At 72.2% G+C, this 54638-nt stretch carries 61 protein-coding genes (1 of these 61 running past the window's edge); 36 read left to right on the forward strand and 25 right to left on the reverse strand.

Annotated elements, in window-relative coordinates:
• Nucleotides 1–990, reverse strand: partial view of an adenylosuccinate lyase gene (gene purB, locus AB0J76_RS22710; protein WP_352327821.1) — the 5' portion only. It extends 441 nt beyond the left edge of the window; only the first 990 of its 1431 coding nucleotides appear in the window; it begins with the start codon at nt 988–990; its stop codon lies off the left edge, out of view.
• A 227-nt stretch (nt 991–1217) separates the two neighbouring features.
• Here purB and AB0J76_RS22715 point away from each other — a divergent pair, with 227 nt between their 5' ends.
• The gene (locus AB0J76_RS22715; protein ID WP_352327820.1) at nt 1218–1412 is read left to right on the forward strand and encodes a CsbD family protein; all 195 of its coding nucleotides are present in this window, start codon (nt 1218–1220) and stop codon (nt 1410–1412) included.
• A gap of 148 nt (nt 1413–1560) precedes the next feature.
• Here the strand turns inward: AB0J76_RS22715 and AB0J76_RS22720 are convergent, their stop codons facing one another.
• From AB0J76_RS22720 to AB0J76_RS22735, 4 genes are all read right to left on the reverse strand, one after another.
• On the reverse strand, nt 1561–1935 hold the full coding sequence (locus AB0J76_RS22720; RefSeq protein WP_352327819.1) for a hypothetical protein: 375 nt from the start codon (nt 1933–1935) through the stop codon (nt 1561–1563).
• Between the two features lie 402 nt (nt 1936–2337).
• Complete coding sequence (locus AB0J76_RS22725) at nt 2338–2460, reverse strand: hypothetical protein (protein ID WP_352327818.1); 123 nt, start codon at nt 2458–2460, stop codon at nt 2338–2340.
• Nucleotides 2461–2552: 92 nt separating this feature from the next.
• Entirely contained in the window at nt 2553–3509 is a 957-nt protein-coding gene (locus AB0J76_RS22730; protein ID WP_352327817.1) for a hypothetical protein, read from the reverse strand.
• A 77-nt stretch (nt 3510–3586) separates the two neighbouring features.
• A complete protein-coding gene (locus AB0J76_RS22735) occupies nt 3587–6832 on the reverse strand; it encodes an efflux RND transporter permease subunit (protein WP_364390361.1) in 3246 nt (1081 codons plus the stop codon).
• A 97-nt stretch (nt 6833–6929) separates the two neighbouring features.
• Between AB0J76_RS22735 and AB0J76_RS22740 the strand changes: the two genes are divergently transcribed.
• A complete protein-coding gene (locus tag AB0J76_RS22740; RefSeq protein WP_364390363.1) occupies nt 6930–7382 on the forward strand; it encodes a MarR family transcriptional regulator in 453 nt (150 codons plus the stop codon).
• 72 nt (nt 7383–7454) lie between these two features.
• Here AB0J76_RS22740 and AB0J76_RS22745 read toward each other — a convergent pair whose 3' ends face one another.
• Nucleotides 7455–9701 (reverse strand): ATP-binding domain-containing protein, encoded by a 2247-nt coding sequence (locus tag AB0J76_RS22745; protein ID WP_352327814.1) that lies wholly within the window; start codon nt 9699–9701, stop codon nt 7455–7457.
• Nucleotides 9702–9891: 190 nt separating this feature from the next.
• Here AB0J76_RS22745 and AB0J76_RS22750 point away from each other — a divergent pair, with 190 nt between their 5' ends.
• Nucleotides 9892–10653 carry an SDR family oxidoreductase gene (locus AB0J76_RS22750; protein WP_364390365.1) on the forward strand — a complete coding sequence of 254 codons (762 nt, stop codon included), beginning with the start codon at nt 9892–9894 and terminating at the stop codon, nt 10651–10653.
• Nucleotides 10654–10693: 40 nt separating this feature from the next.
• Here AB0J76_RS22750 and AB0J76_RS22755 read toward each other — a convergent pair whose 3' ends face one another.
• Together AB0J76_RS22755 and AB0J76_RS22760 are read right to left on the reverse strand one after the other, a co-directional pair.
• Nucleotides 10694–11272 carry a CGNR zinc finger domain-containing protein gene (locus tag AB0J76_RS22755; RefSeq protein ID WP_352328270.1) on the reverse strand — a complete coding sequence of 193 codons (579 nt, stop codon included), beginning with the start codon at nt 11270–11272 and terminating at the stop codon, nt 10694–10696.
• 41 nt (nt 11273–11313) lie between these two features.
• Nucleotides 11314–11655 (reverse strand): VOC family protein, encoded by a 342-nt coding sequence (locus AB0J76_RS22760; RefSeq protein WP_352328269.1) that lies wholly within the window; start codon nt 11653–11655, stop codon nt 11314–11316.
• 98 nt (nt 11656–11753) lie between these two features.
• Here AB0J76_RS22760 and AB0J76_RS22765 point away from each other — a divergent pair, with 98 nt between their 5' ends.
• Together AB0J76_RS22765 and AB0J76_RS22770 are read left to right on the forward strand one after the other, a co-directional pair.
• A complete protein-coding gene (locus AB0J76_RS22765; protein ID WP_364390571.1) occupies nt 11754–12056 on the forward strand; it encodes a metalloregulator ArsR/SmtB family transcription factor in 303 nt (100 codons plus the stop codon).
• Nucleotides 12053–12478 carry an SRPBCC domain-containing protein gene (locus tag AB0J76_RS22770; protein ID WP_352328268.1) on the forward strand — a complete coding sequence of 142 codons (426 nt, stop codon included), beginning with the start codon at nt 12053–12055 and terminating at the stop codon, nt 12476–12478. The genes AB0J76_RS22765 and AB0J76_RS22770 overlap by 4 nt, the downstream gene beginning before the upstream one ends.
• Before the next feature lie 13 nt (nt 12479–12491).
• On the opposite strand, the gene AB0J76_RS22775 is transcribed toward AB0J76_RS22770, so the two are convergent.
• From AB0J76_RS22775 to AB0J76_RS22785, 3 genes are read right to left on the reverse strand one after another with little or no spacing between them, the layout of a single operon-like run.
• On the reverse strand, nt 12492–12704 hold the full coding sequence (locus AB0J76_RS22775) for a hypothetical protein (protein ID WP_352328267.1): 213 nt from the start codon (nt 12702–12704) through the stop codon (nt 12492–12494).
• Between the two features lie 39 nt (nt 12705–12743).
• Complete coding sequence (locus AB0J76_RS22780) at nt 12744–13355, reverse strand: LysE family translocator (protein ID WP_352328266.1); 612 nt, start codon at nt 13353–13355, stop codon at nt 12744–12746.
• Nucleotides 13356–13414: 59 nt separating this feature from the next.
• Nucleotides 13415–14386, reverse strand: a complete 972-nt coding sequence (locus tag AB0J76_RS22785; protein WP_352328265.1) for a WYL domain-containing protein — start codon at nt 14384–14386, stop codon at nt 13415–13417.
• 44 nt (nt 14387–14430) lie between these two features.
• On the opposite strand from AB0J76_RS22785, the gene AB0J76_RS22790 reads away from it, so the two are divergent.
• Both AB0J76_RS22790 and AB0J76_RS22795 read left to right on the forward strand, forming a co-directional pair.
• The gene (locus AB0J76_RS22790; RefSeq protein WP_352328264.1) at nt 14431–15183 is read left to right on the forward strand and encodes a DeoR/GlpR family DNA-binding transcription regulator; all 753 of its coding nucleotides are present in this window, start codon (nt 14431–14433) and stop codon (nt 15181–15183) included.
• Nucleotides 15180–16301: an MFS transporter gene (locus AB0J76_RS22795; protein ID WP_352328263.1), complete on the forward strand. Its 1122-nt coding sequence runs from the start codon at nt 15180–15182 to the stop codon at nt 16299–16301. Before AB0J76_RS22790 ends, AB0J76_RS22795 begins: the two co-directional genes overlap by 4 nt.
• A gap of 30 nt (nt 16302–16331) precedes the next feature.
• Here the strand turns inward: AB0J76_RS22795 and AB0J76_RS22800 are convergent, their stop codons facing one another.
• Entirely contained in the window at nt 16332–17093 is a 762-nt protein-coding gene (locus AB0J76_RS22800; RefSeq protein WP_352328262.1) for a TSUP family transporter, read from the reverse strand.
• A 172-nt stretch (nt 17094–17265) separates the two neighbouring features.
• Between AB0J76_RS22800 and AB0J76_RS22805 the strand changes: the two genes are divergently transcribed.
• The 8 genes from AB0J76_RS22805 to AB0J76_RS22840 all read left to right on the forward strand — a co-directional run bounded on the left by AB0J76_RS22805 (nt 17266) and on the right by AB0J76_RS22840 (nt 21901).
• The gene (locus AB0J76_RS22805; RefSeq protein ID WP_352328261.1) at nt 17266–17724 is read left to right on the forward strand and encodes a MarR family winged helix-turn-helix transcriptional regulator; all 459 of its coding nucleotides are present in this window, start codon (nt 17266–17268) and stop codon (nt 17722–17724) included.
• 182 nt (nt 17725–17906) lie between these two features.
• Complete coding sequence (locus tag AB0J76_RS22810; protein ID WP_352328260.1) at nt 17907–18080, forward strand: hypothetical protein; 174 nt, start codon at nt 17907–17909, stop codon at nt 18078–18080.
• Nucleotides 18081–18088: 8 nt separating this feature from the next.
• Nucleotides 18089–18244, forward strand: coding sequence for a hypothetical protein (locus tag AB0J76_RS22815; RefSeq protein ID WP_352328259.1), 156 nt, complete (start codon nt 18089–18091; stop codon nt 18242–18244).
• Between the two features lie 80 nt (nt 18245–18324).
• The gene (locus AB0J76_RS22820; protein WP_352328258.1) at nt 18325–18846 is read left to right on the forward strand and encodes a thioredoxin family protein; all 522 of its coding nucleotides are present in this window, start codon (nt 18325–18327) and stop codon (nt 18844–18846) included.
• The gene (locus tag AB0J76_RS22825) at nt 18839–20638 is read left to right on the forward strand and encodes an ABC transporter ATP-binding protein (protein WP_364390371.1); all 1800 of its coding nucleotides are present in this window, start codon (nt 18839–18841) and stop codon (nt 20636–20638) included. The genes AB0J76_RS22820 and AB0J76_RS22825 overlap by 8 nt, the downstream gene beginning before the upstream one ends.
• Nucleotides 20635–21021 (forward strand): S26 family signal peptidase, encoded by a 387-nt coding sequence (locus tag AB0J76_RS22830; protein WP_352331077.1) that lies wholly within the window; start codon nt 20635–20637, stop codon nt 21019–21021. The genes AB0J76_RS22825 and AB0J76_RS22830 overlap by 4 nt, the downstream gene beginning before the upstream one ends.
• A 119-nt stretch (nt 21022–21140) precedes the next feature.
• Nucleotides 21141–21632: a hypothetical protein gene (locus AB0J76_RS22835; RefSeq protein WP_364390373.1), complete on the forward strand. Its 492-nt coding sequence runs from the start codon at nt 21141–21143 to the stop codon at nt 21630–21632.
• Between the two features lie 2 nt (nt 21633–21634).
• On the forward strand, nt 21635–21901 hold the full coding sequence (locus AB0J76_RS22840) for a hypothetical protein (protein WP_364390375.1): 267 nt from the start codon (nt 21635–21637) through the stop codon (nt 21899–21901).
• A 29-nt stretch (nt 21902–21930) separates the two neighbouring features.
• Here AB0J76_RS22840 and AB0J76_RS22845 read toward each other — a convergent pair whose 3' ends face one another.
• Nucleotides 21931–22548, reverse strand: a complete 618-nt coding sequence (locus AB0J76_RS22845; RefSeq protein ID WP_352328090.1) for an ATP-dependent Clp protease proteolytic subunit — start codon at nt 22546–22548, stop codon at nt 21931–21933.
• Nucleotides 22549–22550: 2 nt separating this feature from the next.
• Entirely contained in the window at nt 22551–23114 is a 564-nt protein-coding gene (locus AB0J76_RS22850) for an ATP-dependent Clp protease proteolytic subunit (protein WP_352328091.1), read from the reverse strand.
• Nucleotides 23115–23258: 144 nt separating this feature from the next.
• Here AB0J76_RS22850 and AB0J76_RS22855 point away from each other — a divergent pair, with 144 nt between their 5' ends.
• Both AB0J76_RS22855 and AB0J76_RS22860 read left to right on the forward strand, forming a co-directional pair.
• On the forward strand, nt 23259–24560 hold the full coding sequence (locus AB0J76_RS22855) for a histidine kinase (protein ID WP_352328092.1): 1302 nt from the start codon (nt 23259–23261) through the stop codon (nt 24558–24560).
• Nucleotides 24561–24671: 111 nt separating this feature from the next.
• Nucleotides 24672–25310 (forward strand): response regulator transcription factor, encoded by a 639-nt coding sequence (locus AB0J76_RS22860; RefSeq protein ID WP_352328093.1) that lies wholly within the window; start codon nt 24672–24674, stop codon nt 25308–25310.
• On the opposite strand, the gene AB0J76_RS22865 is transcribed toward AB0J76_RS22860, so the two are convergent.
• Together AB0J76_RS22865 and AB0J76_RS22870 are read right to left on the reverse strand one after the other, a co-directional pair.
• Entirely contained in the window at nt 25280–26158 is an 879-nt protein-coding gene (locus AB0J76_RS22865) for a DUF2268 domain-containing putative Zn-dependent protease (protein ID WP_352328094.1), read from the reverse strand. The genes AB0J76_RS22860 and AB0J76_RS22865 overlap by 31 nt on opposite strands.
• A 43-nt stretch (nt 26159–26201) precedes the next feature.
• The gene (locus AB0J76_RS22870) at nt 26202–26963 is read right to left on the reverse strand and encodes a hypothetical protein (RefSeq protein WP_352328095.1); all 762 of its coding nucleotides are present in this window, start codon (nt 26961–26963) and stop codon (nt 26202–26204) included.
• Between the two features lie 55 nt (nt 26964–27018).
• On the opposite strand from AB0J76_RS22870, the gene AB0J76_RS22875 reads away from it, so the two are divergent.
• The 7 genes from AB0J76_RS22875 (at nt 27019) to AB0J76_RS22905 (ending at nt 33475) form a co-directional block, all read left to right on the forward strand.
• Complete coding sequence (locus AB0J76_RS22875) at nt 27019–28020, forward strand: MoxR family ATPase (protein ID WP_352328096.1); 1002 nt, start codon at nt 27019–27021, stop codon at nt 28018–28020.
• Nucleotides 28017–28949: a DUF58 domain-containing protein gene (locus AB0J76_RS22880; RefSeq protein WP_352328097.1), complete on the forward strand. Its 933-nt coding sequence runs from the start codon at nt 28017–28019 to the stop codon at nt 28947–28949. Before AB0J76_RS22875 ends, AB0J76_RS22880 begins: the two co-directional genes overlap by 4 nt.
• A complete protein-coding gene (locus tag AB0J76_RS22885) occupies nt 28946–29893 on the forward strand; it encodes a VWA domain-containing protein (protein ID WP_352328098.1) in 948 nt (315 codons plus the stop codon). The genes AB0J76_RS22880 and AB0J76_RS22885 overlap by 4 nt, the downstream gene beginning before the upstream one ends.
• Nucleotides 29894–29904: 11 nt before the next feature.
• Entirely contained in the window at nt 29905–30495 is a 591-nt protein-coding gene (locus AB0J76_RS22890; RefSeq protein ID WP_352328099.1) for a methyltransferase, read from the forward strand.
• Nucleotides 30492–31031 carry a TrmH family RNA methyltransferase gene (locus AB0J76_RS22895; protein ID WP_352328100.1) on the forward strand — a complete coding sequence of 180 codons (540 nt, stop codon included), beginning with the start codon at nt 30492–30494 and terminating at the stop codon, nt 31029–31031. Before AB0J76_RS22890 ends, AB0J76_RS22895 begins: the two co-directional genes overlap by 4 nt.
• A gap of 34 nt (nt 31032–31065) precedes the next feature.
• Complete coding sequence (locus AB0J76_RS22900) at nt 31066–31866, forward strand: glycerophosphodiester phosphodiesterase family protein (RefSeq protein ID WP_364390380.1); 801 nt, start codon at nt 31066–31068, stop codon at nt 31864–31866.
• A gap of 175 nt (nt 31867–32041) precedes the next feature.
• Nucleotides 32042–33475 (forward strand): MFS transporter, encoded by a 1434-nt coding sequence (locus AB0J76_RS22905; RefSeq protein ID WP_352331228.1) that lies wholly within the window; start codon nt 32042–32044, stop codon nt 33473–33475.
• A 6-nt stretch (nt 33476–33481) separates the two neighbouring features.
• Here AB0J76_RS22905 and AB0J76_RS22910 read toward each other — a convergent pair whose 3' ends face one another.
• Both AB0J76_RS22910 and AB0J76_RS22915 read right to left on the reverse strand, forming a co-directional pair.
• A complete protein-coding gene (locus AB0J76_RS22910; RefSeq protein WP_364390382.1) occupies nt 33482–33925 on the reverse strand; it encodes a hypothetical protein in 444 nt (147 codons plus the stop codon).
• A gap of 113 nt (nt 33926–34038) precedes the next feature.
• Nucleotides 34039–34518, reverse strand: coding sequence for a helix-turn-helix domain-containing protein (locus tag AB0J76_RS22915; protein WP_364390384.1), 480 nt, complete (start codon nt 34516–34518; stop codon nt 34039–34041).
• Nucleotides 34519–34551: 33 nt separating this feature from the next.
• On the opposite strand from AB0J76_RS22915, the gene AB0J76_RS22920 reads away from it, so the two are divergent.
• From AB0J76_RS22920 to AB0J76_RS22930, 3 genes are all read left to right on the forward strand, one after another.
• A complete protein-coding gene (locus AB0J76_RS22920; RefSeq protein ID WP_352324947.1) occupies nt 34552–35046 on the forward strand; it encodes a nuclear transport factor 2 family protein in 495 nt (164 codons plus the stop codon).
• Between the two features lie 111 nt (nt 35047–35157).
• Nucleotides 35158–35772 (forward strand): hypothetical protein, encoded by a 615-nt coding sequence (locus tag AB0J76_RS22925; RefSeq protein WP_352324946.1) that lies wholly within the window; start codon nt 35158–35160, stop codon nt 35770–35772.
• Nucleotides 35773–35925: 153 nt separating this feature from the next.
• Entirely contained in the window at nt 35926–36270 is a 345-nt protein-coding gene (locus tag AB0J76_RS22930; protein ID WP_043625492.1) for an RNA polymerase-binding protein RbpA, read from the forward strand.
• 61 nt (nt 36271–36331) lie between these two features.
• Here AB0J76_RS22930 and AB0J76_RS22935 read toward each other — a convergent pair whose 3' ends face one another.
• The 4 genes from AB0J76_RS22935 to AB0J76_RS22950 are packed head-to-tail and all read right to left on the reverse strand — an operon-like array spanning nt 36332 to nt 41894.
• Nucleotides 36332–37315 carry a DUF2804 domain-containing protein gene (locus AB0J76_RS22935; RefSeq protein ID WP_352324944.1) on the reverse strand — a complete coding sequence of 328 codons (984 nt, stop codon included), beginning with the start codon at nt 37313–37315 and terminating at the stop codon, nt 36332–36334.
• Nucleotides 37302–39008 (reverse strand): sugar-binding domain-containing protein, encoded by a 1707-nt coding sequence (locus AB0J76_RS22940; protein WP_352324943.1) that lies wholly within the window; start codon nt 39006–39008, stop codon nt 37302–37304. Before AB0J76_RS22940 ends, AB0J76_RS22935 begins: the two co-directional genes overlap by 14 nt.
• Nucleotides 39005–40624 carry an alpha-amylase family glycosyl hydrolase gene (locus AB0J76_RS22945; RefSeq protein ID WP_352324942.1) on the reverse strand — a complete coding sequence of 540 codons (1620 nt, stop codon included), beginning with the start codon at nt 40622–40624 and terminating at the stop codon, nt 39005–39007. Before AB0J76_RS22945 ends, AB0J76_RS22940 begins: the two co-directional genes overlap by 4 nt.
• Before the next feature lie 19 nt (nt 40625–40643).
• Nucleotides 40644–41894 (reverse strand): MFS transporter, encoded by a 1251-nt coding sequence (locus AB0J76_RS22950; RefSeq protein WP_352324941.1) that lies wholly within the window; start codon nt 41892–41894, stop codon nt 40644–40646.
• A 75-nt stretch (nt 41895–41969) separates the two neighbouring features.
• Between AB0J76_RS22950 and AB0J76_RS22955 the strand changes: the two genes are divergently transcribed.
• The 9 genes from AB0J76_RS22955 to AB0J76_RS22995 all read left to right on the forward strand — a co-directional run bounded on the left by AB0J76_RS22955 (nt 41970) and on the right by AB0J76_RS22995 (nt 51169).
• Nucleotides 41970–42605: a TetR/AcrR family transcriptional regulator gene (locus AB0J76_RS22955; RefSeq protein ID WP_352324949.1), complete on the forward strand. Its 636-nt coding sequence runs from the start codon at nt 41970–41972 to the stop codon at nt 42603–42605.
• Between the two features lie 76 nt (nt 42606–42681).
• Entirely contained in the window at nt 42682–43806 is a 1125-nt protein-coding gene (locus tag AB0J76_RS22960) for an alcohol dehydrogenase catalytic domain-containing protein (protein ID WP_352324940.1), read from the forward strand.
• A gap of 30 nt (nt 43807–43836) precedes the next feature.
• Nucleotides 43837–45195 (forward strand): sugar ABC transporter substrate-binding protein, encoded by a 1359-nt coding sequence (locus AB0J76_RS22965; RefSeq protein WP_352324939.1) that lies wholly within the window; start codon nt 43837–43839, stop codon nt 45193–45195.
• Nucleotides 45192–46076 carry a sugar ABC transporter permease gene (locus AB0J76_RS22970; protein ID WP_352324938.1) on the forward strand — a complete coding sequence of 295 codons (885 nt, stop codon included), beginning with the start codon at nt 45192–45194 and terminating at the stop codon, nt 46074–46076. The genes AB0J76_RS22965 and AB0J76_RS22970 overlap by 4 nt, the downstream gene beginning before the upstream one ends.
• On the forward strand, nt 46070–46888 hold the full coding sequence (locus AB0J76_RS22975) for a carbohydrate ABC transporter permease (protein WP_352324937.1): 819 nt from the start codon (nt 46070–46072) through the stop codon (nt 46886–46888). The genes AB0J76_RS22970 and AB0J76_RS22975 overlap by 7 nt, the downstream gene beginning before the upstream one ends.
• A gap of 7 nt (nt 46889–46895) precedes the next feature.
• Nucleotides 46896–48056 carry a mandelate racemase/muconate lactonizing enzyme family protein gene (locus tag AB0J76_RS22980; protein ID WP_352324936.1) on the forward strand — a complete coding sequence of 387 codons (1161 nt, stop codon included), beginning with the start codon at nt 46896–46898 and terminating at the stop codon, nt 48054–48056.
• A 14-nt stretch (nt 48057–48070) separates the two neighbouring features.
• Complete coding sequence (locus tag AB0J76_RS22985) at nt 48071–48736, forward strand: GntR family transcriptional regulator (protein ID WP_352324935.1); 666 nt, start codon at nt 48071–48073, stop codon at nt 48734–48736.
• A complete protein-coding gene (locus AB0J76_RS22990) occupies nt 48729–50132 on the forward strand; it encodes an NAD-dependent succinate-semialdehyde dehydrogenase (protein WP_352324933.1) in 1404 nt (467 codons plus the stop codon). Before AB0J76_RS22985 ends, AB0J76_RS22990 begins: the two co-directional genes overlap by 8 nt.
• A 23-nt stretch (nt 50133–50155) precedes the next feature.
• The gene (locus tag AB0J76_RS22995; protein WP_352324932.1) at nt 50156–51169 is read left to right on the forward strand and encodes a DUF2804 domain-containing protein; all 1014 of its coding nucleotides are present in this window, start codon (nt 50156–50158) and stop codon (nt 51167–51169) included.
• A 5-nt stretch (nt 51170–51174) separates the two neighbouring features.
• Here AB0J76_RS22995 and AB0J76_RS23000 read toward each other — a convergent pair whose 3' ends face one another.
• From AB0J76_RS23000 to lnt, 3 genes are all read right to left on the reverse strand, one after another.
• Nucleotides 51175–51672, reverse strand: a complete 498-nt coding sequence (locus tag AB0J76_RS23000) for an FxsA family protein (protein ID WP_352324931.1) — start codon at nt 51670–51672, stop codon at nt 51175–51177.
• A gap of 97 nt (nt 51673–51769) precedes the next feature.
• Nucleotides 51770–52516: a polyprenol monophosphomannose synthase gene (locus AB0J76_RS23005; RefSeq protein ID WP_352324930.1), complete on the reverse strand. Its 747-nt coding sequence runs from the start codon at nt 52514–52516 to the stop codon at nt 51770–51772.
• Nucleotides 52513–54174 (reverse strand): apolipoprotein N-acyltransferase, encoded by a 1662-nt coding sequence (gene lnt, locus AB0J76_RS23010; RefSeq protein WP_352324929.1) that lies wholly within the window; start codon nt 54172–54174, stop codon nt 52513–52515. The genes AB0J76_RS23005 and lnt overlap by 4 nt, the downstream gene beginning before the upstream one ends.
• Nucleotides 54175–54638 lie beyond the last annotated feature (464 nt).

The raw sequence follows: 54638 nt of genomic DNA on the forward strand, positions 1-54638 counted from the left end.
CCGGCGCACCACCGAGCAGGACACGTCGCCCTCGTTCCACTGGTCGCCGGCCAGCTCGCCCACCATGGAGGCGTAGCCGCGCAGCACCACGGTCAGGCCGTTGACGCGTTCGCAGGAGCGGGTGTTCATCTTGTGGGGCATCGCCGAGGAGCCGACCTGCCCCTCCTTGAATCCCTCGGTGACCAGCTCGTGCCCGGCCATCAGCCGGATCGTCCTGGCCAGCGAGGACGGCGCGGCCGCCAGCTGCACCAGCGCCGAGACCACCTCGAAGTCCAGGGATCGCGGGTAGACCTGGCCGACGCTGGTCAGCCGGCGGGAGAACCCCAGGTGCGCGGTGACCTTCTCCTCCAGCTCGGCCAGCCTGTCCTGGCGGCCGCCCAGCAGGTCGAGCATGTCCTGGGAGGTGCCGACCGGGCCCTTGACGCCGCGCAGCGGGTAGCGGCCGATCAGCTCCTCCAGCCGGTGGTAGCCGGCCAGCAGCTCGTCGGCGGCCGAGGCGAACCGCTTGCCCAGCGTCGTGGCCTGCGCTGCCACGTTGTGGGACCGCCCGGCCATGACGGTGGACGTGTGCTCCTCGGCCAGGGAGGCCAGGCGGGCCAGCAGCGCCACGACGCGGTCGCGGACCAGCAGCAGGCTGTCGCGGATCTGCAGCTGCTCGACGTTCTCGGTCAGGTCGCGCGAGGTCATGCCCTTGTGCACCTGCTCGTGCCCGGCCAGCGCGTTGAACTCCTCGATGCGCGCCTTGACGTCGTGGCGGGTGACGCGCTCGCGCGCCGCGATCGACTCCAGGTCGACCTGCTCGACCACCTTCTCGTAGTCGGCGACCGCGCCGTCGGGCACCGCCACCCCGAGCTCGGCCTGCGCCCGCAGCACCGCCAGCCACAACCGCCGCTCAGCGATGATCTTGTACTCGGGAGACCACAGGCGGGCCAGCCCGGGTGAGGCGTAGCGGGCGGCCAGGACGTTCGGGATGCGCGGCTTGGAAGTCACGTTGGACAAGTCTATTCACACCCCGTCACCGCCACCGCATCCAGCCCGCACGCCCTTCCCCGCGGCCCCGTTGCGGCCACGTTGCAGGCACGTTGCGGGCACGTCCGCCCCCGCGGACGGGCGCTGACCAGCGCCGTCGCGCGCCGGGCCGGACGGAGGCCATGTTTCCCCCTGTCCTGGCCGGTAAGTACAGGAAGTCGCGAGGACCCGACCAGAAAGGCATGAACATGAGCACCGACGACAAGATCCGCAACAAGGCCCAGGAGCTCAAGGGACGCGCCAAGGAGAACATCGGCGACGCCACCGACAACGAGAGCCTTCAGGCCGAAGGCCGCGCCGACCAGACCGAAGGCGGCCTGAGGCAGGCGGGTGAGAAGGTCAAGGACGCCGGCAAGAAGGTCAAGGACGCCTTCAAGAAGTAACCGCCGCGGGCCTTGGGGGGCGGTGCGGCGGGTCGTCCCGACCTCGCACCGCGCCGCCTCCCCCGCTTCCCGGTCACCGGCCCCTGCTACCGGGCCCCGGCCGGCCGAAGGGGCCGGACCGTCACCAGAAGCGTGTGCCCGGCGCCGGCTAGCTGTTGCACTCCCGGGACAGGACCTTGCCCGTCTTGGCGTCCGTGCAGGTCTTGCACGTACGGTCCGGGCTCCCCGTGATCGGCTCCTTGGTGGTCTTGCACTCGCGCTCCGTCGCCTGCTCGGGCTGCTTGGTCTTCTGCTCGCAGTACTGCTTCTTGTACCCGCCGCCCTTCTTGTCGCGGCAGTAGTAGCAGCGCTTGTTGCCTTCCTCCAGATATTTGCACTTGGGCGCGCCACTGGCGGCGCCGCCCGCGGCACAGTCGGCAGGCGCGGCCGACGCGGCGGGCGTGACGGTGGCGGCGTGGACTTTCTCCCCCAGCGCCTGCGAGGCCGTCGAAGGGGCGAGGGCGGCAGCGACAAGGGCGCTCACAGCGCATGCTTCCTTGAACACGGTTCCTCCCACAGGACTTCTTCCTCTGGCCCCTCCATCGTGACCCGCCATTACCGGGAATCGTCAAGACGGCCGCCCGGAATTTATTTCCGCCGCCGAAACGCATTTCTTCCCCGGAAACTCCGGCAGGCATTTTCATTACGCCGTGGAAGCAACTTCCACATAACTCTTTTACTTCTGCCGGACCGTCACCTCTTGAGGCGGCGTACGAGGAGCAGCAGGAGAAGGCATACCTGCGCCAGCGGCATGCCCCAAGGCCTCCTCGGCGGCCAAGGAGCCACCACAGCAGCAGCGCGTCCAGCAGCCCCGGCACCAGCAACGACGACCACGTGGCGACCGTGCTGCCGAGCATGTAGGGGTGGAGCCATTCCAGGAACGCGCTCACGGCGGAGCTTGCGTGTCATAGGGGTGGGCGTCCAGCATCGCGGAGCTGCCGTCGTCGACGGGCAGCCCCCAACTGATGATCACGGCGCCGTCACCGGCCTGCGCGGCCAGGTTCAGCACCTTGCTGGGGGACCACCCGGACGGCGGGTGAAGCAGACAGACAGCTGCTCCGCGGCCGACGCGTCCCCGAAGCTGATGAATGGGCAGGTGGCTTACGAAGCCAGCAGGTCGAGGTGAAACCCGACGAAGAAGATCGCGAATCCGGCCCAGCGTAGCTTGCGACTGGGACGCATGACCTCCAGCGCTCGGGCGAACCGTAAGCGGAGAAAGATGGCCGGCTTGTACCTCAGCCAGACGCCTGATTTCTCCAGCATGAGCTCCCCGGACGTCATCACGGTGAACGCCAGCGACGCCGAGCCGAACAGGCCCATCGCCGCCCACATCGCGCTGTGGCTGAACTCCGCGACGCCCCAGGTGAAGATGCCGATACCTGCTCCCAGCACGGCCAGCGACAGAAGGGGCTCGGCAAGGTTCAACGCAGCCACTTCTTCTTCTGCCAGTTCGCGCACAGGACGTTCCTCGGCAGGCAGGCCGGACGTCACCAGATCGCGGATGGCCCGCTTCAGCCGCACTTTCTGGTCGCTGCAGATCCACTCATGCGGTTCGCCGTAGCGGCATTGACGGCCGCAATAGTCATGGCGATTCTTGACGAAGTCGTCCTTCATGCGCAGGTAGTCCTCGAGCGGGACGAGGCTGCCGGCGAACCCTTGCCGGGGAGGCGTCGGATCGATGTAGTCGGCCTCCAGCCCTCGCCAGTCGGTGGGATTGTGCCAGACGGTACGGCTGAGCAGCAGGTTCTCAAGCGCGATCAGCTCCGACAGGTACGAGCTCAGGTGAAGAGTTCTGCGCAGCTTTCGGGCCCGGGCGGACGCCTTTCGGGCGGCTTCTCTAACCTTTTCCGGATCCACCAGATCGAGCAGGGCGACAAGGCCGCCAAGGAACTGCAGACACTTCCCGAGACGACCCCACCAGAAAAGAGTGAACGGCCCCCATTGCGTGGTTGATCCCAAAGGGCCGGAAGTCCACTTTGACACCATTTCCCCCAGGTCTCCCCAGCCAAAAATGGCAAGGAGGCCCACCACTGCAACGAGCGCCCACAACCGCCTCATATCAGCATTATGAAATGCGGGATGGGGTGACCCGCCCGGCCCCGGCGCCGCATGAGGTCGGCGCCGGGGTGCTCCGCTCACGACGTGGGCGTGAGGACCTTGGCCTCGTGCTTGGGCGCGGACGGCTTGCGCCCCACCCGCTCCTTCACCCGCTCCACCACCGTGTACAACGTCGGAACCAGCACCAGCGTCAGGAGGGTCGAGGACACCAGACCGCCGATCACCACGATCGCCAGCGGCTGCGAGATGAACCCGCCCGACCCGGTCACCCCCAGCGCCATCGGCGTCAGCGCGCAGATCGTGGCCACCGCCGTCATCAGGATCGGCCGCAACCTGCGCCGGCCGCCCTCGATCACCGCCTCGACCACGCCCAGCCCCTGATCCCGGTACTGGTTGATCAGGTCGATCAGCACGATCGCGTTCGTCACCACGATGCCGATCAGCATCAGCATGCCGATCAGCGCCGGCACACCCATCGCCGTGTCGGTCGCCACCAGCAGCCCCACCGCGCCGGTCGCCGCGAACGGGATCGACACCAGCAGGATCAGCGGCTGGACGAAGCTCCGGAACGTCGCCACCATGATCATGAACACGATCGCGATCGCCGCCAGCATCGCCATGCCCAGGTCGGAGAACGCGTCCGCCTGGTCGGCCGAGGCGCCGCCGATCTTGTACCGGGCGCCGGCGCCCAGCGCCACCGACTTCATCTTCGTCGTCAGCTCCTGCGTGACGGTGCCCAGGTCCGACGCCTCCACCTTGCCCGACACCGTCGCAGAACGCTCACCGTCGATCCTGGTCACCTGCGTCGGACCGGCCACCTGCTCCACCTTGGCCACCGACGACAACTTCACCAGCCCCGCCGCCGTCGGCAGCTTCAGGTCCTCGATCGCCTTGACGTCGTCGGGCGCGTCGCCGCCGCGCAGCACCAGGTCGCTGCTGCGGCCGTCCAGGGTGATCTGGCCCAGCGGCGCGCCGCGGAACGCCTGCGCCACCGCCTGACCGACCTGCCCCTCCGACAGCCCCTTGGCCGCCGCCTTCTCCCGGTCCACCGCGACCTCGATGCGCGGCGCGCTGGCCTCCAGGTTCGACGACAGGTCACGCAGACCCTTCACCTGGCTCATCGCGACCTTGACCGCCTCGGTCGCCGTGCGCAGCGACTCGGCGTCGGGCGCCTGCACGATCACGCTCACCGTGTCGGAGGAGAACCCGCCACCGCCGGCGCCGCCGACCGTCACCTCGCCGACCCCGGACAGGCCCGTGATCTTCTCGCGGAGCTGCCGCTCCACCGTCGCCGGCTCGGCGCCGTCCTTGACCGTCACCGAGAACGACGCCCGGTCCGCGCCACCGCCCACGCCGCCCTGCATGGCGTTGCCGCCACCCACGTTGACCTGGTACGTCTCCACACCGGCCAGCCCCGACAGCACGCCCTCGACCTTCTTGGCCGCCTTGTCGGTCGTGGCCAGATCGGTGCCGACCGGCATCTTCTGCGTCAGGGAGATCGTGTTCTGCCCGGAGGAGTCCAGGAAGTTCGTCCGCAGACCGCCCGCCAGGCCCATCGTCCCGACGAACACCGCCACGCCGATCAGCACCGTCACCAGCTTGAACCGCGTGGCGAACCGCAACACCGGCAGGTACGCCCGCTGCAACGGGCTGCGCAGCTCCTTGGCCTCGGCCTCCTCACGCTGGGCCCGCGCCTGCTCCGGCGACAACGACGGCGCCTTGAGGAACCAGTACGCCAGCACCGGCACCACCGTCAGCGACACCACCAGCGAGGCCAGCAACGCCACCGCCACCGTCACCGCGAACGGCCGGAACAACTCCCCGACCATGCCGCCCACGATCGCGATCGGCGCGAACACCGCCACCGTCGTCAGCGTCGAGGCCGTCACCGCCCCCGACACCTCCCGCACCGCGGTCAGGATCGCCTGCAGCTTGGCCTCGCCGTAACCCAGATGGCGCTTGATGTTCTCCAGCACCACGATCGAGTCGTCGACCACCCGGCCCACCGCGATCGTCAGCGCGCCCAGCGTCAGCATGTTGAGGGAGTAGTCACCCGCCCACAACGCCAGCAACGCGATCACCACCGACAGCGGGATCGACACCGCGGTCACCAGCGTCGAGCGCACCGACAGCAGGAACACCAGGATGACCAGCACCGCGAACGCCAGCCCCAGCAGGCCCTCGGTGGTCAGGTTCTCGATCGACTCCTCCACGTACGGCGCCTGGTCGAACACCACCGACACCTGCGTGTCGGAGGAGTCGCCCAGCGACCGCGTCAGCTCCGGCAGCTTCTCGCGGATCTCGTGGGAGATCGTCACCGCGTTGCCGTCGGGCGTCATCGTCACCGACACGCCGAGGCTGGTCTTGCCGTCGGTACGGGTGATCGTCGAGGCGTCGGCCAGGCCGCGCGTGATCTCGGCGACGTCACCGAGCTTGACCGGCTTGAGCGGCTTGGGCCGCGCGACCTGCTGCGGCAGGGCGGCCCGGCCCGTCTGGGCCGGCTGCCCGGCCTGCGGGCGGCCCTGCGCCTGCCCCTGGGTCTGCCCCGGAGTCTGGGCCGGGGTCTGGGCCTGCTGTTGGGCGGGCTGCGCGGGGGTCAGGTAGAGGTTCTTCAGCTTCTCCAGGGAGTCGACCCGCGACCCCACCTGCACGGTCAGCGACCTGCCGTCGGAGGTCAGCGACCCGGCCGGGATCGGCGTGCCGTTCGCCTTGAGCACCTCGGGGATCTGCGCCGCCGACACCCCGGCCAGCGCCATCTTCTTGACGTCCGGCTCGATCGTGACGACCTCGTCACGGGTGCCGGTGACCGCCGCCTCGCGCACCCCCTCCACGCTCTGCAGCTCCGGCACCATGATCCGGCGCAGCTTGTCGGCCATCGCCCGCTCGTCGCCGCCGTCGCCCACCGCCAGCACCAGCACCGGGATGTCGTCGGTGTTGCCCGCCACCACCTGCGGATCGACGCCCTGCGGGAGCGTGATCCTGGCGACGGCCTGCTGCATCTTGTTCAGCGAGGCCTCGATGTCGGTGCCGTACTCGAAGGTTACCTGGATCTGGGCCATGCCCTCCTTCGACGTGGAGGTCATCTGCTCCATGCCGGGGATCCCCTGGAAGGAGTCCTCGATCGGCTTCGTCACCTGGTCTTCGACGATCTCCGGCGAGGCGCCGGGGAAGGGCGCGATGACGAACGCGCCCGGGAACGCCAACGACGGCAGGAGCTGCTGCTTCAACTGCGGAATCGTGAACGCGCCGAACGCGGTGATCACGACCGCCACCAAGATCACAAGACTGCGGTTGACCAGACTCAACCGGGCGAAAGCGGTCATAGGCTCCCCTCCAAAGTTCGCCCCAGACTAACACTTTGCCTTATACGAATATTTAGCCTCACTCAGCTTTCCTGATAACCTTCTCAGGAAGCGAGAGGTGAGCGTGAGCGACGACCGCGAAGACCTGATCCGCCGGATCACCGAGACACAGCGCGACCTGGGAAGACTGTTCACCCGGCAACAGTCCCCCCTGTTCAGCTCCAACCTCACCATCCGGCAGCTCCACGTCGTCATGCAGCTGTCGACGCAGGGCTCCGCCTCGGGCCAGGAGCTCGCCCACACCCTCGGCGTCAGCCTCGCCACCGTCACCGGCATCGTCGACCGCCTGGTCGCCCAGGGCCTGGTCAGCCGGCACGAAGACCCCAACGACCGCCGGGTGCGCCGGGTCGAGCTCACCCCCGCCGGCGCCACCCTGATCGCCGAGATCAACGACGCGGGCCTCAGACACTACAAGCGCATCATGTCCCACCTCGACACCGAGACCCTGCGCGCCCTCGACCACGCCACCCGCCGCATCCACGAAGTCGCGGACAAGCTCTACAACGAATGACCCACCCGGGGCGCTCCCGATTGTTGCGGCTTTTTTGATGAATTGCGGGTGAATGCCACCAGCCCAGCGGCTTTACATTGTAGATTTCAGACGGGACAACATCGCCGGCAGCTCGCCCTCGCAGACCACCGTCAGCCGCCGCGTCGCCCGGGTCACCGCCACGTACAGGTCGTGGCCGCCCATCGGCGACTGCTCCAGGATCCCCGCCGGATCGACCACCACCACCCCGTCGAACTCCAGGCCCTTGGCCTGCGTCACCGTCAGCACCACCACCGGCGCGTCCAGGTCCGCCGACCCCGGGAACAGAGCCGCCACCCGCGCGTGCAGCCCGTCGGGCGTGATGACCCCCAACCGGCCGTCCTCGCCCCGCGCGCCCAGCTCGGCCAGCTCCGCCGCCACCAGCGCCGGCAGCTCCGCGACCGCCGCCCGCACCGCGCGGGGTTCGTCGCCGCCGTCCCGCACCGACTCCGGCGGCTCCTGCCCCGGCGCCACCGCCGCCAGCACGTCGGCCGCCACCCGCATGATCTCCACCGGCGTGCGGTAGTTGACCAGCAGCCGCTCCTCCCGCCAGCGCCCCTCCAGGTACGGGTCGAGCACCTGCGCCCACGAGCGCGCCCCCGCCGCCGACCCCGTCTGGGCCAGGTCGCCCACCACGGTCAGCGACCGCGCCGGGACCCGCCGCAGCACCGTCCGCCAGGCCATCGGCGACAACTCCTGCGCCTCGTCCACGATCACGTGCCCGTAGGCCCACGTGCGGTCGGCCGCCGCCCGCTCGGCCGTCGTCAGCCCCGCGCCGTCGTCGGCCTGCCGCTCGGCCAGCACGTCGGCCCGGTCGAAGACGCCGCCCTCCAGCAGGCCGGTGGTCTCCAGCACCTCGCGCGCGTACAACTCCTGCTCGGCCCACTCCTCCCCCGCGCGCCGCGCCGCCACCCGCTCGGCCGAGTCGTCGTGGCCCAGCAGCTCGGCCGCCTCGTCCAGCAGCGGCACGTCGCCGACCGTCCAGGGCGACTCGCGGGGCCGCACCAGCGCCGTCCAGTCCAGGCCCGGCGGGCACACCGACCACAACGTGTCCGGCGTGGACAGCAGATCGGCGACCAGCTCCTGCGGCGTCAGCTCCGGCCACAGCTCGGCCACCGCGCGCCGTACCGGCTCCTCCCCCCACAGCCGCTCGGCCGCCAGCGCGATGTCCGTCTCGTCCAGGTCGCCCTCCAGGTCCAGCGGCTCGGCCAGCTCCGGGTCGTCGGCCGCCAGCTCCTCCAGGTGCAGCGACTCCTCCAGCGCCCGCGCCTCCGCCCTGGCCAGCTCCTTCAGCAGCTCGGTGACGTACAGCTTGCGGGCCATGTTGTGCGGCAGGCGCACCGCCCGCGCCCGCTCGCGCAAGCGCACGCACACCGCGTGCGGCACGCGCAGCCGCAGCCCGTCGAGCTCCACCTCCAGATCCCCTGCGGGCACCCGCTGCCGGTCGGCCACCGCCGCGGCCACCACCTCGGCCATCCGCAGGTCGCCCTTGACCACCGCGGCCGCCGGCGGATCGGCCGCCACCGCCCGCACCCCCGGGAACAGCTCCCCCACCGTGGCCATCACCACCTGCGTCTCCCCCAGCGCCGGCAGCACCTGCCCGATGTAGCGCAGGAACATCGGGTTGGGCCCCACCACCAGCACCCCGCGCCGCTCCAGCGTGTCGCGGTGGGTGTAGAGCAGGTAGGCGGCCCGGTGCAGCGCCGCGACGGTCTTGCCGGTGCCCGGCCCGCCCTGCACCACCAGCGCCCCCTGCAGACCCGCCCTGATCACCCGGTCCTGCTCGATCTGGATCGTGGCCACCACGTCGCCCATCCGGCCGGTACGGCCCCGCCGCAGCGCCGCCAGCAGCGCCGCCTCGCCCACCAGCGTGCGCCGGTCGCCGTCGGACATGCCGTCCAGGTCGAACACCTCGTCGTCGATGCCGACCACCGTGCGGTCCTTCAGGTGCAGATGCCGGCGCCGCACCAGGCCGCCCGGGTCGGTGGCGGTGGCCACGTAGAACGGGCGCGCGGCCGGGGCCCGCCAGTCGATCAGCACCGACTCGTGGTCCTCGTCGCGCAGCCCGATCCGGCCGACGTACGTGCTGACGCCGCCGGAGTCGTCGATCCGGCCGAAGCACAGGCCGCGCTCGACCGCGTTGAGCTGGGCCAGCCGCCGCGCCTGCTCGGCGGCGGTCACCTCGCGCTCGAACCGTGCCTGGCGGGTGCCCGGCGCGCCACCGCCGGCGTACACCTGGCGCAGCGTCGCCTGCGCCCGCTCCCTGGCCGCGTCGAGCCGGGCGTACAGCCGCCGGACCATACGCTGCTCGCTGTCAAGGGCTTGCGCGAGACCATCTTGACGATTAGCCATTCCCTGCTATACTCCTTTACGGGAGCTCTGTGGAGCCGCTTCTCGTATTGTCGAGCTCACGAGCCTAGCCCCCCTTCGCCGTTCCGGCAACCGACGCCGCCCGCCCGCCTTCCCGCGGCTGCTGCTACCTTGAGCCGTCGTGTCGGACTATCTGCGTGACCTGTTCTCCCTGCACGGCCGCCGCGCCCTCGTCACCGGCGGCAGCTCCGGCATCGGCCTGGCCATGGCCGAGGCGATCGGCCGGGCCGGAGCCGAGGTCGTCCTCGCCGCCCGCAGGCCCGCCGAGCTCGACCGGGCCGCCGAACGGCTGCGCGCCCACGGCGTCACCACCTCCGCCGTCAGCGCCGACCTGCACGACCGGGACGACCTGGCCCGCCTGTGCGCCGCCGCCGGCGAGATCGACATCTTGGTCAACGCCGCCGGCAACAACATCCGCAAGCCCATGGCCGAGCTCACCCCCGGCGACTACGAGCAGACCATCGCCGTGCACCTGACCGCCCCCTACCTGCTCGGCCAGCACTTCGGCCCCCGCATGGCCGCCCGCGGCCGGGGCCGCATCATCAACGTCGGCTCCCAGCAGTCCATCAGCGCCTTCGGCGACAGCGGCGTCTACGGCGCGGCCAAGGCCGCCGTCGCCGGCCTCACCCGCTCGCAGGCCGAGGCGTGGTCGGCGCACGGCGTCTGCGTCAACACGATCATCCCCGGGTTCGTGCTCACCCCGCTCACCGAGCCCGCCCAGGCCGTCCCCGGCCGCGTCGAGGAGCTGGCCGCGCGGCACATGACCGGGCGCAACGGCGTGCCCGGCGACTTCGCGGGCGCGGCGGTGTTCCTGGCGGGGGACGCCTCGGCGTTCGTCACCGGCCAGCTGCTCTTCGTCGACGGCGGTTTCTCCGTGCACTGACGGAGGTGGCCGTCCCGGCCCGACGCCTTTACGTTGTAGATCAGGTACGGCGGCGGGCCCGGTAGGCGCTGGCCTTGGCGCGGTTCTGGCACGACAGGCCGCAGAACCGGCGCGAGGCGTTGCGGGTGACGTCGAAGAAGACCAGCTCGCACGCCGCCGCCTCGCACGTGCGCAGCCGTACCCCCTGGCCGACGCCGATGACCATGGCCAGCGCGGTGGCCGTGTCGGCCGCCCACGCCTCCACCAGGCCGGCGGCGGGCCCGTGGAAGGCCAGGACCGGCGGGTCGCCGTGCAGGTTGGGCACGGCGCCGTGGCGCAGCAGGGCCCGGTTCAGCGCGGCCGGCGCGGCGGGGCTCGCGGTGAAGGCGGGCCGCAGCTCGCCGGCCACCCCGGCCAGCCGGTCGGCGTCGGCCACGGTCAGCGCCCTGCTGGGCGTCCAACCGTGCCGGACGAAGGCGGCGTCGAGGGCGGCGCGCCGGTCGGCCGGCGGCCCGGCGGGACGACCACGCACCTGGGTGACGGCCAGTTCGTTGACCAGCAGGACGGCCAGATCAACCCATCTACCGACATAACTGTCGATCTGGGACTGGCCGGTGATGCGCCACGCGTCTGTCGTCACCGGCGAAGCCTACCCAGGCAGTGACGCCGGCCGGGCGAGGGTCACGCGAAGCCGGGGGCGGGCTGCCACAGGCTGATCTCGGTGCCCTGGTCGTCGGTGCAGGTGCAGCCGCGGCCGGACTTGCTCTCGTACACCTCGCCCGTCGTGCCGCCGAGCTCGCGCACCCGCTCGACGGCGGCGTCGATGTCCTCGACGTGGTAGTAGAGGTTGGGCTGCGCGGACCGGCCGGCGGCGTGCAGGCCCATCGGCACGTCGGTGTTGGTGACGTGCAGGTAGCGCTCGTGCTCGCGCCTGAACTCCCAGCCGAACTGCGGCCCGTAGAAGGCCGCCGCCCGCTCCAGGTCCTCGACCGACAGGGTGTAGTAACCCAGTTGGACAGTCATGCACGTCTCCCCGCAATAATTGCCGCTGACGTTAAGCACCAACACCATAACGGAAGCAGGCAAAGATTAACAACGACGTTAACGACCTGGACGCCACGCTGGCCGCCCTGGCCGACCCCACCCGGCGCAAGGTGATCGACCTGCTGCGCGAGGGCCCGCGCCCGGCCGGCGAGCTGGCCCAGGCGGTGCGCATGAGCGCCCCCGCGCTCAGCAGGCACCTGCGCGTGTTGCGGGCCGGCGGCCTGGTACGGGCCGAGGCGGGCGGCGACGACGCCCGGCTGCGGCTCTACACCCTGCGCCAGGAGCCGTTCGCGGCGCTGCAGGCGTGGCTGGACCAGGTGCAGGCGTTCTGGGCCGAGCAGCTCGGCTCGTTCAAGGACCACGTGGAGCGCGGGCGGTGACCGCCGTACGGGCGGCGGTCGTCGTGCCGGTCGATCCGGCGACCGCGTTCCGGATGTTCACCGACGAGATCGACCAGTGGTACGTGCGCGGCCGCCACAGCTGGGTCGACCCCGCCCGCGCGGTGGCCATCCGCTTCCAGGACGGCTACCTGCGCGAGCTGTGGGACGCCGGCGGCCACGCCGACCTGGGCCGGATCGTGCGCTGGGAGCCGCCCCGCCGCCTGGTCTGGGCCGACCTGCTCAACCCGGGCGGCCGGATGGAGATCGAGGTGGCCTTCACCGCGGTCGGGGACGGCACACAGGTGCTGCTCGAACACCGCGGCCTGGACACCCTGCCCCCCGACGTGGCCGGGCGCATCCGCCGCGGCTACTCCTGGAACATCGTGCTGGACTGGTTCGCCGCCCGATGGACGCGGGCGTGATACGCGGGCGCGATCAGCGACGGCCGTACTTCTTGTGCACGGCCTGCTTGCTGACGCCGATCGCGTCGGCGATCTGCGCCCAGGGCAGGCCCGCCACCCTGGCCCGGCGCACCTGGACGGCCTCCAGGCGCTCGATCTCGCGCCGCAGCGCGGTGGTGGCGTGCAGGGCCAGCAGCGGATCGTCGTCCTGCGCCTGCCTCATCAGGGACGCCAGGTCGTTGGTCATGCCCTAACGGTAGTCCACGATCTCCCGCCGCTCAGCAGGTCATCGCGCGTCCAGGACCAGGCGGACGCCGAGGCCGATGAGCACGACGCCGGAGATCTGCTCCAGGCGGCGCCGGACGGCCGGGCGGCCCAGGAAGTCCCTGGCCCTGGCGACGGTCCAGATGAGCAGGCCGTACCAGACGGTGTCCACCAGCACCCACACGACGGCGAGGGTCACCAGCGTCAGCGGCACGTTCTGCCCGGCCGGCACGAACGGCGGCAGGAACGACATCGCGAACACCGCGGCCTTGGGATTGGCCAGGCAGGTGCCGAGCCCCGACAGGTAGGACCCGCGCAGCCCGGCCACCGCCTCGCCCTCCACCGGCGGGGTGCCCCGGCGCGCGTTCCACAACGCCTGCGCGCCCATCACCACCAGCACGACCGCGCCCGTGACGCGCATGACGTCGTAGGCGACCTGCGAGGCCACCAGCAGCGCCGACAGCCCGAACGCGGCGGCCAGCCCCCACAGCAGGATGCCGGTCTCGTTGCCCAGCGTGGCCGCCACGCCGGAACCGCGGCCGGAGCGGATCGTCTGACGCAGGATGACGGCGGTGCTCACGCCGGGGACCATGGCCACCAGGAAGCACGCGCCGACGAAAGCCAGAAGGTACATGGTGGGCATGCTGACAGAGAAGGCGGCCTATTTCTCGCGATTTATCAGGACAGGTGGATCTAGAGGTACAGCTTGCCGAGACCGGCCACCGCCTCGGCCATCAGCGCCCGCAGCTCGGCCGGCTCCAGCACCTCGACGTCGGCGCCCATGCGCAGCAGCAGCCAGCGCGCGTGGGTGAGCGACTCGACCGGCACGGTGATCGTGCGCCAGCCCTCGGGGTCCGGCTCGCCGGCCGCGGCCAGCGCCGCGGCGACCACGTCGGACCCCATCGTGTACGCCAGCAGGTCCTCCCGGCCGGGCGCCAGCCTGATGACGGCCTCGGCGGTGTACATGCGCTCGCGGAACTCCTTGGCGTACGCCCGCCAGAACGCCGCCAGCTCGAACCCATCCGGCCTGCGGAAACGGCCCGGGAGCTGCTCGACGGTGAGGATGCGCGAGACCCGGTAGGTGCGCGGCGAGCCCTCGGGCGGGGCGGCGACCAGGTACCAGGAGCCGCCCTTGAGCACCAGCCCGTACGGGTGGATCACCCGGTCGACCTCCCGCTGCCCCCACCGGCGGTAGGTCATGTGCAGCGGCCGCTGGTCCCACACCGCCTCGGCCACGTCGCTCAGGTGCGGCACGTCGTCGGCCGAGCGGTACCAGCTGGGCACGTCCAGCAGGAAACGCTCGCGCATGCGGGAGGCGTGCGAGCGTGGCTCGGGCGGCAGCGCGGCCAGCAGCTTCAGCTCCGCGGTCGCCGCGACGTCGGCCAGCCCCAGCTCGGCGGCGGGCCCCGGGAGCCCGGCCAGGAACAGCGAGGACGCCTCCTCGGCCGTCAGCCCGGTCAGGCGGGTGCGGTAGCCGTCCAGGAGCTGGTAGCCGCCCGCCGGGCCGCGGTCGGCGTAGACCGGGACGCCGGCCGCCGACAGGGCCTCGACGTCCCGGTAGACCGTGCGGATCGACACCTCCAGCTCGGCGGCCAGTTCGGGCGCGGTCATGCGGCCCCGCGTCTGCAGCAGCAGGAGGAGGGAGAGCAGACGGCTGGCGCGCATATCCGTCATTGTATTGCGCACATTTTCGGTGTTTGTATGAACAGATGGAACGTTTGACCGCCATCATGAACGCCCTGCGCGCCCAGGACAGCGTCACGGTGACCGAGCTCGCCGAGCGGCACGGCGTGTCGGAGATGACGATCCGCCGCGACCTGGACGAGCTGGCCCAGCAGGGCGTGGTCCGCCGGGTCAGGGGCGGGGCGCTGTCCCTGCTGCTGCGCGGCGAGGAGCCGCCGTTCGGGGTGCGCGAGCGGGAGGCGGTGGAGGCCAAGCGGCGCATCGGCGTCCAGGTCGCGGCGATGATCGCGGACGGGGAGGCGGTCGTCCTGGACGGCGGCACCACCGTCCTGGAGGTGGCCCGCGCCCTGGCCGGGCGGCGGCTGACCGTGCTGCCGCTGGCGTTGCAGGCCGTCTCACTGCTGGCCGCCGCGCCGCGGGTGCGCCTGGTGCTGCCCGGCGGCGAGGTGCGCAAGGGCGAACTGAACCTCACCGGCCCGCTCGCCGAGAGCTCGATCGCGGCGCTGCGCTTCGACACCGCGGTGATCGGCTGCTGCGGCCTGTCGGCCGAGCACGGCCTGACCGCGCACGACCTGCCCGAGGTCGCGGTCAAACGGGCGGCCATCGCCGCCGCCCGGCGGGTGATCGTGGCCTGCGACTCGGGCAAGTTCTCCCGTACGGCCTTCGGCGCGGTCTGCCCGATCTCCCGCCTGGACGTCGTGGTGACCGACGAAGGCGTGCCGCCCGAGCAGCGTGACGCGCTCCTCGCGGCCGGGGTGGACGTCAAGGAGGCCGGGTGAGACGCGAACGGACGGCCGTCTACCTGCTGTTCTTCCTGGCCGGCCTGGCCATCGGCACCTGGACGGCCCGCATCCCCGCCATCAAGGAGAGCCTCGGCCTCGACGCGGGACGGCTCAGCCTGGCGCTGCTGGCCATCGCGGCGGGCGCCGTCGCGGGCATGACGACCGTCGGCCGCCTGGTCGACCGGTACGGCAGCAGCCGGGTCATGATCCCGGCGGCCCTGTCGCAGGGCGCGGTGCTGGTGCCGCCCGCCTTCGCGCCGGGCCTGGGCGCGCTGGCCGCCGCGCTGCTGGCCTTCGGGATCGTCCACGGCGTCCTGGACGTGTCCATGAACGCCAACGCCGTCGAGGTGGAACGCGCCCACGGGCGGCCGGTGATGTCGTCCTTCCACGCCGTCTACAGCATCGGCGGGTTCGCCGGGGCCACGATGGGCGGGGTGTTCGCGCAGGCCGGGCTGCCGCCGTCGGTGACGTTCGGATGCGTGGGGACGGTGATCGCCGTGCTGGCGGTGTGGGCGTGGCGGTGGGCGCTGCGCTCGGCGCCCGCTCCCCTGCCGGCCGGCGGCTCGGGGTCCGGACGGCCCAAGGGCATCCTGTTCCTCGGCGTGCTGGCCTTCTGCTGCCTGGTGGGCGAGGGGGCGGCGGCCGACTGGAGCTCGGTCTACCTGCGCGAGGACCTGGCCTCCTCGGCGGGGTTCGCCGCCGCCGGGTACGCCGCGTTCTCGATCGCGATGACCGCGGGGCGGCTGGCGGGGGACCGGCTGGCCGCCCGGTTCGGCCCGGTTGCGCTGGTGCGGTGCTGCGGGCTGCTGGCGGCGGCGGGGCTCGGCCTGGCGCTGCTCGGCGGTGGGCCGGTGGCCGGGGTGGTGGGGTTCGGCTGCTTCGGGGCGGGGTTGTCGTGCATCGTGCCGCAGGTGTTCTCGGCCGCGGGGCACCGGGATCCGGCCTTCGCCGGGCGGGCGCTGGCGCGGGTGGCGTCCGTCGGGTACCTGGGGTTCCTGTCGGGGCCGGTGATCATCGGGGCGGTGGCCGAGCTCGCCGGGTTGCCCCGGGCGCTGGCCGTACCGGCGCTGATGGCGGCCTTCGTGGCCCTGACGGCCCCCGCCGTGCGCCCTTGAGGCGTCCGGGCGCGGGCGGCGGGCCGGGGTTCAGCCGAACTGCTGCCAGCCGAGCCTGATCACCATCGCCACCACCACGCACAACAGCACGACCCGGACGAACGCCGTGCCGCGCCTGATCGCCATCCTGGCGCCGAGCTGCGCGCCGGCCACGTTGCACAGCGCCATGCCCAGCCCGAGCGCCCACTGCACGTGGCCCTGCAGCCCGAACACCGCCAGCGCCCCGAGGTTGGTGCCCACGTTGATGATCTTCGCCGAGGCGGAGGCGGAGACGAAGTCCAGGCCGAGGATGGTGGTGAAGGCGATGATGAGGAAGGTGCCGGTGCCCGGCCCCATGATGCCGTCGTAGAAGGCGATGCCCACGCCCGCCGCGGCCACCGCCGCCACCACGCGGGCGCCGGTCCGCAGGTGCGGCTGCGGCAGGGCGCCCATCGAAGGGCGCAACGTGACGAACGCCGCCACGCCGAGCAGCACCACCATCACGACCGGGCGCAGCACGTCGGCCGAGATCGCCGCCGCCGCCCACGCGCCCAGCCCCGCGCTCACCACGGCCAGCGCCGCGCCCGGTAACGCCACCTGACGGTCGATCTTGGTGGAGCGCGCGTACGCCACGGCGGCCGAGGCCGTGCCGAACACCGAGGAGAACTTGTTGGTCGCCATGGCCTGGACGGGCGGCATGCCGGTCATCAGCAACGCCGGCAGCTGCACCAGCCCGCCGCCGCCCACGACCGCGTCGACCCATCCGGCGCCGGCCGCGGCCGCCAGCAACACCACAACCTGCTCCAGCGGCACGCCGCTCCCCCACTCCCCCAGGAAACGCCCAGAAGACTACAGCCCCCCTCCAACCACCCACCCCTCCGGTGGAGCAGTCAGACGGCCAGGAGGCGGCCGGCCGGCCGGCGACCCGGCGTTGCGCGGGTGGCCGGCGGGTGGACGATGTGGCCGGGTAGGCGAGACTGGACCGGTGACGATCGAGAACGGACCGCCCGTGTCGAGCACCTCCATCGTGGTGCTGACGCTGGCGCGGCGGGTCGAGACGGAGCTGTCCGCCGAGCTGGCGCCGCTTGAGCTGACGATCAGCCGCCTGGGGCTGCTGGGACACATCGCCGGCGTGCCCGGCGCGTCGTTCAGCGACCTGGCGCGCATGTCGGGCATCTCCGTGCAGAGCGTGCACACGGCGGTGAAGGGGCTTGTCCAGGCGGGGCTGGTACGCGACCGTACGGCGCGGGCGGGGTCCGCCTCCACCATCGAACTCACCCCCGAGGGACAACGCCTCCTGCGGCAGGCCGCCCAGGCCGTCACCAAGGTCGACGAACGCCTCTTCGGCCCCGACGCCGACCCGATCCACCAGCAGGTGGGCGACGCGATCCGCACCGCCTTCACCGGCCCCCGCCGACCCGGCGACACCACCTCCCCCGCCTGACCTGCGACACGCCCCCCACGCGGCCCGCCGGCCATCCAGGTAGGAAGCGCACCCGCGCCGGGCCGCACGGGGAACACCTCTCGCTCCTTTGAGAAATCGCTGCGAAATCACTGAGAAACCGCTGAGACGGCCGGGTCAGTGTGCAGGCGAAAGGTTCGTTCGCCGCAGGAAGCGAGGGCTCGATGAGCGTGTTCACCCGGCTCTGCGACCGCACGGTCGCACTACTCGTCCCCCGGGTCGAGGCCGAAGCCTCGAACTGTTACTGGGACTACCTCCACGTCGACGGCACCTGCTACAAGCGCTGGTGCTGCCTCTACACGTCCGGAACCAGGTGCAACGGCTACGTGGCCTGCTAGGAGGGCTCATGATGCACGACTTGTGTGACCGCCTCGTCGCCCGGCTCGTCCCCCGCCTGACGGCGGCGGCCAGCAACTGCTGGGACGAGATCAACGGCCGCTACTGCCGCCGGTGCTGCGTCTACAGCACCGGGACCAGGTGCAACGGCTGGACGGTCTGTTAGGAACCCGTCGAAGCCGTGATCCGCGGGCCGGGCTCCACCACCGGGGTCCGGCCCTCCTTTTCCCTCGACGAGGAGGTCAGATGATGTACGCGCTGTGGACCGCCGTCATGATCCTTGCCGTGCTGTGCGTGGCCAACGCGATGCTCGCGATGGGCGTCATCCGCAGGCTCCGCGAGCACACCGAACGGCTCAACGCCCTGTACGAGCGGCCCGCGGACGGCCCGCCGGCCGCCGTGCAGCCCGGTGAGACGGTCGCCGGGTTCGAGCCGGGAGCCCCGCTGCCCGAGCGCACGCTGATCGGCTTCTTCTCGCCCACCTGCGCCCCGTGCAAGAAGCTCGCGCCCGCGTTCGCCGAACTGGCCGCGACCATGGGACGCGAGCAGGTCGTCGCGGTGATCGCCGGATTCCCCGACGACACGGGCACGCTGCGGGAACTGCTCGACCCCGTCGCCAGGATCCGGCACGGCGGGCCGGACGGCGGGCCGCTGGCCGAGGCGTTCAAGGTCGAGGCCTTCCCCCAGGTGTTCCTCCTGGACGCCGGCCGTACCGTGCTGGCCGCCGGCCACACGCTCGACGACGTGCTCGCCGCCACGCATGACTGAGGTGTCCTCCCCTCGCGCGCTGGCCGGGGCCGCGGAACTGGCCTGGCGCGGCGCGCCCGCCATGGTGATCGTCTACGTCGCGACCACGCTGGCCCAGGCGCTGCTGCCGATCGCCGCGGCATGGCTGACCAAAGCCCTGCTCGACGCGCTGAGCCGGCACAGCGGGCCCGTGCTCGGCCCGGCGGTGGGGCTGGCCGCCTGCGGGCTGGCGGCGGGGGTGCTGCCCGCGGTGTCGTCCTTCGCCAACAGCGCACTGGGCCGGTCGGTGGGACTGCGCGCCACCGACCGGCTCTTCGAGGCCACCGAGCGCTTCGTCGGGCTGCGGCACTTCGAGGACCCGGCGTTCCTCGACCGGCTGCGCCTGGCCCAGCAGTCCACCGCGAGCTGCCACGGGCTGCTCGGATCGGTGTTCGAGGCGGGCCGGGCCGCGCTCACCATCGCCGGCTTCCTGGGCGCCGTGGCCCTGATCAACGCCTGGATGGCCGCTGTCGTGCTGGCGTCGCTGGTGCCCGCGCTCGCCGTCCAGCTGGGGCTGGCCAGGCGGCAGGCGGCGATGTTGTGGCGGACCAGCCCCGCCGAACGCCGCCAGTTCTTCTACGGGCAGTTGCTCACCGGAACCCAGGCCGCCAAGGAGATCAGGCTCTTCGGGACGGGAGCCTTCCTGCGCGGCCGCATGCTGGACGAGCGCAGGCAGGTCAACCGCGTCCGGCGCCGCCTGGACGTGCTGCAGCTGGCCTCGCACGGCGGGCTCGAACTGCTGGCCGCGCTGGTCGCCGGCGGCGGGCTGGTGTGGACGGGGCTGGCGGCGAGCGCCGGCGAGCTCAGCGTCGGTGACGTCGCGATGTTCGCGGGCGCCGTGGCCGGCACCCAGCAGGGCCTCAACACGCTGGCGCAGACCATCGCGCAGATCTCGCAGAGCCTGCGGCTCTTCGCCCACTACCTCCGCGTCACCTCCACCCCGCCCGACCTGCCGGTCGCCGCCGTCCCGCTGCCCGCGCTGCGCCGCGGGATCGAGCTGCGCGACGTGTGGTTCCGTTACGGCGACGACCACCCCTGGATCCTGCGCGGCGTCGACCTCTTCATCCCCTGCGGCGGCGCCCTCGCCCTCGTCGGCCTGAACGGCGCGGGCAAGAGCACCCTGGTCAAGCTGCTGTGCAGGTTCTACGACCCCACCAGGGGCACGATCCTGTGGGACGGCGTCGACCTCCGTGACGCGGCGCCGCAGGACCTGCGGGCCAGGATCAGCGCGGTGTTCCAGGACCACATGGCCTACGACCTGTCGGCCGCCGAGAACATCGGACTCGGGAACCTCCCGCTGATCGGCTCGGCATCCGCCATCAGGGCCGCGGCCGGGCGAGCGGGGATCGACGGCGCCATCAAGGCGCTGCCCAGAGGCTATGACACGTTGCTGACCAGGCTGTTCTTCGACGACGAGGCCGAGGGCAGCGCGGGGGTCGAACTGTCGGGCGGGCAGTGGCAGCGGATCGCCATCGCCCGGGCCCTGCTGCGGGACGATCCGGAGCTGATGATCCTGGACGAGCCGAGCTCCGGGCTGGATCCCGAGGCGGAGTACGACATCCACCTTCGGATGCGTGCGGGCCGGGCGGGCCGGACGAGCCTGCTCATCTCGCACCGGCTCAACACCGTGCGCGACGCCGACCTCATCGTGGTCCTGGACGAGGGACGGGTCGTCGAGCAGGGCCGGCACCGGGACCTGATGGGACGCGACGGCCCCTACTCCCGGCTGTTCACCCTGCAGTCCAGCGGGTACGTCGCGGAGGCGGTCGGATGAGGTACCTGCTGGTGGCGGCGGCCACAGCGGCGGTCGCGGCGGCGGGGCTGGCGTGGCTGCGCGGGCGCTACCTGGCGGTCACCGTCGAGGGCGTCAGCATGGTGCCGACCCTGCGGCCGGGTCAGCGACTGCTCGCGCGCAGGGGCGCGGGCGTCACCGGTGACATCGTCGTGGTGCGCGGGGGCCGCGGGCTGATGGTGAAGCGACTGGCCGCGTGCGAGGGGGAGCGGCTACCCGCCGTGCTCGGGGGCGGCCTCGTGCCCGTGGGGCGGGTCGCCGTCCTGGGCGACAATCCGGGCCGGAGCGCGGATTCACGGCAGTTCGGCCTGCTGCCCGCCTCGGCGGTGGTCGCGGTGGTGCGCTCCGCCCCCGTCCGGACGTAGCAGCGGGACCTGTCGTCGAGAACGTGGCGCTGCGGCGGAGCCTCCAGACGTCCGGCCGAGTTTCAGGGGGACTGAAGGTCTCGCTAAGCTTCAGGCACCCTGAAGGTTGGAGGAGATCCATGGAGCATGTCCTGTTGTCCGTTCATGTGCTGGCGGCCATCGTGTTCGTCGGCGGCTCGGCGGTGGCGTCGAGCCTGTTCCCCCGCTACGCCCCCGTCGCCGGCCCCGTCGCCAGCGCCGCCACCGGCCCCGCCACACCCCCCACCACGGAACGCAACACGGAACGCAACGCCGCCGTGGCCGCCGTGCTGCACCGCATCACCGGCGGCTACGCCGTGTTCGGGCTGGTCGTCCCGCTGGCCGGGATCGTGCTGGCCGGCGTGCAGGGACGGATGGGGCAGACCTGGATCGTCGTGGCGATGATCCTCACCGCCGTCGCGGGCGCGTTGCTGGCCACCCAGATCCACCCTCGCCAGCGCCAGGCGCTCGACGCCCCCGACGACGGCCGGCGGCTGCGCACACTGGCGATGCTCGCCGGCGTCTACAACCTGCTGTGGGCGGTCGTCGTGGTGCTCATGATCGTCCGCCCCGGCGAGCAGACGGGAGCCTGAACGTGCTCACCCTGCGCATCGCCGCCGCCGTCGAGGCCGTCACGCTGGCGATCCTGCTGGCCAACCTGCTCACCGTGCACGCCCAGCCGGTCACGACCTACGCCGGACCGCTGCACGGCATGTCCTACCTGGTCGTCATCGCCACGGCGGCCATGACGCCCAGGGCACAGGGGACGCCCGGGGCCCGCTGGAGCGCGTTCGTCCCCGGCGTCGGCGGGCTGCTCGCTCTGCGCCGCCTGCGCGCCGGACGCGACGGCCGGGACGGATGACCCCCGGGGCCCGGCCGGGCCCCGGGAGGTCAGCGGGCGGGGACCAGGGCGCGCTTCCTGGAGGCGTAGATGTCGTCGATCAGCCGGTAGCTGCGCGCCTGCTCGGCGGTGAAGATGCGGTCGCGCTCGATGTCCTTCCTGATCTCCAGCACCCCGCGCCCGGTGTGCCGGGCCAGGATCTCCTCCTGCTGGTCACGCATCCGCACGATCTCCCTGGCGTGGATCTCCAGGTCGCTCGACTGCCCCCGGCCGCCCTCGGTGGCCGGCTGGTGGAGCAGGACGCGCGCGTGCGGCAGGGCCGCCCGCTTGCCCGGCGTGCCCGCCGCGAGCAGGACGGCCGCCGCCGAGGACGCCTCCCCGATGCAGACCGTGTGGATCTCCGGCCGGACGAACTGCATCGTGTCGTAGATGGCCGTCATCGCCGTGAACGACCCGCCCGGCGAGTTGATGTACATGTTGATGTCCTGGTCGGGATCGAGCGACTCCAGCGTGAGGAGCTGGGCCATGACGTCGTTGGCCACCGTGTCGTCGATCGGCGCGCCGATGAACACCACCCGGTCCTCGAACAGCTTGTTGTACGGGTTCATCTCCCGCACCCCGTAGGAGGTGCGCTCGGTGAAGGAGGGCAGCACGTAGCGACCGCTCATGGTCAGTTCATCCCTTCGGCGATGTGGTCGACGAACCCGTACTCCAGCGCCTCCTGGGCGGTGAACCACCGGTCGCGGTCGGAGTCGGCCTGGATGCGCTCCAGCGGCTGGCCGGTGTGGTGGGCGATGATCTCGGCCATCCTGCGCTTGGTGTAGAGCATGTTGTCGGCCTGGATCTGGATGTCGCTGGCCGAGCCGCCGATGCCGCCCAGCGGCTGGTGCATGACGATGCGGGCGTTGGGCAGGGCGTAACGCTTGCCCGGCGCGCCGGCGGTCAACAGCAGCTGGCCCATGGAGGCGGCGAAGCCCATCGCCACCGTCGCCACGTCGCACGGGACGAACTGCATCATGTCGTAGAGCGCCATGCCGGCCGTCACCGAGCCGCCCGGCGAATTGATGTAGAGCGTTATGTCCCGATTGGGGTCTTCGGCGGCCAGCAAAAGCAGCTCACCGCAGAGCCGGTTGCAAATCTCGTCGTCGACCTCCTGGCCGAGGACCACGATGCGTTCCTTCAGCAGGCGCTGACTGAGCTGGTCAGGCCAGGCCGCGCGCTGGGTCTCCGTCATTGACGTCGCCTTTCTGCCGAAACTAATTCCGCGAAAAACGCTAGACCCGGCGGCGGCTAATTCCGGCCCATTTTCGCTGGGGGCGCATTTCCCTCAAGGCGCATTACTCCCAGCGCGAAAAAGTATCGACATACAATCCCGGATGTGAGAAGGAACCTCCCCCGTCGCTGGGCGTGCCTCATCCTGGGCGGGGCGCTGCTGATGCCGTACATGATGGCCGGGGTGCTGGTCGCCGGGTTGTGGCGCGGCGTGTCGTCTGACCTGCTGATGCCGATCCAGGTCGGGGTGTTCGTCGCGGTGCTGCCGGTGGTGGCGGTGACCGGGCTGTTCCTGCCGGTGCGCGCGCTGGAGGTGAACGCCGCCCAGGGGCTGCTCGGGGCCCGGGTGGAGACCCCGCCGCGGCAGGCCCGCCGGTCGTGGCAGGAGCGGCGGCGCACCGCCGCGTGGTTCACGCTGCATCTGGCGGTGGGCGGCGTGGTCAGCGGGTTCACGCTGGCGGTGGTGCCGTTCACGGTGTTCACGATGGCGCTGCCGTTCGTCGGGGAGCCGATGCCGGTGCTGGGCCTCACGGCCGAGCCGGGGTGGCCGTCCCTGCTGTGGGCGGCGGCGGGCGTGGGGGCGCTGGCGCTGCTGGTGGCGGGCGCGGCGGGCGCGGGCGCGCTGCTGGCCGCCCTGGCTCCCCCGCTGCTCGGCCCCACCCCCGCCGAACGGCTGGCCGCCGCCGAAGATCATGCCCGTACGCTGGCCGAACGCAACCGGCTGGCCCGCGAGCTGCACGACTCGGTCGGGCACGCGCTCAGCGTCGTCACCCTGCAGGCCGCCGCGGCCGGCCGCGTCCTCGACCGCGACCCGGCCACCGCCAGGACCGCGCTGGCGGCCATCGAGCAGTCGGCCCGCGCCGCACTGGAGGACCTCGACCACGTGCTCGGCGTCCTACGCGAAGACGCACGCGAGGACGGGCGCAAGCACGCACGCGACGACGGGCGCGAGGACGTGAGCGAGGACAGGCGGGAGGGGCGCCGCGAGGGCCATCGGGAGGACGGTGAGGCGGCGCGGCGGGCGCCGCAGGGGACCTTGGCCGACCTCGCGGCGCTGGTGGCGGGCTCCGGCGCCGAGGTGCGGCAGGACGTGGGCGACCTGTCCGGCGTGCCCGCCGTCGTCTCCAGGGAGGCGTACCGCATCCTGCAGGAGGCGCTGACCAACGCGATCCGGCACGGCGGCGGCACGGTCCGGCTGGCCGCCGCCGTCCAGGGCGACGACCTGCGGCTGGAGGTCAGCAACCCCGCCGGGAAGCGCGCCGGAAGCCACGGGCGGGGCGGCCGGGGCGGCCGGGGCGTGGCCGGCATGCGCGAACGCGTCCGCCTGCTCCGCGGCGACCTGCACGCCGGCCCCGACGAGGACGGCTGGACGGTCTCGGTCCGCCTCCCCCTGCGCCCGACCCCCTGACTCCCACACCCTGCCCCCTCCAGACAGCTCGCTCCCGGGACAGGCCCCCGCCCCCGTCAACCCAGGACGCCCCCGGCCCCTGCCCGACCGGCTGCCGCTACGGTCGGGGGCATGACACTCAAGGTCGTGATCGCCGACGACGAGGACCTCATCCGCGCCGGGCTGCGCGTCATCATCGACGCCGAGCCCGGCCTGCGCGTGGTGGGCGAGGCCGCCGACGGCGCCGCGGTCCTGCCGGTCGTCCGCCGCGAGCGCCCCGACGTCGTGCTGATGGACGTCCGCATGCCGGCCATGGACGGCATCCAGGCCACCCGCCGGCTCGTGGCGCTCGACGACCCGCCCAAGGTCCTGGTCGTGACCACGTTCGAGAACGACGACCACGTCTACGACGCCCTGCGCGCCGGCGCGAGCGGCTTCCTGCTCAAACGCACCAGACCGGACGACCTGCTCCAGGCGATCAGGCTGGTGGCGGCCGGGGAGTCGCTGCTGTTCCCGGCCGCGATCCGCACCCTGGCCGGCCGTCGCCCGCAGGCCCACGTGCCGGGCATCGACCGGCTCACCGGCCGCGAGGGCGACGTGCTGCGGCTGATGACCAGGGGCATGTCCAACACCGAGATCGCCGCCGAGCTGGTCGTCAGCCAGGAGACCGTCAAGACGCACGTCGGCAACGTCCTGGCCAAGCTGGGCGCGCGCGACCGCACCCAGGCCGTGATCGCCGCCTACGAGTCCGGGTTCGTCTCGCCCGGCTGAGATCGGCCGAGCAGCCGCGCGGCCGGCAGCAGGGTGGCCTCGGCGGCGCTCAGGCCCTGCTCGGCCAGGGCCCGGTCCACCAGCCGCAGCCCCACCGCGTAACCCGCCATGTCGGGAATGCCGCGGGGCTCCTGCCCGAAGCGCCGCATGGCGCTGTCGCCCAGCACGTACGCCGGGGTGTTGTGCATGCCCTCCAGGTCGAACGCGTCCATGATCAGCTCGTGGGCGCGGTCCAGCTCCTCCCCCGTCACCATCCGCGACCAGGGCCCCATGGCCTCCGGCCCGGACAGCTCCCGGACGAACGCCTCGGCCAGCCCCTCGGCCACCACGTGCTCGCCCACGGTGACCTTCCGCGGGTCCCACTCGACGTTGGTGTAGCGCACGTTGTGGTGGAACTCGTGCACCGCGCAGTGCGCGATCCGGCCGATGACCTCCTGCGACGGCCAGCCCAGCAGGTACAGCCAGCCGGGCGAGCCGCCCATCCCGTAGTAGCCGCCGCTGACCTTCATCAGGTGCTCGTTGTCCGGGTCGCCGAGCACGAACATCACCTGCAGCGAGGAAGCCTGCCTGGCCTCCTTCAGCGCGTGGGAGGCGCGCTCCAGCTCCCTGCGCACCTGGCCGAGCACGTCGGCCTCGATCATGGCCCGGACGGCGGGCAGGTAACGGGCGTCCTCGGCGTCGACGCGGAAGCCGCCGCCCTGGTGGTGGATGTCGACGATGTCGCCGGGCACCGGGATCGCCGGCCGGATCGGCGCCAGCATCTCCCGCAGCGCCTCGGGCCGGTCGGCGAGCGGCCGGGCGAGCAGGTCCGCCATGGCCGTGAGCGTGTCGTGAACGATGAACTCCATGCCGCGGACGCTAAAGCCTCACGTAACGTGAGGCTCAAACGCATTAAAGCGGCGACTCCCCCAGATCGTCGCCCGGCGACTGCCCCGGCGTGCCGGGACCGGTGCGCGTTGGCGACGGCGACTGCGACGGCGAGGGCTCCGGCACCGGCGTGGCCGGCGTGGGCGGCGGCGTGGGCACGAACACCGTCGGCGGGAGCTGCCGGGGCATCGGCTCGCTGTCGCGCCGGCCGAACAGCAGCAACAGCAGGATCGTCGTGACCAGCACCAGCAGCAGCGCCAGCGCCAGCGCGGCGAGCAGCACCCGCCGCCGCGTCTCGGTCAGCGGCAGCCGCCGCGCCAGCGGCCCCGGCAGCGCGGGCGCGCGGTCGGTCAGCCAGTACGGCACGAAGTCCGGCCCGTGCGCCTGCCCGATGAGCGTCCCGCCCACCATGACCGGTTCCAGGAAGCGTTCGGCCCCCGGCTGCCCCGGCGCGTACGGCACCGCCACCCACGGCGCCGGCCCGTCGTGCACGTCGAGCACCTCGGGCGTCCCGTCGAGCACCGAGGCGCGCGCCCGGCCGAGCCCCAGCCACCCGCGCCCGCCGGACCGCCCCGACGCCTCCTTGATCGCGGTCAGGAACCGGTCGCGCGCCGCCGCGTCGAGGGCGGCGCCCCGGGTGAGCACGGCCAGCGACACCGCGCGCCCGTCGGGTCCCTGTCCCAGGTAGACGAACCCGGCCGGAGCCGTGTGCAGGCGGGCCTGCACGACGTAGCGCCCCAGCTGGGGCGGATCACCGTACTGCAGGGGACTTGCCACGTTTGCCATGAAAGCACAGACGTGGCGTCGTGCACGTTCGCGGCGCGTTTGGTGGAATGGCGTCATGAGCGTCGCCGAAGAGTTGCCAGGCGGAAACGACGCGGCACTGCTGCGCCGAAGTCTCGACGAGGTCCGGCGTGTCATCGTGGGACAGGAGCACATGGTCGAGCGGCTGGTCGTGGCCCTGCTGGCCCGCGGTCACTGCCTGCTCGAAGGTGTGCCGGGAGTCGCCAAGACCCTCGCCGCCTCCACCCTGGCCACCGTCGTGGGCGGCACGTTCGCCCGGATCCAGTTCACCCCCGACCTCGTGCCGAGCGACATCGTCGGCACCCGCGTCTTCCACCCCTCCAACGAGAAGTTCGACGTCGAGCTGGGTCCGGTGTTCGTCAACTTCCTGCTGGCCGACGAGATCAACCGGGCCCCCGCCAAGGTGCAGTCCGCGCTGCTGGAGGTGATGGCCGAGCGCCAGGTCACGCTGGCCGGCGTCACCCATCCGCTGCCCAGGCCGTTCATCGTGCTGGCCACCCAGAACCCGATCGAGTCCGAGGGCGTCTACCCGCTGCCCGAGGTGCAGCGCGACCGTTTCCTGTTCCGCGTGCGGGTGCCGCACCCCAGCGCGCACGAGGAGCTGGAGATCCTCCACCGCATGAGCGTCACGCCGCCCGTGCCCGACCGCGTGCTCGACCCGGCCCGGCTGCTGGCCCTGCAGCAGGCCGCCGAGCAGGTCTCGGTGCACCAGCTCGTGGCCGACTACGTGGTGCGCCTGGTCATGTCCACCCGCGCGCCCGCCGACTACGGGCTCGGCGACCTGGCCGAGACGATCGAGATCGGCGTCAGCCCCCGCGCCACGCTCGGCCTGGTCTCGGCCGGGCGCGCGCTGGCCCTGCTGCGCGGCCGCGACTACCTGCTGCCCGACGACGTGCGCGACGTGGCGGTCGACGTCATGTCCCACCGGCTCATGCTGACCTTCGACGCCCTGGCCGACGGCGTCGATCCCGAGCAGGTCGTCAAGCAGATCCTGCACGCCGTGCCGCCGCCCCTGGTCGTCTGGAACCAGAACCGTTGAACACCGCCGAGCAGGCGCTGCGACGGCTGGAGCTGACCGTCACGCGGCGGCTCGACGGCCTGCTGCACGGCGCCCACCAGGGGCTGCTGCCCGGCACCGGCAGCGAGACCGGCGACAGCCGCCTGTACGTGCCCGGCGAGGACGACGTGCGCCGCATGGACTGGGCCGTCACCGCCCGTACGACCGTCCCGCACGTCCGGGACCTGATCGCCGACCGCGAGCTGGAGACCTGGGCGCTGGCCGACCTGTCGGCCAGCATGGACTTCGGCACCGCCGACACCGACAAGCGCGACCTGGTCGTGGCCGCCGTCGGCGCGATCGGCTTCCTGTCCAGCCGCATGGGCGACCGGTTCGGCGCGCTGGTGCTGTACGAGGAGTACATCCACCGCATGCCCGCACGTACCGGCCGCCCGGCCCTGTACGGGCTGCTCAGCTCCCTCATGGACGCCCCGCGCGGCCGGGCCGTGCCCGACGCGCCCGACCTGGCCGAGGGCATCGACGTGCTGGCGGCCACCCGCCGCCGCAGGGGCCTGCGCCTGGTCGTCTCCGACTTCCTCGACGACCGCCCCGAGCTCGACCCCGACGCCGAACGCCCCTGGGAACGCCCGATCAGGCGGCTGGCCGCGCGCCACCAGGTGCTGGCCGTGGAGGTCATCGACCCGCGCGAGCTGGAGCTGCCGGACGTCGGCCGGGTGGCGTTCACCGATCCCGAGACCGGGAACGTACGTGAAGTGCACCTTTCTCCCAAAGTCCGGCAAGCATATGCAGAAGCCGCCGCCCTCCAGCGCGAGGGCACCCGGCTCGCCCTGCGCCGCGCCGGCATCGCCCACCTGGTGCTGCGGACCGACCGGGACTGGGTGTTCGACGTGGCGCAGTTCGTCCTGCGCCAGCGCCGCATGAGCCACCTCGCCCACCGGAGACCCGTATGACGTTTCTCGCGCCCGGCTGGTTGTGGCTGTTCGTGCTGGTGGCGCTGCTGATGGCCGGATACGTCGTGGCGCAGTTCGCCCGCCGCCGCTACACCGTGCGCTTCACCAACCTGGCGCTGCTCAACCTCGTCGCCCCCGCCGGGCCGGGCTGGCGCCGGCACGTGCCCCCCGCGCTGTTCCTGGTCATGATGTCGCTCCTGGTGGTCGGCGCCGCCAAACCCGCCGACCAGGTGCGCGTCCCGCGCGACCGCGCCACCATCATGATCGCCCTCGACGTCTCCTTGTCCATGGACGCCGGCGACGTCCAGCCCAACCGGATCAGCGCCGCCAAGGCCGCCGCCCAGGCGTTCGCCAGGGAGCTGCCCGACCGCTTCAACGTCGGCGTGGTCTCCTTCGCCCGCTCGGCCAACGTCGTCATCTCCCCCACCACCGACCACCAGGCCGTCGTCACCGCCATCGGCAACCTGACCACCCGGCCCGGCACCGCGATCGGCGAGGCCGTCTTCAACTCGCTCGACTCGGTGCGCTCCTTCGACCAGCAGGCCGCCACCGACCCGCCGCCCGCCGCGATCGTGCTGCTGTCCGACGGCGACAACACCTCCGGCCGGTCGGTGACCGAGGCCATCGAGGCCGCCCAGCAGGCCCACGTCCCGGTCTCCACCATCGCGTACGGCACCCAGGAGGGCACCGTCGACATCGACGGCAGGCCCGTGAACGTCCCGGTCAACAAGCAGACACTCCAGTCGCTCTCCGACGGCACCAGCGGCCGCGCCTACGCCGCCGAGTCCGGCAGCGAGCTGCGCGACGTCTACGAGCAGATCGGCACCTCGCTGGGGTTCAAGCTGGTCAGCCAGGAGATCACCCAGTGGTTCATCGTGGCCGCGATCGTGCTCGGGCTGCTCGTGGCCGGCGCCGCGGTCTTGTTCGGCACCCGCATCCCGTAACGTTTTCCCACGTGGCCCACTACTTCTCCGAACGTCCCGAGACCGCGAGCAGGCCGGGCTCGGTCGACCTGGTCCTGCCCGACCTGCACCTGCGGCTGGAGACCGACCGGGGCGTGTTCTCACCCGACCGGGTCGACGTCGGCACGCGCGCGCTGCTGGAGTCGGTCCCGCCGCCGCCGCAGGAGGGCGACCTGCTCGACCTGGGCTGCGGCTACGGGCCCATCGCGCTGACGATGGCCTCGCGGGCGCCCGGGGCGACGGTGTGGGCCGTCGACGTGAACCGGCGGAGCCTGGAGCTGACCGGACGGAACGCCCAGGCCGCCGGCCTTTACAAAGTAAGACCTGTTCATATTGATGAAGTGCCGGATGACGTGAAATTTCGGGCCATCTGGTCCAATCCCGCCATCCGGATTGGCAAGCCGGCTCTGCACGAGATGCTCACCAGGTGGCTCACCCGGCTGACGCCCGACGGCGTCGCCTACCTGGTCGTCCAGAAACACCTCGGCTCGGACTCCCTGCAACGCTGGCTCGGCGAGCAGGGCTGGCAGGCCTCCCGCGAGGCCTCCCGAGCCGCCTACCGCATATTGAAGGTGGCCCGATGAGAAGGCAGCTGCGCCCCACCGACGTCAAGCGGCTCAACCGCACCTGGCGCAGGAACACCGACAACCGGCTCGCGCTGATCCTGGAGTCGGTGACGGGCCCGTTCAACGTCGGCTCGATCTTCCGCAGCGCCGCGGCGTTCGGCGTCGACCAGATCTGGCTGGCGGGCAACGCCACGCCGCCCACCAACCCCAAGGCGGGCAAGACGGCGCTCGGCACCGAGCGCCTGGTCACCTGGCACGAGCCGGTCCCGGCCACCGAGGCGGTCAAGGCCGCCAAGGACGACGGCTACGCCGTGCTGGCCATCGAGCTGACCGCCGAGGCCGTGCCGCTGCACCGCGCCGACCTCGGCCGCGACGTGTGCCTGGTGGTCGGCAGCGAGGACCACGGCTGCTCCCCCGCCCTGCTGGAGGCCGCCGACGGCGTCTGCTACATCCCGCAGGTCGGGCGGGTCGGCTCGTTCAACGTGTCGGTGGCCGCGGCCATCGCGCTGGCCGAGGCGCGCCGCCAGGAGTGGGAGAATCTCCCCGAACCGTGACCGAACCGTCCACCATCGGAAGGGACACCGGGTCGTGCTCAGCCGTCGTTTCGCCTTTCTCGACCATCCGGGGCCGCTGGCCTTCGCCCACCGCGGCGGCGCGCTGGAGGGCGCCGAGAACTCCCTGGCGGCCTTCGAACGCGCGGTCGCGCTCGGCTACGACTACCTGGAGACCGACGCGCACGCCACCGCCGACGGCGTGCTGCTGGCCTTCCACGACCACACCCTCGACCGGGTGACCGACCGGCGGGGCCGCATCTCCGAGCTGCCCTACCGGGAGGTCCGGCAGGCCCGCATCGCCGGCGTGCACGAGATCCCGCTGCTGGAGGACCTGCTCGGCACCTGGCCGCAGGTGCGCTTCAACATCGACGTCAAGGAGGCGGCGGCCATCGCGCCGCTGGCCGAGGCGGTCCGCCGCACCGACGCCTACGACCGCGTCTGCCTGACCTCCTTCTCCGACGAGCGCCTGGTCATGGCCAGGGCCGCCATGGGCCGCGAGGTGTGCTCGGCGCTCGGCCCGCGCGGGGTGGCCGCGCTGCGGGCCGCCGCCGCCACCTCCGGCTACGGCCGGCTGCTGGCCCGCCTGTCGCGCGCCGGGATCCCGTGCGCGCAGGTGCCGGTGGGCTTCCGCGGCCTGCGCGTCACCACCCGGCGCCTGGTCCGCACGGCCCACGCCATCGGCATGCAGGTGCACGTGTGGACGATCAACGACACCGTCCGCATGGAGCACCTGCTCGACCTCGGCGTCGACGGGATCATGACCGACAACGTCACCGGCCTGCGCGAGGTGCTCGAACGGCGCGGCCTGTGGCACCCGCGCGGCCTGGCGGCCTGACCCGCCCGGCGGTGACCTTCCTCTCCTGAGGTGATCACTGTAAGGTCATGGGCACGACACGTGGACGTGACCCACGACCTGCGAAGATGGGCACTTCGTCAGGCATGACCCCACCCCGTGGCCGGGCCGCGCGAGGCCCCCCGGCCGCCCGGCCGCAGAGGAGCGACACGACACCATGGCCTCCACCGCACCCCCCGCGGCCCTCGACGACTCCCCCGCGGCACGCCGCCGCGAGCAGCGCGGCTGGTACTTCTACGACTGGGCCAACTCGGCCTTCTACACCACGATCATCTCGGTGTTCCTGGGCCCGTACCTGATCCCGGTCGCCAGGACCGCGGCCTGCGCGAAGGACTTCCCCGGCCTCGCGCCCGAGACGTGCGCCTCCCAGTTCGACGCGCTGGTCCTGCGCCACCCCGGCCTGGGGTACGTCGACGTGCTCGGCGCCGACATCAGGCCCGCGGCCTTCTTCGGGCTGACGCTGACGGTGGCGGTGTTCCTGCAGATCGTGTTCCTGCCCATCGTGGGCGCGCTGGCCGACCACACCGGCCGCAAGCGGGAGCTGCTCGGCGGCTTCGCCTACGTCGGCGCGCTGGCCACCATGGGCCTGTACTTCGTCGAGGGCGACCGGTACCTGCTGGGCGGCGTGCTGTTCGTGGTGGCCAACCTGGCCTACGGCTCCTCCGTGGTGGTCTACGACTCCTTCCTGCCGCAGATCTCCACCCCCGAGGAGCGCGACGGGGTCTCCTCGCGCGGCTGGGCGATCGGCTACCTCGGCGGCGGGCTGCTGCTCCTGCTCAACCTGGCGCTGTTCCTGCAGCACGACAGCCTCGGGCTGAGTGAGGGCATGGCGGTGCGCATCAGCATGATGTCGGCCGGCCTGTGGTGGGCGACGTTCACGGTCATCCCGCTGCTGCGGCTGCGCAACCGTCCCGTGGCGGCGCACGAGACCACGGCGCTGCGCTCGGTGCGCGGCAGCTTCCGCCAGCTCGGCCGGACGCTGGCAGAGCTGCGGCGCTACCCGCTGACGCTGCTGTTCCTGGTGGCCTACCTGGTCTACAACGACGGCGTGCAGACGGTCATCGGCAACAGCGCGGCCTTCGCCTCCGAGGCCCTCAAGCTGGGCAAGACCGTACAGATCACGGCGATCCTGATGGTGCAGTTCGTGGCGTTCTTCGGGGCGCTGCTGCTGGGGTGGCTGGCGCGCAGTTTCGGCACCAAGCGCACGGTGCTGGCCAGCCTGGTGGTGTGGACCGGGATCGTGGTGGTGGCGATGTTCGTCGGCGAGGGGCAGGCGCTGCAGTTCTACCTGATGGCCTTCGCCATCGCCATCGTGCTGGGCGGCACGCAGGCGTTGTCGCGGTCGTTGTTCTCGCAGGTGATCCCGAAGGGGCGGGAGGCGGAGTACTTCAGCCTGCTGCAGATCAGCGACAAGGGCTCGGCGTTCATCGGATCGCTGACCGTGACGATCGCGCTGCAGGTCACCAACAGCTACCGGATCGCCATCGTGTCCATGATCATATTCTTCGTGGCGGGCTTCGTGCTGCTCGCCCTGACGAACCTGCCCAAGGCCATCAGGGCGGCCGGCAACGAGGTCCCCGCGGGGATCTGAGGCCCGTCAGGGGCCGTACCGGCGCGAGAGCCAGTACGAGGCGCCCACCAGCGCGCCGGTGCCTAGGATGGCCAGCAGCACCAGCGGGCCGGCGTGCCCGCCGCCGGTCAGGGCGCCGCTCTCCAGCCGGATCTCAGCCCGCTCCGGAGCCCGCTCCGGGCGGGTGACGGGCTCGGCCGGCCGGGAGTCGCGGGCCTCCAGGCCGGGGATGGCCTCGACGTCGTCGTCCCGGCGCGGGGCGTGGGCCTGTCTCCTGGCCGGTTCGCGCCGCCCGGACCGGGGGGCCGCGCGGTCGTCGTCGTCATCGTCGCCGCCGTCCTCGTCGTGGACGGCCACGACGAGCGCCGGAGGCGGGCCGGCCGCCGCCTGGGCCGGAAGCAGCGTCCCTCCCCCGACGAGGACGAACGCGAGCGCGGCGGCCGCCGCGGAGCAGCGTGGCACGAGATCCATCTACGCCTCCTGATCGACGTCGCGGTTCCCTCAGCCTGCGGGGCCGCCGTGGGGCGGCCGTGAGCGGGCCATGAGAGTCCTCTCACGAAGGGTCGCGCGTCAAACACCTGGCGTCACAGATCGGCGGCGAGCACCATGGTGCCCGGCCCCCGGGCGGCTCCGGGACCGGGCATCGGCAGCACGGTCTCGGCCGTGGCCTCGCCGCCGCAGTGGGGGCAGGTGACGACGGGCGTGAACTCCCGCCCGCAGGAGTGGACGAGCAGCGCGGGCGGCCCGCCGGGCGGGGTGGACCACCGGTCGCCCCAGGCCATGAGCGTCAGCAGGGCTGGCACGACGTCACGCCCCGCTTCGGTCAGCAGGTATTCGTGGCGCACCGGACGCTCCTGGTAGGGCCGTTTCTCCACGACCCCCGTGGCGACGAGATGGTCGAGCCGGCGGGCCAGCAGGTTGCGCGAGATGCCGAGGTCCGTGGCGAGGTCGTCGAACCTGCGCAGGCCGAGGAACAGGTCGCGCAGGATCAGCGGCGTCCAGGGCTCGCCGATGACGCCGACGGCCTGGGCGATGGAGCAGTGCATCTCACCGAACCTGTTCATGCACCCATGATAGTCGGTTGATATTGTGAACCCATGACAGTTCACATTCAGGACTCACCAGCCGGCGCCTACCGCCGGGCCGGCGAGGCGCACGACGTCCAGGCGCTCAAGGCCACCCTCGCCGACGGCGTGGTGTTCCACTCGCCGCTGAGCTACCGGGCCAGGTTCGAGGGCCTGACACAGGTGGGAGCGCTGTTCGAAGCCGTCTTCGACGTGCTGTCGGACCTGCGCTACCGCAGCGACATCGGCGACGGCCGCACCCGCATGCTCACGGCGACCGCCCGGGTGGGCCGCCAGCCGCTGAACGAGGTGGCCCAGCTCGAACTGGACGACGACGGCCTGGTCCGGGAGATCACCATGTGGATCAGGCCGCTGCCGGGCTTGACCGCGCTGATGGCCGCCCTGGGCCCCCGCATCGCCAGGGACAAGGGCAGGCCGGGCCTTCCGCTGCTGGTGGGGGCGGCCTCCGCGCCGCTGGCCGCGATGACCAGGTTCGGCGACCGGACCCTGGTGCCGCTGCTGGCCTGACACCCGAATGCGGCCATCGCCCCAAAGAGAGAGCAGTGCTCTTGACACAGAACCCCTGTCACGAGAGCATTGCTCTCACAACAGAGCGATGCCCTCAACCAGGAGTTGTCCATGGCCTCCCCCCGCCTCACCTCCGCCGCCTTCGCCCTCGGCGGCGTGCTGCTGTTCGTCTACCCGCTGGTGCGGCCGTCCGGTGACGACGCCGTCGCCATGGCCTCGACCGCGTGGGTCACCGGCCATGTGGCCGCGATGCTCGGGTTCGTGCTGCTCGGGCTGGGCACGCTCGGGCTGCACCAGGTGCTCGGCGACCGTCTGTCGCTGCGCGCGGCCGCGGTGACCTGGGCCGGCGCCGGCCTGACACTCCCCTACTACGGGGCCGAGGACTTCGGCCTGCACGTGATCGCGCAACGTTCCCTGCGCGACGGCACTCCCGCGCTGATGGAACTGGCCGAGCGGTTCCGCTTCGACCCGCTGGCGATCACCCTGTTCGCCGCCGGGCTGGCGTTGCTGGGCGTCGGCACGGTGATGGCGGCCGTGGCGGTGTGGCGTTCGGGGATGCTGCCCAAGGGGGCCGGGACGGCGCTCGCGCTGGGTCTGGCGCTGTTCATCCCGCAGTTCTTCGGCCCGTACCCGGTGCGGATCGCGCACGGGGCGCTCATCATGATCGGCGCGTTGTGGCTGGCGGCGAGCCTGCTCAGAGCCCCGCGGACGACCGCCGCGGCCTGAGGAAGGAGCGCCGGTGGGAGCGGGCTCGAATACCCGAGGCCCCAAGCGCGATTGGATCACCCCGCGGGTGGGAATCCCATCACGGTACCAAGCGTTAGACACCGTGGGAGACAGACCCCCCACGTATGGGGGCCCTGTAGGAGGCATTTAGACATGGGCGAGCGCGCGCTTCGTGGCACCCGGCTCGGGGCAACCAGCTACGAGAACGACCGTAACACGGATCTGGCCCCACGCCAGGAGGTGTCCTACACCTGTCCTAAGGGCCATCGCTTCGAGGTTCCGCTTGCCGCCGAGGCCGAGATCCCCGCGACCTGGGAGTGCCGCATGTGCGGCGCGACCGCGGTGCGGGTCGACGGTGAGCAGCCGGAGTCGAAGAAGACCAAGCCCCCACGGACTCATTGGGACATGCTGCTGGAGCGGCGGTCCATCGAGGATCTGGAAGAGGTGCTCAACGAGAGGCTCGCGGTCTTGCGCGCCCAGCGCCGCAAGAGCGCCTGACCACTTCTCACGGTGAAAACCCCCGGGCGACGCCCGGGGGTTTTGCTGTGCCCGGCCCCCGCTACCAGCGCTGACGCGCCTCCTCGGCCCAGCCGGTGAGGCCGTCGAGGTCCACCCACGCGCCGTCGTCGTCCTGGACGCGGCCGGAGAAGTGGCCGAAGCACTGGTGGGTCTCGCCGGCCACCACGCCCAGCTGGGTACGGGCCACCTTCTCGTGGAACGGCCGGAACTCCACCTCGACCCGCGGGCCGGTGATCCGCCAGGGGCGCAGCCAGTCGCCGCGGTCGTAGGCCCACTCCAGCTCGTCGCCGATCTTGTGCAGCCGGCCGCCGGTGAACAGGGCGTTCTCGGTGACGCCGGTGCCGTCGGTCCACTTGCCGCCGAGCTGGACGGACCGGCCGGGCCCGCTGCCGGCCGCCCAGTTCCAGGTGACCGCGTACGGCCACTTGCCCCGGCCGTGGTCGAGCACCGCGAAGGAGTCCGCGGGGTCGATCGCGAACTCGTCCGGGCCCAGGCGCAGGCGTCCGCGCGCCGGGCGGCCGACGTCCTTGACCGTGTACTGGAACCGGTTCGGCCCCCAGGGGACGACGACGCCGAGCGACTCGTGGCCCTGGGGCAGCGGCACCTCCAGGTCGATCCGCACGCCGGGGGCGGCGGCGCGGATGACGGTGGCGGCCGGGTCCTGCCGGATGTCGATCGTCAGCCCGCCGCCGCGCACGGACACCGTGCCGGCGCCGCTGCGGTCGGGGAAGACGGCGCCGCGGGCCAGCGGCACGACGACGTCCTTGGCGAACTCCGCGCCGGTGGCCCGGTCGAGCACGTAGACGCCGTGCACCCCGGCGTAGTCCAGTGAGGAGGCCACCAGGCCGATGATGTGGGAGGGGGTGACGACGCCCCAGTACTCCCAGCGCTTGCGCCGTCCCCAGCCGCGCAGGTTGGCCCGGTGCAGCGGCGTGCGGGTCCAGCCGACCGCGGCCGGGTTCAGCCGCCCGCCGGGCAGGCACAGGTCGGCGGGGGCGGTGAGCTCCCGTTCATGGGTGGTCATGGAAGGCGAGCCTCCTCGTGACGGAGCGGATGAGGTCGGCGGGCAGCTTCAGCTCGGCCCGGTCGTAGGTGAGCAGGCCGTTCAGCTCGTCCTCGACGTCGGAGAGCTGGGTGTAGACGGTGGCGCTCAGGCCCTTGCGGATGGCCGGGACGATCTGCTCCTCGTGCAGCCGGACGAACGCCGCGCCCAGCTCGTCGGCGGTGCGGTAACGGCGGTAGCCGAACTCCTTCTCGCCCCAGGTGTGGCCTTCGACGGCCAGGCTGTAGCCACCGTACTCCGTCAGGGCCAGGACGCGGCCGTCCGGGCGGGGCGGGCGGAAACGGCGGAAGTAGACGTGCAGGCTGTGCAGGTCGCCCGCGCGCTGGTCGTGCCAGCCGCTGGCGTGGTCGATCGTGCGGGTGGGGTCCAGCCGGGCCAGCTCGCCGGCGATCCGCGCGGCGTCGAACTGGCCCCAGCCCTCGTTGAACGGCACCCAGACCGCCAGCGCGACCACGTTGCGCAGGTGCTCGACGGTCTCGCGCAGCTCGGCCTCGAACGCGGCCCGCCCGGCGGCGTCGGCTCGTCCGAAGCGGCGGTGGCGGCGGTCGTCCAGGCGCAGCGGCAGCAGCGCGGGGGTGGTGACGACCAGCGGCCGGTAGGTCTGGCCGCCGTTGACCAGGTCCTGCCAGACGAGCATGCCGAGCCGGTCGCAGTGGTGGTACCAGCGCAGCGGCTCGATCTTGATGTGCTTGCGCAGCATCGTGAAGCCGAGCTGTTTCATCATGACGATGTCGTCGACCATGGCCTCGTCGGAGGGCGGCGTGTAGAGGCCGTCGGGCCAGTAGCCCTGGTCGAGGATCCCGGCGTGGAAGTACGGCCGGCCGTTCAGCAGCAGCCGGGGCACGCCGTCGGCGTCCGGGCCGACGGAGAAGGAGCGCATGCCGACGTAGCCGCGGACGTGGTCCTCGCCGAGCGAGACGGTCACGTCGTACAGGAAGGGGTCCTCGGGGGTCCACGGGCGCGCGCCGGGCAGCGGGACGCGCACCGGCCGCCCGGCGGGGACGGTGGCCCGGCCCGCCACCTGCCCGCCGGCGAGGATCTCGACCTCGGCCTCGCCGCCCGCGGCGTGCACGGTCACCTCGATGCACTCCTCGGCGAGCACGGGGGTCAGCGTGAGCCGTTCCACGTGCAGTCCGGGCACGCGCTCGGCCCAGACGGTCTGCCAGATGCCCGACTGGGCGGTGTACCAGATGCCGCCGCGGCGCAGCCGCTGCTTGCCGCGCGACCGCCAGCCGGTGTCGCTGTCGTCCTGGACGGCCACGTCGAGGGTGTTGACGCCCTCGGTCAGCGCGTCGGTGACGTCGAAGGAGAACGGCAGGTAGCCGCCGCTGTGGCCGCCGACCTCGACGTCGTTGACCCACACCCGGCAGGTCTGGTCGACGGCGCCGAAATGCAGGATCACCCGCCCGCCCGCGGGCCCGGCGGGCGGCCGGAAGGTGCGGCGGTACCACAGCGTCTTCCCCGGCAGCAGCTGCCGGCCGACCCCGGACAGCGGCGCCTCCGGCGAGTACGGCACGAGGATGTCGCCGTCGTAGGCCCCGGGCCGCGAGCCGTCGTTGATCGCGTACTGCCAGCGGCCGTTGAGGTTGACGTAGCTGTCGCGGACGAGCTGGGGCCGGGGGTACTCCGGCAGCGGGATCGGGTCGCCGGTCACGACAGCCACACCGCCGTGTCGGCGGGCAGGACGCCGCCGTCCAGGGGGCCGCTGGCCAGCAGGACGTCGTGGTGCGGCGGCAGCGGCACCACGTCCGGGCCGAAGTTGACCATGAGGGTGAAGCCGGGCTCGCGGGTGAGGGCCAGCACGCCGGGCGGGGCGTCGAGCCAGGTCAGGTCGCCGTCGCCGAGCGCGGGATGCTCCCGGCGCAGGGCGATGGCGGCGCGGTGGAGGTTGAGGGTGGAGCCGGGGTCGTCCCGCTGGGCGGCGACGGTGAGGTGCGCCCAGTCGGCCGGCTGGGGCAGCCAGGTGCCGCCCGGCCCGAACCCGTACGGCGCGGACGTGCCCGACCAGGGCAGCGGCACGCGGCAGCCGTCCCTGCCGATGAAGGCGCGGCCGGTGCGCTCGAACATCGGGTCCTGCCGCGCCTGCGCCGGCATGTCGAGATATTCGGGCAGGCCGAGCTCGTCGCCCTGGTAGAGGTAGGCGGCGCCGGGCAGGGCGAGCAGCAGCAGCGTCGCGGCGCGGGCCCGCCTGCGGCCGAGCTCGTGGTCGACGGCGACCCTGCCGAGCAGCACGTCGGCGGTGGGGGCGCGGACGAGGTCCTGGTCGATGCCGAACCTGGTCGCCATCCGCGGCACGTCGTGGTTGCCCAGCACCCAGGGGATCGACCCGCCCGTCTCGCGGGCCAGCCGGTGCGACTCCTCGATCACCGCGCGGAACTCCGCTGCCGACCACGGCAGGGGCATCAGGCGGAAGTTGAACAGCTGGGCCAGGCCGTCGCCGGTGAGGTAGGGCCGGGCCTGGGCGGGGTCGGCGAACCAGATCTCGGCCACCGTGCCGCGCGGCCCGGGGTAGGCGGCCAGGATCTTGCGCCAGGACCGGTACAGCTCCAGCAGCTCGGGCTGGTGCTCGTACGGCACCGCGGACCGTCCGGGCGCCAGCGGCGCGCCCTGGCTGCCGGGGACGACGTCGGGCAGGCCGTCCTCCTTGAACAGCATGGCGGCCACGTCGATGCGGAACCCGGACACGCCGCGGTCCAGCCAGAACCGCAGCACGTCCTCGAACATGGCGGTGACGCCGGGGTGCCGCCAGTTCCAGTCGGGCTGGGCGGAGTCGAACAGGTGCAGGTACCACTGGCCGTCGGGGGTCTGGGTCCAGGCCGGGCCGCCGAACATGGACTGCCAGTTGTTGGGCTCGTCGCGGAAGAGGAACCACTCGCGCTCGGGGCTGCCGGGGCCGGCCGCCAGCGCCTGCCGGAAGCGCGGGTGGGCGGCCGAGCAGTGGTTGGGCACGATGTCGACGATGACCTTGATGTCCCGGGCGGCGGCCGCGGCCACGTAGGCGTCGAAGTCGGCCAGCGTGCCGTAGCGGGGGTCCACGTCGGTGTGGTCGGCGACGTCGTAGCCGCCGTCGGCCAGCGGCGAGGGGTAGAACGGGCTCAGCCAGACGGCGTCCACGCCCAGGTCGGCCAGGTGGTCCAGGCGGGCCAGCGCGCCGGGCAGGTCGCCCTGGCCGTCGCCGTCGGCGTCGGCGAAGCTGCGGGGGTAGATCTGGTAGACGACGGCGTCACGCCACCAGGCGTCGCCGTCGAAGACTGCCAGACCGTCGGACACTGTTTTATCGGACACTGCTTTATCGGACACTGCGGATTCTCCAGATGAGGCAGGCGCCGAGCGCGGCGAAGGCCGCCGCGACGGCGTACATGAGCGGGTAGCCGCCCGCGGAGGTGACCAGGGGCGCGGCGATGACCGGCCCGAACGTGCTGGAGGCGGAGTTGGCCAGGCTGACGATCCCCAGGTCCTTGCCGCGGTCGGCGTCGGCGGGCAGGAGCTGGGTGACCATGGCCTGGTCCACGGCGGCGAACATGCCGTAGCCGGCGCCGAGCAGGACGCTGGCGGCGATCGCGGCGGGCCAGCTGGTCAGGAAGGTCAGCACGAGCCCGGAGGCGGCCATCGTGAGCCCGCCGACGAAGACGGCCGTGCGGCGGTTGCCGAACCGGTCCGACAACCAGCCCGCGACCAGGGTGGGCGCGACGCTGCTCAGCGTGAAGACCGCGACCAGCACCACGACGCCCTGCTCGACGGTGGAGCCGGGGAAGAGCGCCTCGTAGCCGACGCCGTCGCGCAGGTAGTACTGCAGGTAGCCGATCGCCATGGCCAGGGTGAGGGTGATCAGGAAGCGGCTCAGCCAGGCCCAGGCGAAGTCGGGGTGCCTGCGCGGGCTCACCTTGAAGCTGCGCAGCAGCGAGCGCGGCCCGAACGGCGGCAGGTCGGCCGGCGCGCTCGCGGGTTCCTTGGTGAACAGGCTGAACGGCAGCACCAGCAGCAGCACCAGGACGGCCATCGCCAGGAACCCGGCCTGCGAGCCGGTCGCCACGACGGTGACCACGACGCCGCCCAGCAGCGGCCCGGCGAGCTGGCCCACGCCCGCCAGCGCCGAGGCCTTGCCCCGCTGGCTGATCGGCACCTGGTCGGGCACGGTGGCGATGGCGGTGGCCAGGGCGGCGGTGAAGGCGAGCTGGGCGACCGCCCAGCCGACGACCAGCCCGGCCAGGGAGTCCTGGCGGGACAGGAAGACCAGGGACGCGGCGCAGACCAGCGCGCCGCCCGCGATCCAGGGACGGCGCCGGCCCATCCGGGCGCGGGTGCGGTCGGAAAGAGCTCCGAACAGCGGGTTGGCCACGATCGTGCAGACGGCGGCGACGGCGAACACCACCGCCAGCGACGCCTCCTTGTGCTGCGGATCGATGCGTGCCACGTGGGAGGGGAGCAGGATCTGGTTCCCGACGGTCATCGCCATGATGACCCCCATCTGGGCCAGCGCCAGCAGAGACATCCAGCCCGCGGACACCCGTCTGTCAGGCGCGAGGCGCGGTTCGGCCATGCAGGTCCTCCCTGGGGGGGAACGTGAGAGGATGTCACGTTAGAACATGACAGGTCGTTATGTTAAGACTTGTTCGTGGAGAACCCCGGCATCCGGCGGCGACCGGTCCAGCGACGCAGCATCGACAGGGTCGAACGCATCCTCGACGCCTGCGCCCGGCTGCTGGACGAGGTCGGCCTGGACGCCCTGACGATCTCCGACGTCGCCAGGAGCGCCGGTGTGCCCTCCGGCACGATCTACCAGTTCTTCGACGGCAAGCCGGGCATGCTGCGCGAGCTGGCGCTGCGCAACCTGGAGGTGCTGCTGGCCCGGCTGCGGGCCAGGGTCGCCGAGGAGCCGCCGCTGACCTGGCCGCGGGCGGCGGAGCTGGTGCTGGCCGAGACGGTGGAGATGCGCAGGAGCGTGCCGGGCTTCACCGTGGTCGACTTCGCCGACACCCGGCCGGGCGGCCCGTCGTTCCTGCCCGCCGGGCGGGTGCGGGAGAGCGGGGACGTGCTGGCCGAGCGGCTCTACCACTTCGCGCTGGAGGAGGCGGGGCTGCCGGCGCTGCCGGATCCGTACCGGGTGATGCGGCTGGCGATCCAGTCCACGGCGGCGGTGTTGTACCTGACGTTCTCCGCGACGCCGCAGGGCGATCCGGCCATGATCGAGCAAGGACGCAGGCTGCTGCGGGCCTACTTCGTGGACGTGGCCTCAGAAACATTCCGGTAACAAGGATTGACCGTACAAAACCGGACGAACTAGCGTCTTCCACATTCTATAGAAAGCAGAATGCAGGAGGCGGTGCATGGACGCGACGGCACGCGCGGCGATCGTCACCGACGTCGCGGGAGCGGTGGAGGTGCGCGAGTACGGCCTGCCGCAGCCCGGTCCGGGAGAGTTCGTCCTGGAGGTCGAGCTGTGCGGCATGTGCGGCACGGACGCCCACATCTACCGGGGCCGGCTGGCCAGCGTGCGGTTCCCCGCGCTGCTCGGGCACGAGATCGTCGGCCGGCTGGCCGCGCTCGGCGACGGCGTCGCGACCGACCACGCGGGCCGGCCGGTGGCCGTCGGCGACCGGGTCGGCGTCTTCCCGTCGCTGAGCTGCGGCCGGTGCTTCGAGTGCCAGGTGCGCCGCAGGCCGGGCAGTTGCCCGGACCGGCGGCCGTCCTACGGGTTCGCCTCCCCCGCCGACCGGCCGCCGTACCTGACCGGCGGCTTCGCCACCCACCTGTACGCCTCGAACGCGGGCACGGTGTTCTACCGGACCGAGCTGCCCGCCGAGGTCGCCGTGCTGCAGGAGCCGCTGTCGGTGGCCCTGCACGGCGTGGAACGTTCCGCGATCCGGATCGGCTCCACCGTCGTGGTCCAGGGGGTCGGCGCGATCGGCCTGATGGCCGTGGTCGCCGCCCGCGCCGCCGGGGCGGCCAGGGTGGTCGCCGTCGGCGCGCCGGGCGCCCGCCTGGAGCTGGCCGCGCTGCTCGGCGCGGACACCGTCGTCGGCCTCGGCGAAGGACCCGCCGGGCGCCGCCGGGCGGTGTTCGACGCACTGGGACGCGCGGGCGCCGACGCCGTCATCGGCACCGCGGGCTCGCCCGAGGCGTTCACCGAGGCGCTCGGCCTGGTCGCCGACGGCGGCGTGCTGGCCGAGCTGGGCAACTTCACCGACCGCGGCGCCGTCCCCGTCAATCCCTACAGCGACCTGCTCAAGCGGGACCTCACCATCGCCGGCGTCTACGGCGCCGGCCCCGACATGCAGCGCCGCTACCACCAGGCGCTGACGATCCTGGAACGCGGCGGCAGCCCCTTCGAGCGCGTGGTCAGCCACCGCGTGCCGCTCGGCCGGGTCTGCGAGGCGCTCGAGGCCCTGGGCTCGGGCCACCCGCTGGACGGCCGGGACGTCGTCAAGCTCGCCGTCGACCCCTCCGCCTGAAATCCCCCATTCCCCTCCGGGAGGACACCCGTGTTGACCAACACCCGGCTCGTCACGGCCGCGGCCGTGCTCGCGCTCAGCGTCGCCGCCTGCGGCTCGTCGTCGCAGGAGGTCCCGGCCGACGGCGGCGGCCTCGGCACGGCGCAGGCCCCGGTGTCGATCCGCGTGATCGCCAACGACGCCTTCGCCAAGCAGTGGCAGGACAAGCTCGTGCCGGAGTTCGCCAAGAAGCACCCGAACATCAAGGTCACCGTCGACGGCATCCCCTACAACGACCAGCTGCCCAAGACGATGCTGGAGCTGACCGGCACCACCGCCACCTACGACGTGGTGCTCGCCGACGACCCCTGGCTGCCGCAGCTGGCCAAGACCGGCGCCCTGTACGACCTCAAGGGCCCCGAGCTGGCCAAGTGGAACGACCCCGGCTACGACTGGGCCGACTTCAACCCCTCGCCGCTGGCCGCCGGGGAGTGGGAGGGCAAGCAGTACGCCGTGCCCGTGCGCTCCAACCTGCTGCTGATGTTCTACAACAAGTCGCTGTACAAGAAGGCCGGCGTGGCCGAGCCGACCGCCGAGACCACCTGGGAGCAGTACTTCAAGGACGCCCCCAAACTCGTCCAGGACACCGACGGCGACGGCAGGACCGACTCCTGGGCCGTGGGCACGTACTTCACCAAGGACCCGCTCACCCCCACCGTGTGGCAGACCGTGCTCAACTCCGACGGCGGCAAGATCCTGGACGGCACGAAGGTCGCCTTCGGCGGCCCCGCGGGCGTCAAGGCCCTGCAGACGCAGGTGGACCTGCTCAAGTACGCGCCGCCCGGGGCGAGCACGTACCAGTTCAACGAGCCGCTGGAGGCCTTCCGGCAGGGCAAGACGGCCACCATGTTCATGTGGGGCAGCGTCTACAAGGGCACCGCCGTGGACAAGGAGACCACCACCCTGACCCCTGAGCAGGTGGGCCTCACCACCCTGCCCGCCGGATCGACCGCGCCGGGCGCCCACCGCGGGATCTGGACGGCGGGCATCTCCAAGAAGTCCACGCACCCGGCCGCCGCCTGGACCTGGCTGCAGTGGGTGACCTCCAAGGAGGGCGAGCAGTTCACCGGCAAGGCGTTCGGCACCTTCCCCGCCCGCAACTCCAGCCTCGACGGCACGCCGCCGGCCGAGTGGGCCGTCCCGGTCTACAAGGCGCTCAAGGACGGCTACGAGGTCGTCTCCAAGGGTGAGATGTGGCGGCCCAGGCTCCCCGAGTCCGACGCCGTGCAGCAGATCCTGGCGCTGCAGACCAGCCGGGCCATGTCCGGGCAGGCCACCGCGCAGCAGGCGATCGACCAGGCCGCCAAGGAGATCGGCGACCTGCTGACGTCCAAGGGCTACAACCAGTGAGGCGTGCCCGACTGGGAGAGCCGGGCACGGCCTGGCTCTTCCTGGCCCCCGCCCTGCTGCTGCTGGCGGGCATGCTGCTCTACCCGATCCTCTACACGGCCTGGGTGAGCGTGTCCGACTTCGACCTGGCCTCCTTCCAGCCGTCCGGGTGGGTCGGCTGGCGGCACTACGAGGCCGTGCTGCGCGATCCGGGCTTCCTGGACTCGCTCCGGGTCACCGGCGTCTACCTGGTGATCGCGCTGCCGTTGCAGATGGTGCTCGGGTTCGCCATCGCGTTCCTGCTCAACGTCGCCTGGCGGGGGCGGGGCGTGCTGCGCGCCCTGTTCCTCATCCCGATGGTGGTGGCGCCGGTGGTCGCCGGCGGCGTGTGGCGGATGTTGCTCGACCCGCTGTGGGGCGTGGTCAACTACGCCCTCGGCCTGGTCGGCGTCGGGCCCGTCGAGTGGATCGGCGACCCGGCGCTGGCCATGGTCAGCCTGATCGTCATCGACACCTGGCGCTGGACGCCGTTCGTGGTGCTCATCGCCTCGGCCGGGATCATGGCACTGCCCGGCGACGTGTACGAGGCCGCCCGCTCCGACGGCGCCGGCCGCTGGGCGATCCTGCGGCGCATCACGCTGCCGCTGCTGGTGCCGGTGATGGCCGCCGCGTTCGTGGTGCGCTGGCTGGGCGCGGTCAAGATGTTCGACATCGCGCTGGCCGCGACCAGGGGCGGGCCGGGCAACTCGACCAACGTCATCAACCTCTACATCTACGAGAAGGGGTTCCGGAGCCTGGAGTTCGGCTCGGCCTCCTCGATGGCGACGATCGTCCTGGTCCTGACGATGCTGATCACCTTTGTCCTGTTCCGCGTGACCCGGCGTCTGGAGAACCGATGGTGAGACGGTACGCGGCCGTCACGGGGGCCGTCCTGGTGACGCTGGCCTTCCTGTTCCCCGTGCTCTACATGGTCTCGATCTCGTTCAAGCTGCCCAGGGACATCTTCACGGTGCCGCCGCGCTGGCTGAGCGAGTTCACCCTCGACAACTACGTCAGCTACTTCCAGCAGGCGCGCATCCTGCCCCGCATGGTCAACACGGTCATCGTGGCGGCCGGCGCCTCGGCCATCTCCATGGTCGCCGGCTCGATGGCCGGGTACGCGCTGTCGCGGCTGCGGATGCGCGGCGCGGGCGTGGTGGGCGGGCTGATCCTGGCCTCGCGCGCGGTGCCGCCGATCGCGCTGGTGGTGCCGCTGTTCCTGGTGGCCAGGAAGCTCGGGCTGACCGACCAGTACATCACCGTGATCCTGGCGTACGTGACCTTCCTGGTGCCGTACGTGGTGTGGCTGATGCGGGCCTTCTTCCGCGGGCTGCCCAAGGAGCTGGAGGAGGCGGCGATGATCGACGGCTGCTCGCGGTTCGGGGCGTTCTTCCGGATCATCGTGCCGACGAGCCTGACCGGCCTGGTCTCGACGTTGATCTTCTGCATCATCCTGGCCTGGGAGGAACTGCTGTTCGCGCTGATCCTCACCAACGACCGGGCGGTCACCATCCCCGTCGCCATCGCCGGGATCGCGGCCGACACCGAGAAGGGCGGGATGTGGGGGCCGCTGGCCGCGGTCGGCGTGCTGACCGTGCTGCCCGTGGTGGTCTTCGCGCTGCTGGTGCAGAAGTACCTGATCAAGGGTCTCGCGGACGGCGCGACCAAGGGGTGAGGAGCCGATGAGGATCACAGACGTCCGCGCGCGGGTCATCGAGCTGCCCTATCCCCGGCCGTTCGTGCCGTCATGGGCCCCGGAGGGCGCGCACCGGGCGATGTCGGCGGTCATCGTCGAGGTCGAGACCGACGAGGGCATCGTCGGGGTGTCCGGCGGCGACATGGGCCACGGCACCGGGCCGATGCTGCTGGAGGCGATCCGCGGCTGGATCCGCCCGCAGCTCGTCGGCCTGGACGCCTTCGACACCACGCACGTCGCCAACCGGCTGCGGTACGTGGCCGAGTACGTCTTCCCCCGGCCGTGGGTCGTCGGCGTCGCCGTGTGGGACGCCGTCGGCAAGGCCTGCGGGCAGCCGCTGTACAAGCTCTGGGGCGGGCACTCGGGAGCTGTCCGCGCGTACGCGAGCTTCGGCGAGCTCCGCGACCCGCGGCAGCGGGCCGAGGACGCCCTGGCCGCCGTCGAACGGGGTTTCCAGGGGATCAAGCTGCGCGTGCACGCGGCCACCGTCGCCGAGGACGTGCGGCAGGTCGCCGCCGTGCGGGAGGCGGTCGGCCCCGACGTGGCGATCATGGTGGACGCCAACCAGGCGGCCGCCCGCTGGCGCTACGCCCCCGACGGCACCCGCCTGATCTGGGACTTCGAGCGCGCCCTGACCACCGCCAGGGAGCTGGCCGGGCTGGGCGTGGCGTGGCTGGAGGAGCCGCTGCCCCGGCACGACTACCGCGCCCTGTGCGAGCTGACCGCGGCCTCGCCGATCCCGATCGCCGGCTGCGAGCACAACCGGGGCATCGGCCAGCTCGTGCGCATGCTGGAGGATGGTTGCTTCGACATCTTTCAGCCCGACGCGAACGAGAGCGAGGAGATCGGCGCGCTGCGCGACTTCGGCGCCATGGCCGCCGCCCGGCAGCGCAAGGTCATCCCGCACGCCTGGGCCACCGGGCTCGGCGTGGCGGGCAACCTGCAACTTTGCGCCTCGCTGCCGAACTGCGACTGGCTGGAGTACCCCTACGATCCGCCGGTGATCGTCCCGGAGGTGTTCCACGCCATGCTGACCGAACCGCTGCTGCCCGACTCCCGCGGTCTCGTCGCCGTTCCGACGGGGCCCGGAATCGGTGTAGAGCTGGACCACGCGGCGATCGAGCCGCTCACCGTCCAGCGGGTCTGAAGGGCTCCTCAACCATGGCCGAATCGCGTTCCCCCTTCCGCACCAAGGCGGATCTTGCGGCGGAGCACATCAAACATCTGATCATGAGTGGCCAGGCGCCTCCCGGCACGAAGATCACCACGAGGGTGGTGGCCGAGGCCGTGGGCATCAGCGAGACGCCCGTGCGCGAGGCGATCAAGCAGCTCTGCTCCGAGGACTGGCTGGTCGAGCGCCCGCACGTCGGCGCCGTGGTCGCCGAGCTCACGGTGGCCAACGTGCGCGAGCTCTACAGCGTCCGGGCCGCGCTCACCGCGCTGGCGCTGGAGCTGGGCGGCGTGCCGCTGGAGGGCGCGCGGCTGGCCGAGGTCGACGCCGTGCTCGCCGAGTGCGAGACCGCCGTCGCCCGCGAGGACGTCGCCGCCTTCGCCCGCCTCAACCGGCGCTTCCACTCCCTGCTGTGCGACACCGAGCACAGCAAGCTCACCCACCGCATGCTGCAGAGCCTGTGGGCCCGCACGGAGACCGCCCAGCGCGGCTTCCGCCTGGTGCCCTGGCGGCTGCCCAAGTCGCACGCCGAGCACATCGCCATCAGGAACGCCCTGGTCGAGGGCGACATCCCGCTGGCGGGCAGGCTGCAGCACGCGCACGAGATGGCCGCCATGAAGGCCCTCATCGAAGGAATCCAGGAGACACATGGCTGACACCCGCAGGGCTCTCATCGGAGCCGCATGGCAGGAGGCCGACCAGACCTTCACCGTCCGCTCCCCCGCCACCGGCGAGCCGCTGGCGCAGGTCGCCGACTGCGGCCCCGAGCTGGCCACGCAGGCGATCGACGCGGCCGCGGCGGCGCTGCCCGGCTGGCGGGCCATGCCCGCGCACGAGCGCGCCGGCCTCATGCGGGCCGCCGCCGGCGAGCTGACCGCGCGGGCGGACCGGATCGCCGCGATCATGACGGCCGAGCAGGGCAAGCCGCTCGCCGAGGCGACCGGCGAGGTGCTCTCGGGCGCCGACCACCTGCTGTGGGCCGCCGAGGAGACCCGCCGCCTGTACGGTGAGACCGTGCCCGGCGCGCACGAGGGCAACCGCATCTGGCTGCTGCCCGAGCCGGTCGGCGTGGTCGCGGGCATCACCCCGTGGAACTTCCCGGTCTCGATGATCACCCGCAAGCTCGGCCCGGCGCTGGCCGCCGGCTGCACGGTCGTGCTGAAGCCGGCCGAGCAGACCCCGCTGTCAGCGATCGCGGTGGCCGAGGCGTTCGTCGCGGCCGGGCTGCCGCCGGGCGTGTTCAACCTGGTCACCACGTCCCGCCCGGCCGCGTTCGGGCAGGCGGTGATGACCGACCCGCGAGTGCGCAAGGTGTCCTTCACCGGCTCCACCGAGGTCGGCCGCGAGCTGATCAGGCAGAGCGCCCACGACGTCAAGCGGCTCAGCGTCGAGCTGGGCGGGCACGCGCCCGTGCTGGTCTTCCCCGACGCCGACCCGGTCGCCGCCGCCCGCGCGGTGGCCCGCAGCAAGTTCCTCAACGCCGGGCAGGCCTGCACCTCGCCCAACCGCCTCTTCGTCCACTCCTCGCTGGCCGCCGCCTTCACCGACGAGCTGGTGCGCCAGGCGCGGGCGGCCGAGCTGGGCCCGCTCATCGACGAGGCGGCCGTGGCCAAGGTGAGCAGGCACGTCGAGGACGCCGTCACGAAGGGCGCGGCCGTCCTGACCGGCGGGCGGCGTCCGGAGGGGGCGGGCACGTATTACCCGGCGACCGTGCTGGGCGGGGTGAGCGAGGACATGCTGGTCTGCCGCGAGGAGACGTTCGGGCCGGTCGCGCCGGTGCTGGAGTTCGACGACTGCGACACGGTCGTCGAACGCGCCAACGCCACCCCGTACGGCCTGACCGCCTACGTGTGGACCAACGACCTGACCAGGACCCTGCGGGTGGCCGAGGAGCTGCAGTTCGGCATGGTCACCGTGAACGGCGGCCCGCTGGCGCCGCCGCAGGCGCCGTTCGGCGGGGTCAAGAGCAGCGGCTACGGGCGCGAGGGCGGCCACCACGGGGTGGCCGACTACCTGGAGTACAAGTACCTCAGCGTGGGGCTGGGACGATGACGGAGAGCACGACGGAGAGCACGATGAAGACGAGCCCGCGCGCGGTCGCAGAGCGCGAGATCACCCGCCGGGTCGACCTGTGCCTGCCCGACGGCCGGCTCAACCCGGCCGCGGTCGGCTGGAGCCGCACCCCGCTGCACCGCGCCAACATCCGTGGCTGGGGCCGCACCATGCGCTGGGACTACTGGTGCGTCACCAGCCCCGGCCACGTGTTCGCCTTCAGCGCCAGCAGCCTCGACTACCTGGCCGGCGAGTCGGCGTTCTTCCTCGACCGGCGCACCGGCGAGCAGGTCTCCAGCCGGGGCCTGCTCGTCCCGGCCAGGGGCGTGTCCTTCTCCGAGCGCGGCGGCGAGGGCAGCGTGCGCATCGGCGCCGGCCCGGTCCGCATCAGCGTCGACGAGACCGCCGACGGCACCCGGCTGCGGCTGAAGTCCGCCGAGATCGCCGCTGACGTGCTGGTGCGCCGGGTGCCGGGCCGCGAGAGCCTGTCGGTCGTGGTGCCCTGGAGCCCCCGCCGTTTCCAGTACACGGTCAAGGACGTCGGCCGGCCCGCCGAGGGCACCGTGCGCGTGGGCGGGCTGACCTACGAGTTCGACCCGGCCGAGGCCCTGGCCACGCTCGACCTCGGGCGCGGGCGCTGGCCCGGCGACATCCGCTGGAACTGGGGGGCGGCCGCCGGACGGCCCGGCGGCCGCGACGTCGCCCTGCAGATCGGCGGCAAGTGGACCGACGGCACCGGCAGCGTGGAGAACGGCCTGATCCTCGACGGCCGGCTGCACAAGATCAGCGAGGAGCTGGTCTGGCGGTACGACACCACCGACTGGCGCGCGCCCTGGCGCATCGAGGGCGAGCGCGTGGACCTGGAGTTCGTCCCCGAGCACGTGCGCGAGGCCGACGTGCGGCGCGCGTTCTACATGCGCAGCCAGGAGGCCCAGGCGTTCGGCCACTACCGCGGCACGGTCGTCGCCGACGACGGCGCGAGCGTCACGGTCGACGGCCTGTACGGCTGGGCCGAGGAGGTCTACCGGCGCTGGTAGCGCCCTCAGGCGTCCCGGTCGTGGCGGATGACCTCGCCGTGGATGACCTCGCCGTGCACGACCTTGCCGCCCTGCGGGGCCCGGTCCACGCCGGGCGCCGGCGGGAACACGTTCGCGTACGGCGAGGCCGCCGCCATCCGCTTGATCCGCCGGTCGAAGAACGACGACGCCAGCCGCCGCATCAGCGGCCGGGTGAAGGGCAGCACGAAGACGAAGCCGACGAGGTCGGTGAAGAAGCCCGGGATCGTCAGCAGGGCGCCGCCGGCCAGCACCAGGCCGCCGTCGGCCAGCTCACGGTCGGGCACCCGGCCCTCCGACAGGGCCGCCTGCAGACGCCGCCAGACCCGGCGGCCCTCGCGGCGCACCAGCCAGGCGCCCAGCAGGCTGCCCGCGATCAGCAGGCCGACGGTCGGCCATCCGCCGATCATCGATCCGACCTGGATCAGCAGCCAGACCTCCAGCACCGGGACGCCCAGCAGGGCCAGCAACAGCAGCAGCCGCATCGTTTCCTCGATTCCGCGCACACGTACATCAGGAACAACGTCCGGCGGGCCGCGCGCGTTCCTGGACGCGGATCCTCACGCGCCCGTCAGCCGCCGGTCAGCCGCGGGTGCGGCGCAGGCGGCGGGGCAGGCCGGTGACGCCCCACATGCCGATGCGCCACAACGCCTCGGACATGACCTTGCCGTTCATCTTGCTCTTGCCGACCGTGCGCTCGACGAACGTGATCGGCACCTCCACCACCCGCAGCCCGTGCCTGGACGTGCGGAGCGTGAGGTCGACCTGGAAGCAGTAGCCCTGCGACTCGACCCCGGCCAGGCCCACCTTCTCCAGCGTGGCGGCCCGGTAGGCGCGGAAACCGGCGGTGGCGTCGCGCACCGGCAGGCCGAGCATCACCCGGGTGTAGATGTTGGCGCCCTTGGACAGCAGCTCGCGCCGGTGGGGCCAGTTGACCACCTTGCCGCCGGGCACGTAGCGGGAGCCGATCGCCAGGTCGGCGCCGTCGGCCAGCGCCTGCAGCAGCTTGGGCAGCTCCTCGGGCTGGTGGGAGCCGTCGGCGTCCATCTCGACCAGCACGTCGTAGCCCTCGCCCAGGCCCCAGCGGAAGCCGGCGATGTAGGCCGCGCCGAGCCCCTGCTTGCCCGGCCGGTGCAGCACGTGGACGTGCTCGTCGGCCTCGGCCAGCGCGTCGGCGGCCGCGCCGGTGCCGTCGGGGCTGTTGTCGTCGGCCACCAGCACGTGGGCGTCCGGCACGGCGGCGCGCACCCGCTCGACGATCGCGGGCAGGTTGTCGCGCTCGTTGTAGGTCGGGACGACGACGAGCACCCGGCCGACAGTCTCCATCATGAGCCGTTCCCCATTCGGTCGCCTCGCCTGCCGCGCCGTGCGGCGACTCCGACAGCCACCGCTCCCATCAACATCAATGCCCATTCAGGAAGGTCGCCCACCTTTGTGGCGATCGTTTCCTGGGTGCGTACGGGCACCTTGACCACGTTCATGTCAGGGACAAGTTCACGGGTCTGCCAGGAGACTTTACCGTCAGGCGTGACATATGCGGAGATCCCGGTCGTGGCGGCCGTGACGACGGCCCTGTTGTGCTCGACGGCCCGCAGCTTGGACATCGCGAGCTGCTGCGGCGGCAGGTTGGACAGCGCGTAGCTGGCGTTGTTGGTCTGCACCACCAGCGGGGTGCCGCCGGCGCGCACGGTGCCGCGCACGGTGTCGTCGTAGGCCACCTCGTAGCAGTTGACCGCGCCGATGGTGACCGGGCCGAGCTTCAGGTCGCCCGGCCTGGTGCCCGCGACCGACTGCCGGCCGACCAGGTTGGCCCGCTCCCACAGGGCCAGCACGATCTCCTTGAACGGCGTGTACTCGCCGAACGGCACCAGGTGCTGCTTGTCGTAGTAGGCGCCGGGACCGCTCACCGGGTCCCACACCAGGCTGCGCGTGGCGCGGTGCTCGTCGCCGATGGCCACGACGGCGCCGACCAGGGTGGGGACGCCGACGTACTTGACCGACTCGTCGATGACCTGGCGGGCGAAGGCGCTGGTGTAGGGGTCGATGTCGGTGGAGTTCTCGGGCAGGACGACGATGTCGGGCTTCGGCAGGGCCCCGGCGCGCACGGCGTCGGCCAGCCGCTTGGTCTCCTCGGCGTGGTTGCGCAGGACGACGGCCGGCTCGTCGCCGAGCGGGTGCATGCCGCGCCCCGGGACGTTGCCCTGCACGATGCCGACGTTGATCGAGCGGCCCTCGTCGCCCGGCCTCGGCAGGACGAGCGTGAGCAGCGGCACGGCCAGCGCCACGGCCACCGGGACGGCCCTGCGCACGACGTGGTTCACGGCCCTGCCCACGGGGGCGGCGGGCCGCACCAGGACGGCGTGGGCCAGCAGGGCGCCGCACAGCGTGACGGCGAAGGAGACCAGCGGCGCGCCGCCCAGCGCGGCGTAGGAGGTGAACAGCGACTCGCCCTGGCTGAAGGCCACCCGCGCCCACGGGAAGCCGCCGACGGGCACCAGGCTGCGGATCCACTCCATCATCACCCACAGCGCGCCGAACCACAGCGGCCACAGCCGCAGCCGGAACACCAGGGCCGCCAGGGCGGCCATGACGGCGTAGAACACGCTCTCGGTGGCCACCAGCATGACCCAGACGTCGTCGCCGATCGTGCGCACCCAGGCCAGGGTCGGGAACAGGAACACGGCGCCGCCCAGATAGCCCAGCCACGCGGCGCGCCGGGGACGGGCGCGGTAGAGGGCGGCGACGATCAGCCCGATGCCGATCGGCGCGCACAGCCACCAGTCGAGCGGCGGGAAGGCGGTGTAGAGCAGCAGCCCGCCGGCGACCATGGCGGCGACCCGCGCGGCCAGGACCCGCCGGCCCTCGCCCCGGGCGCCGATGCCTTCGACCGCGGAGGAGACGGTGTCCGCGGGGCCGTCGGCGGCCTCCGCCTCGGGAGCCGGTTCGCGCCCGGGGACGGGCGGAACGCTCGTCTTGTCCTGAACCACGCCGGGTCTCCTCGCAAAATCGCACGCCTGCTTGCGAAAACGCTACCGCCCCGGGGCCGCGCTCAGGCCGGCGGCGCACGCGAAGATCGAAAATGGAGATCGAGAACGGCCGCTCACAGGCGGCCGGCTGGGTGATCCCGTTAGGGACGGGATCACCCGGCGCGATCCGCGATCCTGCGCACGAGAGCGGGAAGAGGGCCCGGAAACCCTTCGGACCGGACCCGTCTCGTCGGCGGCGAGCGCGGAATTCCGTTGTCTACTGGGCTCCCGGACCCGTCCCGGGTCCAACCCCCCAACCGGTTGGGGTGCCCCGACTCGACGGACCGACGGCCCTGCACCTGGCTGTGTGGACGAAGTCACGCTCCGTCACGGACGCAGGATCCGGCGATGTCAGAGACGGCCAACCGGCCAAGTCCCGTGCTGGACTGCGCAGCAAACTACCGACTCCACCTCAGATGTCAACC

The organism is Nonomuraea sp. NPDC049624, assembly GCF_040675255.1.
Lineage (GTDB): Bacteria > Actinomycetota > Actinomycetes > Streptosporangiales > Streptosporangiaceae > Nonomuraea.

Bases quoted from the DNA above. Each gene is read 5' to 3' on its own strand.
- AB0J76_RS22920 (WP_352324947.1), top strand. From the start codon at position 34,552: ATGACAGTTCACATTCAGGACTCACCAGCCGGCGCCTACCGCCGGGCC.
- AB0J76_RS22950 (WP_352324941.1), bottom strand. From the start codon at position 41,894: ATGGCCGAACCGCGCCTCGCGCCTGACAGACGGGTGTCCGCGGGCTGG.
- AB0J76_RS22860 (WP_352328093.1), top strand. From the start codon at position 24,672: ATGACACTCAAGGTCGTGATCGCCGACGACGAGGACCTCATCCGCGCC.
- AB0J76_RS22985 (WP_352324935.1), top strand. From the start codon at position 48,071: ATGGCCGAATCGCGTTCCCCCTTCCGCACCAAGGCGGATCTTGCGGCG.
- AB0J76_RS22715 (WP_352327820.1), top strand. From the start codon at position 1,218: ATGAGCACCGACGACAAGATCCGCAACAAGGCCCAGGAGCTCAAGGGA.
- AB0J76_RS22775 (WP_352328267.1), bottom strand. From the start codon at position 12,704: ATGACCAACGACCTGGCGTCCCTGATGAGGCAGGCGCAGGACGACGAT.
- AB0J76_RS22975 (WP_352324937.1), top strand. From the start codon at position 46,070: ATGGTGAGACGGTACGCGGCCGTCACGGGGGCCGTCCTGGTGACGCTG.
- AB0J76_RS22850 (WP_352328091.1), bottom strand. From the start codon at position 23,114: ATGACGGAGACCCAGCGCGCGGCCTGGCCTGACCAGCTCAGTCAGCGC.
- AB0J76_RS22785 (WP_352328265.1), bottom strand. From the start codon at position 14,386: ATGCGCGCCAGCCGTCTGCTCTCCCTCCTCCTGCTGCTGCAGACGCGG.
- AB0J76_RS22735 (WP_364390361.1), bottom strand. From the start codon at position 6,832: ATGACCGCTTTCGCCCGGTTGAGTCTGGTCAACCGCAGTCTTGTGATC.
- AB0J76_RS22780 (WP_352328266.1), bottom strand. From the start codon at position 13,355: ATGTACCTTCTGGCTTTCGTCGGCGCGTGCTTCCTGGTGGCCATGGTC.
- AB0J76_RS22925 (WP_352324946.1), top strand. From the start codon at position 35,158: ATGGCCTCCCCCCGCCTCACCTCCGCCGCCTTCGCCCTCGGCGGCGTG.
- AB0J76_RS22910 (WP_364390382.1), bottom strand. From the start codon at position 33,925: ATGGATCTCGTGCCACGCTGCTCCGCGGCGGCCGCCGCGCTCGCGTTC.
- AB0J76_RS22875 (WP_352328096.1), top strand. From the start codon at position 27,019: ATGAGCGTCGCCGAAGAGTTGCCAGGCGGAAACGACGCGGCACTGCTG.
- AB0J76_RS22835 (WP_364390373.1), top strand. From the start codon at position 21,141: ATGGAGCATGTCCTGTTGTCCGTTCATGTGCTGGCGGCCATCGTGTTC.
- AB0J76_RS22990 (WP_352324933.1), top strand. From the start codon at position 48,729: ATGGCTGACACCCGCAGGGCTCTCATCGGAGCCGCATGGCAGGAGGCC.
- AB0J76_RS22845 (WP_352328090.1), bottom strand. From the start codon at position 22,548: ATGAGCGGTCGCTACGTGCTGCCCTCCTTCACCGAGCGCACCTCCTAC.
- AB0J76_RS22905 (WP_352331228.1), top strand. From the start codon at position 32,042: ATGGCCTCCACCGCACCCCCCGCGGCCCTCGACGACTCCCCCGCGGCA.
- AB0J76_RS22865 (WP_352328094.1), bottom strand. From the start codon at position 26,158: ATGGAGTTCATCGTTCACGACACGCTCACGGCCATGGCGGACCTGCTC.
- AB0J76_RS22930 (WP_043625492.1), top strand. From the start codon at position 35,926: ATGGGCGAGCGCGCGCTTCGTGGCACCCGGCTCGGGGCAACCAGCTAC.
- AB0J76_RS22820 (WP_352328258.1), top strand. From the start codon at position 18,325: ATGATGTACGCGCTGTGGACCGCCGTCATGATCCTTGCCGTGCTGTGC.
- AB0J76_RS22885 (WP_352328098.1), top strand. From the start codon at position 28,946: ATGACGTTTCTCGCGCCCGGCTGGTTGTGGCTGTTCGTGCTGGTGGCG.
- AB0J76_RS23005 (WP_352324930.1), bottom strand. From the start codon at position 52,516: ATGATGGAGACTGTCGGCCGGGTGCTCGTCGTCGTCCCGACCTACAAC.
- AB0J76_RS22760 (WP_352328269.1), bottom strand. From the start codon at position 11,655: ATGACTGTCCAACTGGGTTACTACACCCTGTCGGTCGAGGACCTGGAG.
- AB0J76_RS22895 (WP_352328100.1), top strand. From the start codon at position 30,492: ATGAGAAGGCAGCTGCGCCCCACCGACGTCAAGCGGCTCAACCGCACC.
- AB0J76_RS22935 (WP_352324944.1), bottom strand. From the start codon at position 37,315: ATGACCACCCATGAACGGGAGCTCACCGCCCCCGCCGACCTGTGCCTG.
- AB0J76_RS22745 (WP_352327814.1), bottom strand. From the start codon at position 9,701: ATGGTCCGGCGGCTGTACGCCCGGCTCGACGCGGCCAGGGAGCGGGCG.
- AB0J76_RS22830 (WP_352331077.1), top strand. From the start codon at position 20,635: ATGAGGTACCTGCTGGTGGCGGCGGCCACAGCGGCGGTCGCGGCGGCG.
- AB0J76_RS22815 (WP_352328259.1), top strand. From the start codon at position 18,089: ATGATGCACGACTTGTGTGACCGCCTCGTCGCCCGGCTCGTCCCCCGC.
- AB0J76_RS22980 (WP_352324936.1), top strand. From the start codon at position 46,896: ATGAGGATCACAGACGTCCGCGCGCGGGTCATCGAGCTGCCCTATCCC.
- AB0J76_RS22810 (WP_352328260.1), top strand. From the start codon at position 17,907: ATGAGCGTGTTCACCCGGCTCTGCGACCGCACGGTCGCACTACTCGTC.
- AB0J76_RS22790 (WP_352328264.1), top strand. From the start codon at position 14,431: ATGGAACGTTTGACCGCCATCATGAACGCCCTGCGCGCCCAGGACAGC.
- AB0J76_RS22995 (WP_352324932.1), top strand. From the start codon at position 50,156: ATGAAGACGAGCCCGCGCGCGGTCGCAGAGCGCGAGATCACCCGCCGG.
- AB0J76_RS22730 (WP_352327817.1), bottom strand. From the start codon at position 3,509: ATGAGGCGGTTGTGGGCGCTCGTTGCAGTGGTGGGCCTCCTTGCCATT.
- AB0J76_RS23000 (WP_352324931.1), bottom strand. From the start codon at position 51,672: ATGCGGCTGCTGCTGTTGCTGGCCCTGCTGGGCGTCCCGGTGCTGGAG.
- AB0J76_RS22870 (WP_352328095.1), bottom strand. From the start codon at position 26,963: ATGGCAAACGTGGCAAGTCCCCTGCAGTACGGTGATCCGCCCCAGCTG.
- AB0J76_RS22915 (WP_364390384.1), bottom strand. From the start codon at position 34,518: ATGAACAGGTTCGGTGAGATGCACTGCTCCATCGCCCAGGCCGTCGGC.
- AB0J76_RS22825 (WP_364390371.1), top strand. From the start codon at position 18,839: ATGACTGAGGTGTCCTCCCCTCGCGCGCTGGCCGGGGCCGCGGAACTG.
- AB0J76_RS22960 (WP_352324940.1), top strand. From the start codon at position 42,682: ATGGACGCGACGGCACGCGCGGCGATCGTCACCGACGTCGCGGGAGCG.